Source organism: Bacillus sp. DB-2, from assembly GCF_003315125.1.
GTDB classification, from domain to species: domain Bacteria; phylum Bacillota; class Bacilli; order Bacillales; family Bacillaceae_G; genus Bacillus_A; species Bacillus_A mycoides.
On the sequence record NZ_QNRN01000007.1, the window covers coordinates 1 to 57,671 of the forward strand.

60 protein-coding genes, 2 pseudogenes and 2 riboswitches are annotated in these 57,671 nt (G+C 35.3%); of the genes and pseudogenes, 45 read left to right on the plus strand and 17 right to left on the minus strand.

Translation table 11 applies throughout. The features are described from left to right. Positions 1–182: 182 nt before the first annotated feature. The 3 genes from DET63_RS13105 to DET63_RS13115 all read left to right on the plus strand — a co-directional run bounded on the left by DET63_RS13105 (position 183) and on the right by DET63_RS13115 (position 2,320). Positions 183–599, plus strand: coding sequence for a hypothetical protein (locus DET63_RS13105; RefSeq protein WP_002011605.1), 417 nt, complete (start codon positions 183–185; stop codon positions 597–599). Between the two features lie 100 nt (positions 600–699). Continuing rightward, on the plus strand, positions 700–1,623 hold the full coding sequence (locus DET63_RS13110; RefSeq protein ID WP_113936958.1) for an RluA family pseudouridine synthase: 924 nt from the start codon (positions 700–702) through the stop codon (positions 1,621–1,623). A gap of 91 nt (positions 1,624–1,714) precedes the next feature. Next, positions 1,715–2,320, plus strand: a complete 606-nt coding sequence (locus tag DET63_RS13115) for a DUF1648 domain-containing protein (RefSeq protein ID WP_113936959.1) — start codon at positions 1,715–1,717, stop codon at positions 2,318–2,320. A 35-nt stretch (positions 2,321–2,355) separates the two neighbouring features. Here DET63_RS13115 and DET63_RS13120 read toward each other — a convergent pair whose 3' ends face one another. The 4 genes from DET63_RS13120 to DET63_RS13135 all read right to left on the minus strand — a co-directional run bounded on the left by DET63_RS13120 (position 2,356) and on the right by DET63_RS13135 (position 7,622). Beyond that, entirely contained in the window at positions 2,356–3,186 is an 831-nt protein-coding gene (locus DET63_RS13120; protein WP_113936960.1) for a CAP domain-containing protein, read from the minus strand. Between the two features lie 465 nt (positions 3,187–3,651). Further along, positions 3,652–4,980: a (Fe-S)-binding protein gene (locus tag DET63_RS13125; RefSeq protein WP_113936961.1), complete on the minus strand. Its 1,329-nt coding sequence runs from the start codon at positions 4,978–4,980 to the stop codon at positions 3,652–3,654. After that, entirely contained in the window at positions 4,977–6,389 is a 1,413-nt protein-coding gene (gene glcD, locus DET63_RS13130; RefSeq protein WP_113936962.1) for a glycolate oxidase subunit GlcD, read from the minus strand. Before glcD ends, DET63_RS13125 begins: the two co-directional genes overlap by 4 nt. 117 nt (positions 6,390–6,506) lie before the next feature. Next, complete coding sequence (locus tag DET63_RS13135; RefSeq protein WP_113936963.1) at positions 6,507–7,622, minus strand: CdaR family transcriptional regulator; 1,116 nt, start codon at positions 7,620–7,622, stop codon at positions 6,507–6,509. Positions 7,623–7,910: 288 nt separating this feature from the next. Between DET63_RS13135 and DET63_RS13140 the strand changes: the two genes are divergently transcribed. The 9 genes from DET63_RS13140 (at position 7,911) to DET63_RS13180 (ending at position 16,070) form a co-directional block, all read left to right on the plus strand. Next, positions 7,911–8,882, plus strand: coding sequence for a YncE family protein (locus DET63_RS13140; protein WP_113936964.1), 972 nt, complete (start codon positions 7,911–7,913; stop codon positions 8,880–8,882). Further along, the gene (locus DET63_RS13145; protein ID WP_002126137.1) at positions 8,879–9,550 is read left to right on the plus strand and encodes a response regulator transcription factor; all 672 of its coding nucleotides are present in this window, start codon (positions 8,879–8,881) and stop codon (positions 9,548–9,550) included. Before DET63_RS13140 ends, DET63_RS13145 begins: the two co-directional genes overlap by 4 nt. Positions 9,551–9,553: 3 nt before the next feature. After that, positions 9,554–10,954 carry a sensor histidine kinase gene (locus DET63_RS13150; protein ID WP_113936965.1) on the plus strand — a complete coding sequence of 467 codons (1,401 nt, stop codon included), beginning with the start codon at positions 9,554–9,556 and terminating at the stop codon, positions 10,952–10,954. 229 nt (positions 10,955–11,183) lie between these two features. Beyond that, on the plus strand, positions 11,184–11,873 hold the full coding sequence (locus DET63_RS13155; protein WP_201053587.1) for a FadR/GntR family transcriptional regulator: 690 nt from the start codon (positions 11,184–11,186) through the stop codon (positions 11,871–11,873). Positions 11,874–12,041: 168 nt separating this feature from the next. Next, positions 12,042–12,761: a (Fe-S)-binding protein gene (locus DET63_RS13160; protein ID WP_113936966.1), complete on the plus strand. Its 720-nt coding sequence runs from the start codon at positions 12,042–12,044 to the stop codon at positions 12,759–12,761. 16 nt (positions 12,762–12,777) lie between these two features. Further along, positions 12,778–14,199, plus strand: a complete 1,422-nt coding sequence (locus tag DET63_RS13165; RefSeq protein ID WP_002011586.1) for a LutB/LldF family L-lactate oxidation iron-sulfur protein — start codon at positions 12,778–12,780, stop codon at positions 14,197–14,199. Next, the gene (locus DET63_RS13170) at positions 14,199–14,909 is read left to right on the plus strand and encodes a LutC/YkgG family protein (RefSeq protein WP_002126142.1); all 711 of its coding nucleotides are present in this window, start codon (positions 14,199–14,201) and stop codon (positions 14,907–14,909) included. The genes DET63_RS13165 and DET63_RS13170 overlap by 1 nt, the downstream gene beginning before the upstream one ends. Before the next feature lie 112 nt (positions 14,910–15,021). Next, positions 15,022–15,744, plus strand: a complete 723-nt coding sequence (locus DET63_RS13175) for a prepilin peptidase (protein WP_113936967.1) — start codon at positions 15,022–15,024, stop codon at positions 15,742–15,744. Positions 15,745–15,758: 14 nt separating this feature from the next. Next, positions 15,759–16,070, plus strand: a complete 312-nt coding sequence (locus tag DET63_RS13180) for a cyclic-phosphate processing receiver domain-containing protein (RefSeq protein ID WP_002064363.1) — start codon at positions 15,759–15,761, stop codon at positions 16,068–16,070. A 27-nt stretch (positions 16,071–16,097) separates the two neighbouring features. Here DET63_RS13180 and DET63_RS13185 read toward each other — a convergent pair whose 3' ends face one another. From DET63_RS13185 to phaQ, 7 genes are all read right to left on the minus strand, one after another. Next, complete coding sequence (locus tag DET63_RS13185) at positions 16,098–16,949, minus strand: formate/nitrite transporter family protein (protein ID WP_002011581.1); 852 nt, start codon at positions 16,947–16,949, stop codon at positions 16,098–16,100. Positions 16,950–17,158: 209 nt separating this feature from the next. Then, a complete protein-coding gene (locus DET63_RS13190; protein ID WP_113936968.1) occupies positions 17,159–17,953 on the minus strand; it encodes a TerC family protein in 795 nt (264 codons plus the stop codon). 77 nt (positions 17,954–18,030) lie between these two features. Further along, positions 18,031–18,205, minus strand: a riboswitch (yybP-ykoY riboswitch). Between the two features lie 38 nt (positions 18,206–18,243). Further along, positions 18,244–19,563 carry a TrkH family potassium uptake protein gene (locus DET63_RS13195; RefSeq protein WP_113936969.1) on the minus strand — a complete coding sequence of 440 codons (1,320 nt, stop codon included), beginning with the start codon at positions 19,561–19,563 and terminating at the stop codon, positions 18,244–18,246. Between the two features lie 113 nt (positions 19,564–19,676). Beyond that, positions 19,677–19,862, minus strand: a complete 186-nt coding sequence (locus DET63_RS13200; protein WP_000241212.1) for an alpha/beta-type small acid-soluble spore protein — start codon at positions 19,860–19,862, stop codon at positions 19,677–19,679. Positions 19,863–20,004: 142 nt separating this feature from the next. Further along, complete coding sequence (locus DET63_RS13205) at positions 20,005–20,448, minus strand: MaoC family dehydratase (RefSeq protein ID WP_001067911.1); 444 nt, start codon at positions 20,446–20,448, stop codon at positions 20,005–20,007. 101 nt (positions 20,449–20,549) lie between these two features. Next, positions 20,550–21,074, minus strand: a complete 525-nt coding sequence (gene phaP / locus DET63_RS13210; protein ID WP_002011575.1) for a polyhydroxyalkanoic acid inclusion protein PhaP — start codon at positions 21,072–21,074, stop codon at positions 20,550–20,552. Positions 21,075–21,116: 42 nt separating this feature from the next. Beyond that, entirely contained in the window at positions 21,117–21,569 is a 453-nt protein-coding gene (gene phaQ, locus DET63_RS13215; protein WP_000903018.1) for a poly-beta-hydroxybutyrate-responsive repressor, read from the minus strand. Positions 21,570–21,768: 199 nt separating this feature from the next. Here phaQ and phaR point away from each other — a divergent pair, with 199 nt between their 5' ends. The 5 genes from phaR to DET63_RS13240 all read left to right on the plus strand — a co-directional run bounded on the left by phaR (position 21,769) and on the right by DET63_RS13240 (position 26,980). Further along, positions 21,769–22,254, plus strand: a complete 486-nt coding sequence (gene phaR / locus DET63_RS13220) for a polyhydroxyalkanoic acid synthase subunit PhaR (RefSeq protein WP_113936970.1) — start codon at positions 21,769–21,771, stop codon at positions 22,252–22,254. Between the two features lie 152 nt (positions 22,255–22,406). Next, on the plus strand, positions 22,407–23,150 hold the full coding sequence (locus DET63_RS13225; protein ID WP_000250406.1) for an acetoacetyl-CoA reductase: 744 nt from the start codon (positions 22,407–22,409) through the stop codon (positions 23,148–23,150). Between the two features lie 83 nt (positions 23,151–23,233). Then, a complete protein-coding gene (gene phaC / locus DET63_RS13230) occupies positions 23,234–24,319 on the plus strand; it encodes a class III poly(R)-hydroxyalkanoic acid synthase subunit PhaC (RefSeq protein ID WP_002011573.1) in 1,086 nt (361 codons plus the stop codon). A 94-nt stretch (positions 24,320–24,413) separates the two neighbouring features. Further along, on the plus strand, positions 24,414–25,607 hold the full coding sequence (locus DET63_RS13235; RefSeq protein WP_113936971.1) for an NAD(P)/FAD-dependent oxidoreductase: 1,194 nt from the start codon (positions 24,414–24,416) through the stop codon (positions 25,605–25,607). A 23-nt stretch (positions 25,608–25,630) separates the two neighbouring features. Then, on the plus strand, positions 25,631–26,980 hold the full coding sequence (locus DET63_RS13240) for a TrkH family potassium uptake protein (RefSeq protein WP_002011570.1): 1,350 nt from the start codon (positions 25,631–25,633) through the stop codon (positions 26,978–26,980). Positions 26,981–27,019: 39 nt separating this feature from the next. Here the strand turns inward: DET63_RS13240 and DET63_RS13245 are convergent, their stop codons facing one another. Then, positions 27,020–27,403 carry a DUF3905 domain-containing protein gene (locus DET63_RS13245; protein WP_002011568.1) on the minus strand — a complete coding sequence of 128 codons (384 nt, stop codon included), beginning with the start codon at positions 27,401–27,403 and terminating at the stop codon, positions 27,020–27,022. A gap of 97 nt (positions 27,404–27,500) precedes the next feature. Here DET63_RS13245 and DET63_RS30230 point away from each other — a divergent pair, with 97 nt between their 5' ends. The 11 genes from DET63_RS30230 to cbpA all read left to right on the plus strand — a co-directional run bounded on the left by DET63_RS30230 (position 27,501) and on the right by cbpA (position 40,026). Next, the gene (locus tag DET63_RS30230; RefSeq protein ID WP_002011566.1) at positions 27,501–27,656 is read left to right on the plus strand and encodes a hypothetical protein; all 156 of its coding nucleotides are present in this window, start codon (positions 27,501–27,503) and stop codon (positions 27,654–27,656) included. 228 nt (positions 27,657–27,884) lie between these two features. Beyond that, a complete protein-coding gene (locus DET63_RS13255) occupies positions 27,885–28,961 on the plus strand; it encodes a putative 2-aminoethylphosphonate ABC transporter substrate-binding protein (protein ID WP_113936972.1) in 1,077 nt (358 codons plus the stop codon). A 19-nt stretch (positions 28,962–28,980) separates the two neighbouring features. Continuing rightward, a complete protein-coding gene (locus tag DET63_RS13260; protein WP_002086828.1) occupies positions 28,981–29,982 on the plus strand; it encodes a putative 2-aminoethylphosphonate ABC transporter ATP-binding protein in 1,002 nt (333 codons plus the stop codon). Beyond that, a complete protein-coding gene (locus tag DET63_RS13265; RefSeq protein WP_113936973.1) occupies positions 29,983–31,740 on the plus strand; it encodes a putative 2-aminoethylphosphonate ABC transporter permease subunit in 1,758 nt (585 codons plus the stop codon). 21 nt (positions 31,741–31,761) lie between these two features. Beyond that, positions 31,762–32,556, plus strand: a complete 795-nt coding sequence (gene phnX, locus DET63_RS13270) for a phosphonoacetaldehyde hydrolase (RefSeq protein ID WP_113936974.1) — start codon at positions 31,762–31,764, stop codon at positions 32,554–32,556. Between the two features lie 16 nt (positions 32,557–32,572). Further along, positions 32,573–33,670, plus strand: coding sequence for a 2-aminoethylphosphonate--pyruvate transaminase (gene phnW, locus DET63_RS13275; protein ID WP_113733582.1), 1,098 nt, complete (start codon positions 32,573–32,575; stop codon positions 33,668–33,670). Then, positions 33,667–34,851: a saccharopine dehydrogenase family protein gene (locus DET63_RS13280; RefSeq protein WP_113936975.1), complete on the plus strand. Its 1,185-nt coding sequence runs from the start codon at positions 33,667–33,669 to the stop codon at positions 34,849–34,851. The genes phnW and DET63_RS13280 overlap by 4 nt, the downstream gene beginning before the upstream one ends. Before the next feature lie 40 nt (positions 34,852–34,891). Continuing rightward, complete coding sequence (locus tag DET63_RS13285) at positions 34,892–35,674, plus strand: DeoR/GlpR family DNA-binding transcription regulator (RefSeq protein WP_113936976.1); 783 nt, start codon at positions 34,892–34,894, stop codon at positions 35,672–35,674. A gap of 438 nt (positions 35,675–36,112) precedes the next feature. Continuing rightward, on the plus strand, positions 36,113–38,398 hold the full coding sequence (locus tag DET63_RS13290; RefSeq protein WP_113936977.1) for an NEAT domain-containing leucine-rich repeat protein: 2,286 nt from the start codon (positions 36,113–36,115) through the stop codon (positions 38,396–38,398). Positions 38,399–38,647: 249 nt separating this feature from the next. After that, the gene (locus tag DET63_RS13295) at positions 38,648–39,277 is read left to right on the plus strand and encodes a class II aldolase/adducin family protein (RefSeq protein WP_002011549.1); all 630 of its coding nucleotides are present in this window, start codon (positions 38,648–38,650) and stop codon (positions 39,275–39,277) included. 125 nt (positions 39,278–39,402) lie between these two features. Then, entirely contained in the window at positions 39,403–40,026 is a 624-nt protein-coding gene (gene cbpA, locus DET63_RS13300) for a cyclic di-AMP binding protein CbpA (RefSeq protein ID WP_002140932.1), read from the plus strand. A gap of 67 nt (positions 40,027–40,093) precedes the next feature. Here cbpA and DET63_RS13305 read toward each other — a convergent pair whose 3' ends face one another. Beyond that, positions 40,094–40,864 carry a divergent polysaccharide deacetylase family protein gene (locus DET63_RS13305; protein WP_002086817.1) on the minus strand — a complete coding sequence of 257 codons (771 nt, stop codon included), beginning with the start codon at positions 40,862–40,864 and terminating at the stop codon, positions 40,094–40,096. Positions 40,865–41,354: 490 nt separating this feature from the next. On the opposite strand from DET63_RS13305, the gene DET63_RS13310 reads away from it, so the two are divergent. Further along, on the plus strand, positions 41,355–41,636 hold the full coding sequence (locus tag DET63_RS13310) for an aspartyl-phosphate phosphatase Spo0E family protein (protein ID WP_002011543.1): 282 nt from the start codon (positions 41,355–41,357) through the stop codon (positions 41,634–41,636). 29 nt (positions 41,637–41,665) lie between these two features. Here DET63_RS13310 and DET63_RS13315 read toward each other — a convergent pair whose 3' ends face one another. After that, positions 41,666–43,162: a DUF3149 domain-containing protein gene (locus tag DET63_RS13315; RefSeq protein WP_113936978.1), complete on the minus strand. Its 1,497-nt coding sequence runs from the start codon at positions 43,160–43,162 to the stop codon at positions 41,666–41,668. 194 nt (positions 43,163–43,356) lie between these two features. On the opposite strand from DET63_RS13315, the gene DET63_RS13320 reads away from it, so the two are divergent. The 4 genes from DET63_RS13320 (at position 43,357) to DET63_RS30440 (ending at position 46,549) form a co-directional block, all read left to right on the plus strand. Further along, on the plus strand, positions 43,357–43,803 hold the full coding sequence (locus DET63_RS13320; protein ID WP_002011538.1) for a MarR family winged helix-turn-helix transcriptional regulator: 447 nt from the start codon (positions 43,357–43,359) through the stop codon (positions 43,801–43,803). Between the two features lie 156 nt (positions 43,804–43,959). After that, positions 43,960–45,654 (plus strand): M3 family oligoendopeptidase, encoded by a 1,695-nt coding sequence (locus DET63_RS13325; protein WP_113936979.1) that lies wholly within the window; start codon positions 43,960–43,962, stop codon positions 45,652–45,654. A gap of 139 nt (positions 45,655–45,793) precedes the next feature. Next, entirely contained in the window at positions 45,794–46,327 is a 534-nt protein-coding gene (locus DET63_RS13330; RefSeq protein ID WP_002030551.1) for a DinB family protein, read from the plus strand. A gap of 105 nt (positions 46,328–46,432) precedes the next feature. Beyond that, a complete protein-coding gene (locus DET63_RS30440) occupies positions 46,433–46,549 on the plus strand; it encodes a DUF6254 family protein (protein ID WP_000038354.1) in 117 nt (38 codons plus the stop codon). 9 nt (positions 46,550–46,558) lie between these two features. Here the strand turns inward: DET63_RS30440 and DET63_RS13335 are convergent, their stop codons facing one another. Beyond that, the gene (locus tag DET63_RS13335) at positions 46,559–47,767 is read right to left on the minus strand and encodes an ATP-binding protein (protein WP_113936980.1); all 1,209 of its coding nucleotides are present in this window, start codon (positions 47,765–47,767) and stop codon (positions 46,559–46,561) included. Between the two features lie 208 nt (positions 47,768–47,975). Further along, a riboswitch (PreQ1 riboswitch) is annotated at positions 47,976–48,019 on the plus strand. 93 nt (positions 48,020–48,112) lie between these two features. Here DET63_RS13335 and queC point away from each other — a divergent pair. The 4 genes from queC to queF are packed head-to-tail and all read left to right on the plus strand — an operon-like array spanning position 48,113 to position 50,491. Then, positions 48,113–48,775, plus strand: a complete 663-nt coding sequence (gene queC, locus DET63_RS13340) for a 7-cyano-7-deazaguanine synthase QueC (protein WP_002086813.1) — start codon at positions 48,113–48,115, stop codon at positions 48,773–48,775. Further along, positions 48,775–49,266 (plus strand): 6-carboxytetrahydropterin synthase QueD, encoded by a 492-nt coding sequence (gene queD / locus DET63_RS13345; protein ID WP_002011526.1) that lies wholly within the window; start codon positions 48,775–48,777, stop codon positions 49,264–49,266. The genes queC and queD overlap by 1 nt, the downstream gene beginning before the upstream one ends. Further along, on the plus strand, positions 49,259–49,975 hold the full coding sequence (queE, locus tag DET63_RS13350; RefSeq protein ID WP_002086811.1) for a 7-carboxy-7-deazaguanine synthase QueE: 717 nt from the start codon (positions 49,259–49,261) through the stop codon (positions 49,973–49,975). The genes queD and queE overlap by 8 nt, the downstream gene beginning before the upstream one ends. An 18-nt stretch (positions 49,976–49,993) precedes the next feature. Continuing rightward, complete coding sequence (queF, locus tag DET63_RS13355; protein ID WP_002086808.1) at positions 49,994–50,491, plus strand: preQ(1) synthase; 498 nt, start codon at positions 49,994–49,996, stop codon at positions 50,489–50,491. Positions 50,492–50,541: 50 nt separating this feature from the next. Here queF and DET63_RS13360 read toward each other — a convergent pair whose 3' ends face one another. Beyond that, a complete protein-coding gene (locus DET63_RS13360) occupies positions 50,542–50,727 on the minus strand; it encodes a YkvS family protein (protein WP_002064385.1) in 186 nt (61 codons plus the stop codon). Positions 50,728–50,980: 253 nt separating this feature from the next. On the opposite strand from DET63_RS13360, the gene DET63_RS30235 reads away from it, so the two are divergent. Continuing rightward, complete coding sequence (locus tag DET63_RS30235) at positions 50,981–51,139, plus strand: hypothetical protein (protein ID WP_033706566.1); 159 nt, start codon at positions 50,981–50,983, stop codon at positions 51,137–51,139. Positions 51,140–51,220: 81 nt separating this feature from the next. After that, positions 51,221–51,823, plus strand: coding sequence for a histidine phosphatase family protein (locus DET63_RS13365; protein WP_113936981.1), 603 nt, complete (start codon positions 51,221–51,223; stop codon positions 51,821–51,823). Between the two features lie 60 nt (positions 51,824–51,883). Here DET63_RS13365 and DET63_RS13370 read toward each other — a convergent pair whose 3' ends face one another. Next, entirely contained in the window at positions 51,884–52,462 is a 579-nt protein-coding gene (locus DET63_RS13370) for a GNAT family N-acetyltransferase (RefSeq protein WP_113936982.1), read from the minus strand. A 261-nt stretch (positions 52,463–52,723) separates the two neighbouring features. On the opposite strand from DET63_RS13370, the gene DET63_RS13375 reads away from it, so the two are divergent. The 6 genes and pseudogenes from DET63_RS13375 (at position 52,724) to nrdF (ending at position 57,635) form a co-directional block, all read left to right on the plus strand. Next, positions 52,724–52,918 (plus strand): abortive phage infection protein, encoded by a 195-nt coding sequence (locus DET63_RS13375; RefSeq protein WP_113936983.1) that lies wholly within the window; start codon positions 52,724–52,726, stop codon positions 52,916–52,918. Positions 52,919–52,943: 25 nt separating this feature from the next. Further along, the gene (locus DET63_RS13380) at positions 52,944–53,261 is read left to right on the plus strand and encodes a hypothetical protein (RefSeq protein ID WP_060750618.1); all 318 of its coding nucleotides are present in this window, start codon (positions 52,944–52,946) and stop codon (positions 53,259–53,261) included. A gap of 478 nt (positions 53,262–53,739) precedes the next feature. Next, positions 53,740–54,099 (plus strand): class Ib ribonucleoside-diphosphate reductase assembly flavoprotein NrdI, encoded by a 360-nt coding sequence (gene nrdI / locus DET63_RS13390; protein WP_105584136.1) that lies wholly within the window; start codon positions 53,740–53,742, stop codon positions 54,097–54,099. Further along, a pseudogene (locus DET63_RS13395) lies at positions 54,086–54,784 on the plus strand (ribonucleotide reductase N-terminal alpha domain-containing protein); the annotation flags it as partial. The gene nrdI and the pseudogene DET63_RS13395, both read left to right, overlap by 14 nt. A 401-nt stretch (positions 54,785–55,185) precedes the next feature. Beyond that, positions 55,186–56,571: pseudogene (locus DET63_RS13400) on the plus strand (ribonucleoside-diphosphate reductase subunit alpha); the annotation flags it as partial. 95 nt (positions 56,572–56,666) lie between these two features. Beyond that, entirely contained in the window at positions 56,667–57,635 is a 969-nt protein-coding gene (nrdF, locus tag DET63_RS13405) for a class 1b ribonucleoside-diphosphate reductase subunit beta (RefSeq protein WP_002011508.1), read from the plus strand. Positions 57,636–57,671 lie beyond the last annotated feature (36 nt).

The window sequence follows — 57,671 nt, forward strand, 5'->3', positions numbered from 1 at the left end:
GTCTTCAAACGAAAAACACCTCCATTGAATTTGCATACTTAGTATGCGAATTCAGGAGGTGTTTTTTTCATGTACCACTATTCGGGTTCACTTCAATAAGATGAGTTTTTTTTATGAATAGCAGGGCCTATATTTTGCGCATAGTATGTGATAAGAAGATTACATACAAGTAGGTGAAGGCAATGTTTCGTTATTTTAAGTTTAAGCTAAATGATACAGTACAGTTTGCTGAAAACGATGGGCATATGTATCGCATTGTCGGTTATCGGTTAGAAAAAGGGTTTTACCCAAAAGATGAATGGACTCATATTATTTATGAACTACTTAGAGAATTTGACGGGTATACGATGGATGCGGAAGAAGAGGAAATTGTAAAAGTTATTCAAGTAGAGGATGAGTATTATAAAATACAAGAAGTATCGGGGTATCGTTATCCAGTAAAAATGAAGCAAAAGCAGCAAGTTATGAAAGGAGAGAAAATAGACGACTTATTAGATACGTACAACGACTATAAACGATTGGCGGATTTCTTTAAAGATTTGTTGTATGAACAAAAAGCTGAAGAAGTGTTGCAGGAGATGAAAAGGCTTAGAGCGTGAGGGGACAGTCGATTATAAGACTGTCCTCTATTTTTGACGGTGCATCAAAGTATGTTTTCCGTTACAATGAGAGAATCAATAGAAATAAGGTGATTATAGTATGGAAACAAAGAAAAAGGGCGAATGGTGCGAGATTACGGTTCCAGCGACGTGGAATGGTATAAGTATTGAGTCGTTGTTAAAAATGGAATGGGAAGTACCAAAAAAGTTATTACATCAACTTCGTATGGAAAAAGGTGTTACGGTTAACGGAGAACAAAGGAGATGGAATGAACTTTTAAAAGAAGGAGATAAGTTACAAGTTCATATGTTTATGGAGGAGGAGTACGGCGTAGAGCCGGAATATGGTGAATTAAATGTAGTGTTTGAAGACGATCACGTACTCATTGTAAATAAGCAGGGGCAAATGGATACACATCCTTCTGAAAAAAATGGGACGGGAACACTTGCCAATCTTGTTGCTTTTCATTTTCAAATGCAAGGTTTAGAGACGAAGGTTCGGCATATCCATAGATTAGATAAAGATACGACAGGTGGTGTTGTATTCGCAAAACATAGAATTGCGGGTGCAATTATGGATCGTTTATTAATGGAACGGAAAATCAAAAGAACGTATATGGCACTTGTTGAAGGAAAAGTAAAAAAGAAGCAGGGGACAATTGATGCAGCTATCGGAAGAGATCGACATCATGCTACAAGGCGTCGTGTTTCTCCAAAGGGAGACCAAGCTATAACGTATTATAAAGTAGAGAAATATTTAAAAAAACAAAATGCGACGCTCGTAACGTTACAGTTAGAAACCGGTAGAACGCATCAAATTCGCGTTCATATGAGCTATAATGGAAATCCATTAGTTGGGGATGTATTATATGGTGGGCAAACAACATATATGTCCGGGCAAGCGTTACATGCGATGAAGATTAATTTTTTGCATCCGATTACGAAAGAAGAGATCGTTGTTGACGTACCTTTCCCTACAAATTTAAACGATACAATGAAAAAATTTGAAAGAGAAAATGGGTAAAGTGTAAATTTAAAGTTGAAAAAGGTAGATTTTTGCAGGGATTTCTCTAAAAGAGGCGAAGCCGTTAAGAGAAAAGAGAGGTGAGAATTACTTGATCAAATATAAATATATGCTAGGGATATTTTTCGCTTGTCTTTTACTTACTCTATGTATTTATCCATATTTACCAACTCGTATGGCAGTGCATTGGAACGAGAATGGTGGAGCTAACGAGTTTATGAGTAAACAAGTTGTCGTATTATTTATCCCTGTCCTTATTATTATTTTACATGGATTAGTATATGCTATTTTACATAATATATATAAGTTTAATGAAGGGGAGTACTTCATTATAAATGGATTTATAAAGAGTATTACTTTATTTATGATGTTTGTCCATATACTAATTCTCTTTATTAATTTGGGAAGTATTATATCCTTTCAGACAGGACTAACGATAGGAATTAGTATGTTTCTTTTTATGTTTAGTAAAGTGTTTAAAAAGGTGAAGGATAGAGAGAAAGAACCGATCAAATTACAAAAAATCCGTTTAGTTAGTAGGCGAATCTTTCAAGTGATGGCATGTAGCATATTATTTTCGTTGCTTTTGAGCCTGAAGTGGGGATTTTACTTGTTAATTAGTGTAATAATTTGCGGGGCTATTTTGTTTATGTTCTATATTTTATACGCATACATATTAGAAAGCTATGAAACATAAAAAAAGAGTCTTCTAGGAGAAGACTCTTTTTTTATTTATTTCGTAATAAATTGTTGTGTCCAGTAGTTTCCGCTTTCTACATAGCCAACACCGATATGAGTGAAGCCACTATTTAAGATGTTTGCACGGTGTCCAGCACTGTTCATCCAAGCTTGTACAACTTCTTCTGGTGTACGTTGACCTTGGGCGATGTTTTCACCTGCAGATTTATAAGAAATACCAAATTTCTTCATCATGTCAAACGGAGACCCGTATGTAGGGCTGTTATGATCAAAGTAGTTGTTTTTTTGCATATCTTCAGACTTAATGCGTGCTACTTTGCTTAATTCAGTATCGATTTGTAATGCTGATAAGCCTTGTTTTGTACGCTCTGCGTTTGTTAATTCAACAACACGTTGTTCGAATTCGCTTAAAGATTTTGCTTCTTCAGCAGGCTTTTGCTCAGCAGGTTTTTGTGTTTCAGTTTGAGTATTGTTATTTTCAGCAGGTTTTTGAGCTTCTGGTTTTTGAACTTCTTCAGCAGGCTTTTGTTCAGCTGGTTTTTGAGTTTCCTCAGCAGGCTTTTGAGCTTCTGGCTTAGCTGTTGGTTGTTCAGTAACAACATTTTCAGTAGGCTGTTGACCAGGAATGAAGCAATCTTGTTGGAATTGACCTTGATTCCATTGTGCTAATGATTCAACTCCCATAGATTGTAAGAATGCTTGTAATTCTTGTTGGCTCATTTGCTTCATCATCATTTTTGAATGCTGAATATTTTGAACCTTTATGTTAGATGGTTGTACTGTTGCAGCTTGTGCATCTAAAGAAGATACTCCTAAAGTAAGAGCTGTTGCAGCAGCTACAGATAATAAAACACGCTTTTTCATGATGTGTGTCCCCCTATATAAAGTTTTAATTTGTTTTCACACGATTTGTTTTTGACAGCCTGTCTGACTGACCAATTCATCGTAGCATACAATTTGCGAGAAAAAAGATGGAAAAAAATTCATAGACTTAAAATTTTCCTAATTTATCCTAAGAGGAGGAAAGGGATGAAATAAGAGAAACATAGAGTATAAAAGGAATTTTTAGCATTTTTATACTTGATTTTAAGAGGGGGTTTTTGGATAAATGTACCTATATTAAAAATGAAGAATCCTATTGTATCAATGATTTTAGCATTTTTTTGAGGAATATACTGGATGTATTTTTACAAAGCTGTAATGTTTCTGTTGTTCTTTTTTATAATAAAGTAACATATTTTTAATGTTGTAGCAGACAAAAAAGCGGCTATCTCTTTACATAGACGAAGGAGATAGCCGTTTTCCTATTATTACGTATGTTACGAGTTATTACGAGTTGGTTTCAATTGCTTCTAATAATAGATCTACAATGTGAATTCCTCTCATTTTATGAGAAAGATCTTCTCGTTCAATACCTAGTTTCATTTGTAATAGACATCCAGGATTTGCAGTAACAATTGTCGCTGCATCTGTTTCATGCACACGGTCCATTTTGTAATCTAGAAACTCCATTGATAACTCTGAATGAACAATATTATAAATACCAGCAGAACCACAGCAACGGTCCGCATCTTTCATTTCGCGGTATGTTGCGCCTTGAATGGCCTCTAGTAACATACGAGGCTCAGAAGATGTTCGCATAACATTGCGTAAATGACAAGAGTCTTGATACGTAATGATTTGCGGCGTGAGTCGTAAGTCATTACGTTTATGGAAATCTAGTTCTACTAGTATGGCAGTAATATCTTTAATTTTAGAAACAAATTGCTTTGCACGTTCAGCCCATTTGGGATCATCTTTTAACAGATAATCATAGTCTACGAGGTAAGCTCCGCAACCACCTGCATTCGTAATAATATAGTCGATGTTTAAATCTTCGAATGCTTCTATATTTCGCTTCGCTAATTCTTTTGCTCCACTTTTTTCACCAGCATGCCCATGTAATGCCCCGCAGCAACTTTGTGTTTTCGGAATAACGATATCACAACCAGCAAGTTGAAGAAGTTTCATCGTTGCGTTATTTGTTTCTAAAAACATCGTATCCATTAAACAGCCTGTGAAGAATGCAACTTGTTTCTTCTTTGCCACCTCAGAAGGTAAAAATTCAGGACGATCTTTCATTGCTTTCATTTTAGGGACTTTTGGCAAAACGAGGTCCATCGTTGCAAGTGTTTCAGGGAATAACTTCATAATACCTGTTTTATGTGTTAGCGTTTGTAAACCAGAACGCTGGTAAAATCCGATTAGTCCTGTTAATGTTCGCATTCGGTTTTGATGCGGGAATAGTCCTTCAAAAACAACTTTACGAACAGCTCTCACGGGCATGGAGAACTTTTTATTTTGATTAATAATATCACGAGCTTCTTCTAATAAATGTCCATAATTCACACCAGATGGACAAACAGGTTCACAAGCGCGGCAGCCAAGGCAAACATTTAATGTATCTTCAACATCTTCATCCGGCTCAATTAAACCATCAGCGACGGCTTTCATTAAGGCGATACGTCCGCGTGGGGAATGTGATTCTTTATACCCAGATTGAATGTAAGTAGGGCAAGTTGGTAAACAAAAGCCGCATCGCATACAGTTTAGTAGTTCATCTTCACTTAATCGTTCTTTAAATTCCTTTTGAATGTTTTCTTTATTTAATGTGGTCATCGCTCAACCACCACTCTTTTACGAGAGTCTTTCGCGAACATCTTTCCAGGATTCATAATGTTGTTTGGGTCGAAGGCTTGTTTAATCCCTTGCATAGCAGCAATACCTTCTTTACCTAATTTCATTTCTAAATACGGAGCTTTCATTGCGCCAACACCATGTTCACCAGTAATCGTACCACCAAGCTCAATCGCTTTCGCAAATATTTCAGCAAAAGCTTGTTCGGCACGATGCATTTCTTCTTCATTACGGGCATCTGTCATACAAGTTGGATGCAAATTGCCATCACCAGCATGACCAAAAGTACAAATAGGAATATTATATTTCTTTGCAATTGCATTAATTGCTTCAACCATTGGAGCGATTTGTGAACGTGGTACAGTTGCATCTTCTAATATTGTTGTCGGTTTTAGTCTTGCAAGTGCTGATAGTGCACTACGGCGTGCTGTACGAAGCGCATCTGCTTCGGCTTCATCTTTTGCAACGCGAACATCGACCGCATTCATAGCACGGCAAACGTTAGCCATTTTTTCGATATCTCGATTGACAACCTCAGGCGGGCCATCTTGTTCAATTAATAAAATTGCTTTAACGTCAGTTGGTAAACCGATTTGTGCAAACTCTTCTACAACTTCAATTGTTGGTTGGTCTAAAAACTCAAGTGTCGCCGGAATAATTTTATTTGCAATAATAGCAGAAACAGCTCGAGCAGCTTCGTTAATATCTTCATATAGCGCAAGCATCGTTTTCTTCGTTTCAGGCATAGGGACAAGTTTTAATATAGCTTCCGTAACAACACCAAGTGTTCCTTCAGAACCAATAAATAAACGAGTTAAATCATAACCAGCTACATCTTTTGCTAATTTACCGCCAGTGCGAATGATATCGCCGTTCGGTAAAATAATTTCAAGCCCCATTACATAATCACGTGTTACGCCATATTTTAAACCGCGTAATCCGCCGGAGTTTTCATTAATGTTACCGCCGATTGTAGAAATTTTCATAGAGCTTGGATCTGGTGGATAAAATAAACCTTTTTCTTCTACTGCTTTAATAATATCAAGTGTAATGACACCAGCTTGTACGGTAATTGTTAAATTCTCTTCATCAATTTCTAAAATATTGTTCATATGGCGGAAAATAAGGACGATACCGCCTTCTAGTGGACAAGTTCCTGCACAAAGGTTTGTTCCAGAACCACGAACATACACAGGGATTTTGTGAGCGTTACATACTTTTAACACTTCAGCTACTTCATTTGTATTACGAGGAGCAATGACTGCATCAGGCATCGCTTGGAAGTTTGGAGTGGCATCATAACTATAAGTTAAACGCCCCATATTGGATGTATCTACATTATCTTCGCCAACAATAGATACGAATGAATCAATAATTTGCTTTTCTAACATTGGAAATCCCCCTCAAACTGTTAACGTATTTCGTCATAATAAAAAACGTTGTAACAGTGCTTTCATTATAATGATAAAAAAGTTGGAGGATTCTTTCTATGTACAATCATCTAAAGATTAATCTATTTTATCGTTATTTTTTGTATGATTATCTAATAAGAGGAGTGCGAAGTATAAAACATTTAAATCTTTGAATTGTTTCGGGTCAAGTCCTGTATGTTCTTCAATCTTTTTTAGCCTGTAATGCAATGTGTTAATGTGTATATGTAATTGCTCAGCTGTCTGCTTATAAGATTGGTTATAATCGATAAATAAACGTAAAGTGTGCATAAGCTCAGGAGATGATACTAAGTTTTCAATGGTACGTTCTAGAAACTGTTCTCGAGTTTCAGTAGAAATATCTTGTAAGCACATTTCTAAACGTAAATCTTCATTAAATACAATTTTTTTCGTTTCAAGTGATACTGAAAGGGCGCGTAATGCTTGTTCGTACGATAAGTTCATATTGCTTGGCGTAACTGTTTGTCCAATCCCGATATATAAAGTAATAGAAAATAAAGTTTCACAGTCTTGTTTTAACCGTTTTAAAAATTGAAAGGTTTGCTCTTTGGATTGGATTGTTGTAAACAAAATAAACCGATCATTTCCCCAGCGAACAAATAAATTTTCTTTTGCTAAAATGTTGTGCATATGTTGCCAAATTTTACGCTGGAGCATCGTATTATCTTGGGCGATTGATAATAAAATAAGTTGTTTCTTCTTATATAAATCAATGCCAAGCGTTTTTGCACGATCGAGAAAACTTGGAGACCAGTCTGTATTTTGAAGCCAATCAAAGACAAATGCTTCATAAGACCGGTGCTCAAGTTCTAGTTGTTCTAAAAAGTAGTTTTCATGAATTAATAATTCGGTCATCTTACGTAATATTTCTCCGTATTGTGAAATATTTTCAGGTTCTCCTGTAATTCCAATGACACCGATTACTTCGTCATGGAATAGTAAAGGAAGGTTCATCCCGGCTTTTACACCTTGCAGTCGTCGTTCATCGTCTTTTGTAATAATGACAGTTTTCTTTTGTTTCGCACAGCGGAGTGCACCTTCATGAAATTGACCGATTCTTTCCGCATCTGTACTTGCGATAATAACGCCTTGTATATTAATAATAATAATGTTTTCAGTAATTAATCTGCGTACTTCACGTACAATTTTATTCGCTAAATCAGGAAAAAGCATAATTTACACACCTCAAATTCTATTTGTTGTACATTATATATGTAAGTTTATCCCGCATTAATGGGCAGTAAGACCCCCACCTCAAAATTCAGCGAAAGCAAAGAAGTTAGATGGGGGATCAACTGCCCATAAAAGCCCGATTGGTTCAACTAATAATCAGTGGGGGATGAAGAAAACCCCCACTGATTAAAGTTTCACTTTATTAATAAAGGAAGATTTCACATTTTCCACACATTTATTTGTTATTTTACAATTATAACGAAATCATCCGAAGATGGAGGGAATCTTTTGAGAAAGTATGTTTTTCTTCTCTGTTTTTTATTTCTATTAGTAGGGTGTCAAGGAAGTTCGTATACACCGATTGCTAAAGATAAAAGTGTTATTATAACAACGAATATAAAGGAAGGTAGTATTAGTTTTATTGATAAAAAAACAAAGAAGCTATTAACAACATGGGAATTAAATGAGCCGATTGCGGGGGTTACGCTACTTCCAAATGGCGAGGAAATACTTGTTTATGGTAAGCAATTAGAATATATGTATGTATATTCACTAGCAGAAGGAAGAAAAGTGGACAAGTATAAGACTGGAAAAGGAATTGCTAATGTTATCGCATCAGATGATGGAAAACAATTATTTGCTGCCGATCAAAATGAACAAAAGGTAAGGTTCTTTACGGTAAAAGGAAAAGAGACAGGAAGTGTTTCAACAGGAAAAGGGCCGATAACGATGGTAGAGCATTATAACCAGTTATCTGTACTCAACTTTTATGATACGAAACTAACGACCATTGATACAAAGAAAAAAGAAGTGATACAGTCCTTTATGATTCCGCCAGCATCAACAGGAGCGACGGTTAGTGCTGATGGGAAAGAAATATGGATTGGTGGACATGGTGATGGAAGTCAAGTGAATGAGAAAGTATTAGTGTATTCTTTACAAAGCGGAGAGATGATGCGTTCTTTACATGCTCCGTTTATGCCTGTGAATATAACAAAGGATGATAAGTATGTATATGCGCTAAGTCACGGTTCAAATACGCTTAGAAAGTTTGATGCAAGTACGTATCAAGAGGTAGGATTTGCAGAAGTAGGATCTAATCCATTTGCATTTTTGAAAAGCGGGGCAGAAGGATATGTAGCTAGTTATGATAGCGATGAAGTATGCGTAATGGATATGAAGAATATGAAAATAAAACAAACAATTAAAGTCGGAAAAGGACCGTTTCAACTCATAGAGAGAGAAGGGGAAGGACAATGAGTAAATATAACGTGCTAGTCGTAGATGACGAAAGTGATATGAGGCAACTTGTCGGAATGTACTTAGATAACTTCGGATACGAGTGGGGAGAAGCTGAAAATGGAAAAGAGGCACTCCGAAAATTAGAGACGGATCATTACGATTTCGTTGTACTAGATATTATGATGCCTGAGATGGATGGGCTTTCAGTTTGTAAAGAGATTCGAAAAACGTCGGATGTACCTATTATATTTTTAACAGCAAAAGGTGAAGAGTGGAATAGGGTGAACGGCTTACGTATGGGAGCAGATGATTATATTGTAAAGCCATTTAGTCCCGGGGAACTAATTGCTCGTATGGAAGCTGTTTTAAGACGATATACAAAGCAAGAACAGCAAGAAGAGATTCAATTTGGACCGATTCTTATTAATGAAAAAAGTAGGAGGGTCGAGACGAATGGTGAGACGATTCCTCTTACGGTAAAAGAGTTCGATTTACTATATTTTCTTTGCCAACATAATGGACAAGTATTTAGCCGGGAACAATTGCTTGAAAAGGTGTGGGGATATGATTATGCAGGAAGTACAAGAACGGTAGATACGCATGTGAAAACGATGCGTCTAAAGCTAGGAGAAAGTGGAAACTACATTCAAACCGTTTGGGGTGTAGGTTATAAATTTGAGGTGTAACGTATGTTTACGATGGTACAAAAGCTTTGGCTTACAGTAGTATGTGCAGTATGTGTAACAGTTTCCTTTCTTTATTTTGTATCTTTATACTCATATGAAAAGTTATACGTTGATAATTTAAAAGATTCATTAGTAATGGAAGGGAAACGTCTTGCCACGCAATATGATAAGAGCGAAGGAGTATCCACTTTTGAAGAGAAAGTAAGGGCATATGATCAAATATCTAGTTCAGATGTCCTTTTCGTATACAATCCGCGTGATTTAAGCGCATGTTTGCCTTTTGATGTTCACCATCATTCTCTTATAAGTGAAGGGGATAGACAGGCACTATTAGATGGAAAAACTGTGACAAAGATAGGGTATGAAGAACATTTTGATCGTAATATTATGGGTGTTGTCATCCCTGTTTTAGATAATAAAAAATTAGTTGGTATTGTATACTCTTATATTCCTTTAAAAAGTATAAAAGACTTAATATTTGATATGGGTCTTATTTTAGCGCCGTTAGCACTTGCAATGATTTTAATTACAATATGGATTGGTAGAAAAATTATTATCGCCATTACGAGACCGCTTTCGCAAATGGAACGAGTTGCAAATCATTTGGCTACTGGAGATTTCTCAGAGCGGATTACAATTTCTTCAGAAGATGAAATTGGACGATTGGGAAAAGCCTTTAATAAAATGGCAAATTCCTTAGAAACAGAAGATGTAAAGCGTAAGGAATTTTTAGCTAATGTTTCGCATGAACTTAGAACACCGCTTAGTTATATTAAAGGATATAGTGAAGCTATTTTAGACGGTGTAGCGAAGGGGCCGCAGCAGGAAAAAGTAACGCAACTTATTCATAAAGAAGCAGGTCGCATGCAGCGCCTCGTTCATGATTTATTAGATCTAGCGCAGCTAGAAGGTGAACACTTTCCCCTAAAGAAACAACCTATCGTTTTTTCACAGCTTATTGAAGATGTACTAAATACGTACGAGTTACAGTTTGTAGAAAAAAACCTTCGTATTTCAACGAATTTAAATCCTGAAATTATCGTAATGATTGATGAGGATCGTATGCAACAAGTACTTCATAATGTGTTAGATAATGCGATACGTTATACAAATCAAAACGGGGATATCATAATAACATTAAAGCAAATCGATGATTATTGTGAATTGCACATAAAAGATACAGGAATAGGTATTGATAGAGAGCATTTAGAAAATCTGGGGGAACGCTTTTACCGAGTAGATAAAGCGAGAAGTCGTCAACACGGTGGAACAGGTTTAGGTCTTGCAATTGTAAGGCAAATTGTTCATATACATGACGGTGAGTGGAGAATAGAAAGTGAAAAAGGTAAGGGCACGACAGTTAGTATTAAATTAAAAGCACAAGATGAGGAGAGCATATTCTAACTTTTGGAATATGCTCTTCATATTGAAGGTAAATAGTTACGCGTAAATGTATTAATTAATATCAAACAAATATCAAAAATTTGACTATTTTATGAACAAAACATTTGTACTTCTTACTAATTCGTTCTAAAATAGTTATGGATGCTAAGTTCTTATAAAACGTTACAATTGTTGTTTGGAAGATACTGAGGTGATTTAACTGGAGTACAAATCTATTAAACCGAAAAAAATTTACGAAGAAGTATCTGAAGCTATTTTAACAATGATTAAAAATGGTACGTTAAAACCTGGTGACAAACTACTTCCTGTTCATCAATTAGCTGAGCAGTTTCAAGTTGGCAGATCTGCTGTTCGTGAAGCGCTAAGTGCGCTAAGAGCAATGGGCTTAATTGAAATGAAACAAGGAGAAGGTACATATGTAAGGAATTTCGATCCTTCTTCATTAACAAAATCACTAAATAACAAGTTATTAATGAAGAAAGAGGATATTTTGAATTTATTAGAAGTACGGAAGGTGCTCGAAGTGGGGGCAGTTCGAGCGGCAGCGGCAAAACGTACGGAAGCTAATTTGCAAAATATGAAGCAGTGGTTAGATGAAATGGCAAAGAGCATTGGAGATGAGAAGGCTGGCGAAAAAGCAGACTTTCATTTTCATATGGGAATTGCAGAATCTTCGCATAATAATATCTTGCTTGAGCTCATGAATCATGTTTCAGAGATGATTGCTGAAACGATTGGTGAATCAAGACGCATTATTTTATATGGTGAACAAACAACATCAGAACGACTTTTAGAAGAGCATCAATCTATATATGATGCGGTGTTAAAGCAAGATGTGGAATTAGCGCAGCAAGCGATGCTAGATCATTTAACAAATGTAGAACATATTGTCACAGGTAAAAGCGATATAAATTCGTAATTTAATCTTTTAAAAATCTAATTTTCTGATAAAATAGAGAGAGATTAAGTAAGCGTTTTCTTTAGAAGGGGGAGAGGATAGGCCATGGTTGAGCCTACTTCTTCTAATCTTAGTCATCTGATGACCATATGATTTTTGGCGGAGTTGTAATGAGGGGGAATTATAGTTATGAGAGTTACTTTATTTGTTACTTGTTTAGTCGATATGTTTGAAACAAACGTCGGTAAAGCAACAGTTGAAGTATTGGAGCGTTTAGGTTGTGAAATTGAATTTCCAGAAGCACAAGTTTGTTGTGGTCAGCCTGCTTATAATAGCGGCCATGTAGAAGCAGCAAAAGAAGCGATGAAACATATGATTGAAACTTTCGAAGATGCAGAATATATCGTTACGCCATCTGGATCTTGTGCGACAATGTTTCATGAGTATCCGCATGTTTTTAAAGATGATCCGAAGTGGGCTAAACGTGCACAAAAGGTTGCTGATAAAACATATGAATTTACACAATTTATTGTAGATGTTTTAAAAGTTACAGATGTTGGTGCAAGTTTACCAGGGATAGCTACTATTCATAAATCTTGTCATATGACACGCCTGCTTGGAGTAAAAGAGGCACCAGGAATTTTATTATCAAGCGTAAAAGGATTAATTGTGAGAGAACTGCCGAACGTGCAAAATTGTTGTGGGTTTGGGGGAACGTTTTCAGTTAAGATGACTCCAATTTCTGAGCAAATGGTAGATGAAAAAGTAGATAGTGTAATGGAAACAGGTGCTGATTATTTAATCGGTGCAGATTGTGGGTGTTTGTTAAACATTGGCGGACGTATTGAGCGTTTAGGAAAAGAAGTAAAAGTAATGCATATTGCTGAGGTCTTGAATAGTCGCTCATGAAGGGGGAACATAAGCTATGTCTATGAAAATCAGTGAGAAAAAATTTAATGATCGCGTTGGCGATGGAATTCAAGATTCGTTTATGCGCGGAGCGGTATCTTCTGCACAAACGCGTTTATATACAAATCGATTAAAAGCAGCTGACGAGTTGGGAAACTGGGAAGAGTGGCGTGAACTAGGTGAACAAATTCGTCAACATACGTTAGAAAATCTTGATTATTATTTAATGCAGTTAAGTGAAAATGTATCAAAAAGAGGCGGTCACGTTTACTTTGCGAAAACGAAAGAGGATGCAGCAAAGTATATTCAAGACGTTGCAAAAAAGAAACAAGCGAAGAAAGTTGTAAAATCAAAATCAATGGTAACTGAAGAAATTAGTATGAATCATGCCCTTGAAGAGATTGGTTGTGAAGTGTTAGAGAGTGACTTAGGGGAGTATATCTTGCAAGTAGATAACGATCCACCATCACATATTATTGCGCCTGCACTTCATAAAAACAGAACGCAAATTCGTGATGTATTTAAAGAAAAACTTGGATATGAAAATTCTGATGATCCATACGAAATGACAAAGTTTGTTCGTAAACAACTTCGTGAGAAATTTATGGATGCAGAAATTGGTGTGACAGGTTGTAACTTCGCTGTTGCAAATACTGGCTCTCTTTGTTTAGTGACGAACGAAGGTAATGCCGATCTTGTCATGTCGATTCCGAAAACACAAATTGCAGTAATGGGTATGGAACGTATGGTTCCGACAATGGAAGAATTAGATGTTTTAGTTGGTTTACTATGTCGTAGTGCGGTAGGTCAAAAATTAACAAGTTATGTAACAGTAGCAGGACCAATTCAAGAGGAAGAGGTAGATGGACCAGAAGAGTTTCATTTAGTCGTTGTTGATAATGGCCGCTCTCAAATTCTTGGATCGGAATTCCGTTCAATATTGCAATGTATTCGTTGTGCCGCTTGTGTTAACGTATGTCCCGTATATCGTCACGTTGGTGGACATTCGTATGGATCTATTTATTCAGGACCAATCGGTGCGGTATTAACACCACTTTTAGGTGGGTATGACGATTACAAAGAGCTTCCTTATGCATCTAGTTTATGCGGAGCATGTACAGAAGCTTGTCCAGTAAAAATTCCATTACATGATTTATTATTAAAACATCGTCAAGTCATCGTTGAGCAAGAAGGTCGTGCCCCACTTGCAGAAAAATTAGCAATGAAAATGTTTAGTATGGGTGCTTCTTCAGCAGCTTTGTATAAAATGGGATCGAAAATGGCACCGGCAGCAATGAGTCCATTTACATCTGGTAACCGTGTATCAAAAGGTGTTGGACCACTTAAAAACTGGACGGATATTCGTGAATTCCCAGCTCCAAGTAAAGAACGATTCCGTGATTGGTATAAAGATCATAAGAAAGGCGGGGACAAATAATGACAGGATTAATTCAAAACCGTGAGTCCTTTCTAGATAATATCGCAAAAGAACTTGGGCGCGCGCGTAAAACAGAAGGCGTAGAACGTCCGGCATGGAAAAGTAATGTGAATGTAGAAACGTTAAAAGATTATTCACAAGAAGAATTGTTAGAAGTATTTAAAAAGCAATGTACAAACATTCATACAACTGTTGTGGAAACGACAAACGACCGCTTACGTGAAGATATTCAAAAAGTAATCGTTGAAAACGGCGGAGGACCTATTATATTATCAGCAGATGAACGTTTTGATTCCTATGGATTGACTTCTTTATTTAAAGAAGAGCTTCCAAAGCAAAATGTTGAGGTAAATGTATGGGATCCTGAGAAAAAAGAAGAGAATATGCGTATAGCGGAAAAAGCGAATATCGGTATTGCATTTAGTGATTATACTTTAGCTGAATCTGGTACGATTGTTGTACAAAGTCATAAAGGACAAGGGCGTTCTTTACACTTTTTACCGACTGTATACTTTGCAATTATTCCACGTGAAACACTTGTACCGCGTATTACACAAGCAGTTCAACATATGAACTCACGTGTGGAAAAAGGTGAAGCAGTCGCATCTTGCATTAACTTTATTACAGGACCAAGTAACTCTGCGGATATTGAAATGAATCTTGTTGTCGGAGTACACGGGCCATTAAAAGCAGTATATTTCATCGTATAAAATAGGGGAAAGCAGGCCGGAAAACGGCCTGCTTTTTTAATAGAATAAAGATAATATGAAGTAGAAGTTCTCTCCTTTTTTTGTTATGTTCTTTTGGAAAGGAGAGGAAGGGATGTTCACTTATTTATATGCATTGTTAATAGGTATGGTGTTTGGTTCTTTTTTTATGGTGATTGCGATGAGAGTCCCAGTAGGGAAATCTATTATTACACCGCGTTCGTACTGTCATTACTGCAAGTATACGTTACAGCCGAAAGAACTTATTCCAATCATTTCATTTTGTATACAAAAAGGGCGTTGTACGAATTGTAAAAGGAAAATCTCAAGTTTGTACATAGTATTTGAATTTGTTACAGGCAGTTTATTTTTTCTTACTGTATATGTAATTGGAATGGAACGAGAGCTCATCATCATTTTATCGCTTTTTTCGTTACTTCTAATTATTTCAGTTACAGATTTAGTATATATGCTAATACCTAATCGTATTTTAATTTGGTTTGCACTTTTGCTTATTTTAGAATGTATTTTTGTACCGTTAGTTACTTGGATAGATAGTTTAGCTGGCAGTGGAACTATATTCATTTTGTTATATTGCATGCAAAAGATTTATCCAGATGGTCTTGGCGGAGGTGATGTAAAATTACTTTCGTTACTCGGATGTATAGTCGGAGTGAAAGGGGTTTTTATAACTTTATTTTTAGCATCTTGCTTTAGTCTTTGTTTTTTCGGAATAGGTATAGCGCTAAAGCGTATAAAAATAAGAACTCCAATTCCGTTTGGACCTTTTATTAGCCTTGGAGCAATATGTTATGTGTTGGTCACATATGCAAAATAGAGAGGAGATAGAAAATGAATGTATATATGGATGATCAAAGAAGTTGCCCATACGGATATGTTTTGGCAACTACAGTAGAATCTGCCTTGCAAATTGTTAGGGACAATGAGGTGAATATTATTTCCCTCGATTATAATATGGGATGGCGACAAAAAAGTGGGTTAGATTTCGTAGAAGCTTTCTGCAACGAAGGTTTATATGTTAATGAAATTCACCTTCATACAAATGATGTCATCGGTATGCATCAGATGAAAAAGAGCATAGAGAGAGGGAAGGAAAACGGGGAAATTAATCCTTATATTGCCTTGAAATATGTAGGGAGTTAAAAACTCCAAAGTGAAACTTTGGAGTTTTTAATGTTTCATATGTGCTTGTAAAGGAATAATTTCCTCTGTTTGAGCTCCAACTAATTGAGTTTTCTCTTGTTCAACAACAGGTGCTTTCTTTGTTAAGTAATGATATACCATACCGACAAATACGGATCCGCCAATAATGTTACCGATTGTAACTGGAATTAAGTTATGAATAGCGCCCGCAAAAGAAATTGTCTCAGGATGTGGTGATACTAAAGATAAAGCAAACAGTGATAAGTTAGCAATGCTATGCTCATAACCAGATAAAAAGAAAGTGAAAACGAGCATCATCATCATTAATATTTTGGCTGTGTCACCTTTCACTTGAGAAGGTAAGAAGCAGGCAAGACATACGAGCCAGTTACATAAAATCGCTTTAAAGAATAATTGCATTGTAGGTGTATTCATCTTTCCTTCAACAACTTTATTCATTAAATGACTGTGATCAATTGCTTCGAAAATTCCAGTTGCGTAAAATAGTAAGGCAAAGAATAAAGCGCCAGCTAAGTTACCTGCATAACAAGCAACCCAGTTGCGAAGTGTATCAGAAATCGTTGTTTCTTTTCTTAAAGTTGCCACTGTGAAGTACATCGTATTGCCAGTAAATAATTCAGCGCCGCCATATATAATAAGTACGAGAGCAATTCCGAAAAACATGGAGGAAGCTAAATATGTTGCTGGTGAATCTGCAATATGAAAAAAGTTACCTAATTTAAAACATAGTACAATAATAAAACCGATATAAATGCCCGCAAGTGCAGCACGAATGAAATATTGCATTGGATTTATATCTAGCATTTGTTTTTTGCTCTTAGCCAGTTTTACAACGTAATCTAATCCTTGTTCTAGCATGAGTAATACGCTCCTTTAATACATCGTCTATAAATACTCCTTATATGAATAAGGTACATGGATTTGTTCATAGTTTCAATAAGTTTGTGCAATATTTCACAAAAAGGACATACATCTAGAAGGGAAGCGTTTACAAAAGGTAGTATAATGGAATTTTTTCTAAAAATAGAGAGGGGGATTGAAACGAGAAAAAAGAAAAAGCGCTGTAATTACAGCGCTTTTTCGTCTAAATTCTTTTCTACTTTTACTTCTACTTCTTTCGAGAAGAACCAACCGCCAACTGCGATTCCAACTAATACAATCCAGAAAGTAAGTTTCCACGGAGTAGATGTTGGGAATGAATGCGGAATTACATTTAATGCAGGGTGTGCTAATGTATAAACTGCTAATTTCACACCAACCCAACCTACAATTAAGAATGCTGCAGTTTCAAGTCCTGGTTTACGTTTTAAAATTTGTACGAAAGCAGTTGCTGCAAATCGCATAATGATTAATCCGATAAGTCCACCTACAAAGATAACAATGAATTGTCCAGTATCAAGACTACCGATTGTACCTAATCCTGTTTTCGGTAAAGTCATTGCTAATGCAACAGCAGCTAAAATTGAATCAACTGCGAAGGCGATATCAGCAACCTCGACTTTAAATACAGTCCACCAAAAGTTCTCTTGTTTTTTCTTTGCTTCTTTTTCTTCTGTTTCTTCATCTGAATTCTTTTTAACATACGTTTTAAATAAGTGATTACCAGCGATAAACATAAGGTAAATTGCACCGATTGCTTGCACTTGCCATACATCGACTAGGAACGAAATCATAAATAGTGATCCGAATCGGAAAACGAACGCTCCTGCTAATCCATAAAATAGTGCTTTCTTTCGTTTTTCTTCTGGTAAATGTTTTACCATAATTGCGAGAACGAGAGCGTTATCAGCCGCTAAAATCCCCTCTAGTGCAATTAGGATGAGTAATACCCAACCATACTCCAATAATAATGATACATCCATGTAAATTCTCCTCTCATTTCTATAAAGTCTAAACAAGTGAAGAAGTTCCCCACTGTTTAGTTTCCCCATACTCCTACGCATCAACGGTGGAGGAAATTTGAAAACAAAAAAGACCTCTGCCGTTGATAGGCAAAGGTCTTGCTAGACATATGTAATGAAAATGCCAACAAAGCCGGAAGAACTAAGTTCTACGTAATGACGACTTTGTTTCCAAGAAATAGTTCTTGGACGCTACTCCCCTTTGGAGATATGCTATTGTACTCTCATTATATGGATAATTTATACGGTTGTCAACCTGTTAAAATATCTTCGTTTGGATATTTTATTTTTCTTTGTTTTTTACGTGCAAATGAAAAGGCTAATGTTAAAGGCCCCATCTTTCCAAAAAACATCATAAAGATAATAATTGTTTTGCCGATGATTGTTAAGTGTGGTGTCAAATTCATGCTAAGGCCGACAGTTCCAAATGCTGAAAATACTTCAAAAGCACTCATTAATAAAGGAACCTTCTCAGTGATGCTTAAAATTAAAATGGAAAGAAAAATAAACGAAATTGAAATAATAGTAATCGTTAATGATTTGACAATGAGCGTATCTTTAATGGATTTTTTAAACACGACAATATCATCTTGTTCTTGCAAAAATTTAAATACGCCGAAAAACATAATTAAAAAAGTTGTTAATTTAATCCCACCACCAGTAGAAGCACTGCCAGCACCAATAAACATAAGAAGCATCATTAATAAAAGTGATGGTTTAGATAGAGCGGCAATATCCACTGTATTAAACCCAGCTGTACGAGTCGAGATTGCTTGAAAATAAGCAGCCATACCTTCTTCAAATGGTGTAAATCCTCTCATAGAAAGAGAATTATGGAACTCGAATATAAAAATAAAAGCTGTAGCAATAATATTGATGATTAGAGTAGAAGAGAGCATAAGCTTTGAGTGTAAAGTAAGGTTTTTAAAGTTTTTCTTTCTTTTTATATCTACGATAACCGTAAAACCAATCCCACCTAAAATAATGAGGGAAGAAATAACGAGATTGACGAGAATGCTATGGGAGTGCGGCATTAAATTATCGCTCCACACAGAAAACCCAGCATTGTTAAAGGCTGAGATAGAATGAAAAAAGCTATAATATATACCTTTGGCAACCCCGTATTTTGGTACCCATTCAAAAGAGAGAAGTAAAGTAGCGATACATTCTACAGTAAAAGAAAATAAAAATAACGCTTTTGCAAGACGAATGATTCCGCCGACATTTGTTTGGTTTAATGCTTGTTGTAATAAAATCCGGTTTTGAAGGCCGATTTTTCTGCCGAGCATAATTGCAATTAAAACAGCAAAGCTCATAATGCCAAGCCCGCCAACTTGTATAAGTGTTAAAATGACACATTGGCCAAATAAGGTAAATACTTTACCAGTGTCCACAACACCAAGCCCTGTAACCGTACAAGCAGAAACCGTTGTAAATAAAGCATCGAGCCATGAAATAGACGTTGTTGTAGCAATTGGCAATTTCAATAGGCATGTACCGATAATTGATAGCATAATAAAAGATACAGTAAGAACACGGGGAGGGCTCATGCTAATGTTAATCCGTTTCATTTCACATATCGTTCCTTTCGATTTGCTCTTACTAGTATGTGAAGAAGCACTATTATGTATGTTAAAAAAGAAAGAGGCAGAGAATATCTGCCTCTAAGCCATAGGTTATATAGTTATCCGCGTAATTGTTGTTGAGCTAAAGCAACAAGACGTTTCGTTACTTCACCGCCAACTGATCCGTTAGAACGAGATGCTGTATTAGATCCTAAGCTTACACCGAATTCTTGTGCGATTTCATATTTGAATTGTTCAAGTGCTTGCTCTGCACCCGGAACTAGTAATTTGTTTGTTTTCACCATGTTGATACACATCCTTAAAGAGTAATCCAGTTTAGCTAAGTGCTATCTGGTAATGTTATTTTATGTGTAAACGACGTACTCATACACGGAAGTAAACGGTGTGATTAGAAGTTCTTGGATAGAAAAAAGAGTAGCAAATTTGCTACTCTTTTTTCAGTATTGTCGCTGTACCTTCTACGACAATATCATCAGATTGATTATATATGTTTGTTTGCAATGTGATAATTTTTTTATCGTCCCGTTTTTTAATAACTTCTGCCACAACGCGAAGTGTATCACCGATTTTGACAGGAGCACGGAATGAAACGTTTTGTGATAAATAAATCGTATTTTTGCCAGGAAGTTTCGTTCCAAGAATGGTAGAAATAAAACTTGAAACGAGCATGCCATGGGCAATACGTTCTTTGAACATTGTCGTTTTTGCAAAAGAGTCTAGAATGTGAATAGGATTTACATCTCCAGTCAATTTTGCAAAATTGATAACGTCCTCATCCGTAATTTTTTTTGTAAGTGATGCTTGATCACCGACTTGAATCTCATCGTAACGAAGCTCCGGAACAGTTTGTGCTTCTTGAAATGGATTCATTTTGTCCTCCTTCTTTTCCATATCGAAAAATGTAAGCCATCTTGATGTAGTAGGAGGAAGAAAGAGTTTTGTTTGTGCTGCAGTTAGTTGCCACATTTTTCTTATTTGATGGAAGTAAATAGATTTTTTGAGTTTTCCTCGAACTGCTTTGCGAGTTCTAGTTGTTTGGACTTGAACTCTCCCAAAAAAACTTCTAACTGTTTTTGAACCTCTTCACGTTGCGACTGTTGTTGTTCGATAAAGTGTTTTGTTGTTTCTTCAAATTGGCCGCTAGTTTGAGTAAGAATAGACAAAGATGTTTTCGTAGGCGAAACAGTAAGTTGGTGCATTTGATTAGAAAGCTCATTCCACTTTTCTTGCCACTCGTTAATTTGATCATTTAAGGAGTTTCCAGTTAATTGCTTCACATAGTCTGTATATTGGTTATTGAACTGAGCAGTGAATTGGTGTAGTTCTTTTTCTAGTTCATCTACTCCTGATGTTAATTTATGCAAAGCGTCTTGTTGTTGTTTTAACGTTTCTAAAGTAAGTTGCTCTAATTGTTTCCCAGCTGAAGAGAAGAGGGAAAGAGATTGAGACCAGTTTTTCCAAAATGCATCGACTAATTCGTATGGCTTAGTTTCCATTGTTTGACCTCCAAATGTTTTTTTGCATATTGTGAACGCAGATTACTCTGCTGTACCACCAGGTGAAGATGAAGAATCCTTTTCATCCTTTTCTGGAGAAGTAGAAAATGGAAAGAATGCATTGGTGTATAACGTGAAAAACGTCCGCAACATATTTTGATAATGTTCAAAAGAAGTCGCACATGTTGTTAAATATTGCTCTCCATATTCTGTTAAAGAATAAATTCGTTTCGCTGGCCCGCCTTCGCTTGTATCCCAAGTAGAAGAAATAAGATTTTCTTTTTCTAATTTGCGTAGTGTCCTATACACATTACCTTGGTCAACAGAAGAAAAGCCGATGTCCATTAGCATTTGAATAAGTTTGTAACCATGAAGACTCCAGTCTTTTAGACAGAGAAGTAAGAAAGGAACTAAGAAGTTTTTTGGCATGGAGTTTGGTTGTTTCGCTTGGTTTTTTTCCAAACTTTCTGGGTGTTCTGGTTCATTATGTAGCATGATTGTGCATCACCTCATGAATCAGTTAGATGGAATTTTTTGCTTATAAGTGCAATTTACACCTATCTGTTTTTAATGTCAATACATTTGTTAGAAAATAAAGAAAAATAAAATATATACTTGAAGTTTTATTCGGAATATTAGAAAATAGTGAATAGGTTGAATTGTTTCAAAAAAAGAAAAAGGGAGTGTAGTCGAAGTGATTGATCAAAAATTCGATCCATTGCAAGCATGGAAAAATGCTTATGAACAAACCGAAACATTTTGGGGAAAAGCGCTCAATGAAACAATTAAAACAGAAGAATATTCTGCTTGGATGGGCAGCGTTCTAGATTTGAATTTGTTTTATCAAAAAGCATTAAATGATACGACAAAAAATTATTTAGAACAGGTGAATGTGCCGACGAGAGAGGATATCGCTAGAGTAGCTACGCTTGTTATTAACTTAGAAAATAAAGTTGATAATATCGAGGAAATTCTAGAAGAGAAAGTGGATTCATTAGGACAAGCTCCTACATTAAAGCGTGATGTTACGAAAGTAAAACAAGATATGCGCACGTTAGAAACGAAAGTTGATCAAATTTTAGAATTGCTAGAAAAGCAAAATGCAGTACTAGCTAAACTACAAGTACCTGTAAAAGAAGAAGTAAAGCCTGTAGTAAATAAGCCAGAAAATAAAAAATGATAATCGCGTTTGTTTATAACGTGTAAAAGAGAGAGGGAGAATCTCTTTTCATGTATAAACAACGAAACATAATTAATATATGGACTCAATTAGTATGAGTACCAAAATGATTCATAACAATCGTTCACAAATTCATTTAAGGGGGAAAAGAAATGGTTCAATTAAATGGCAAAGTAGCAATCGTAACAGGTGGGGCAAAAGGAATTGGAAAAGCAATTACAGTAGCATTAGCAGAAGAGGGAGCAAAAGTAGTTATTAACTATAACAGCAGTAAAGAAGCAGCTGAAAACTTAGTAAATGAATTAGGAAAAGAAGGACATGACGTTTATGCAGTTCAAGCGGATGTTTCTAAAGTAGAAGATGCAAACAGACTTGTAGAAGAAGCTGTGAATCATTTTGGTAAAGTTGATATTCTTGTTAATAATGCTGGTATTACAAGAGATCGTACATTCAAAAAATTAAATCGTGAAGATTGGGAGCGCGTAATTGACGTGAACTTAAGCAGTGTATTTAATACGACAAGTGCGGTACTTCCATACATATCGGAAGCAGAAGAAGGAAGAATCATTAGTATTTCTTCTATTATTGGCCAAGCTGGTGGATTTGGACAAACAAACTACTCAGCAGCAAAAGCAGGTATGCTAGGATTTACAAAATCATTAGCGTTAGAACTTGCAAGAACAAATGTAACTGTAAACGCAATTTGCCCAGGATTTATTGATACTGAAATGGTAGCAGAAGTACCAGAAGAAGTGCGTCAAAAAATCGTTGCGAAAATCCCGAAAAAACGTTTTGGTCAAGCTGATGAAATTGCAAAAGGTGTAGTATATCTATGCCGTGACGGTGCGTATATCACAGGTCAGCAATTAAACATTAACGGCGGATTATACATGTAATGAAGTAAGAAAAAAGTGCATATCCATAGCAGGAATGCACTTCTTTTTTTAGAAAGAAATTGACCAAAAAGGAGATAGAAAAAATGACTACATTCGTAACAGAATGGGAAAAGCAATTGGAGTTGTACCCAGAAGAATATCGTAAAGCATATCGCCGTGTGAAAAGAGCGAGCGAAGTTTTATTACGCGAACCAGAACCACAAGTTGGTTTAACACCGAAAGAGGTTATTTGGACGAAGAATAAAACGAAGCTGTATCGTTACATTCCAAAACAAGAAAAAACACAGAGAGTTCCAATCTTATTAATATACGCTCTTATTAATAAACCGTATATTATGGATTTAACTCCAGGTAATAGTTTAGTGGAATATTTAGTAGATCGTGGTTTTGATGTGTATATGCTTGATTGGGGCACATTCGGTTTAGAAGATAGTCATTTGAAATTTGATGATTTCGTGTTCGATTATATTGCAAAAGCAGTGAAAAAAGTAATGAGAACTGCAAAATCGGACGAGATTTCTTTACTTGGTTATTGCATGGGTGGAACGTTAACATCTATTTATGCAGCGCTTCATCCGGACATGCCAATTCGAAACTTGATTTTTATGACAAGTCCTTTTGATTTCTCTGAAACAGGGTTATACGGTCCTTTATTAGATGAGAAATATTTCAATTTAGATAAAGCAGTTGATACATTTGGAAATATTCCACCAGAAATGATTGATTTCGGAAATAAGATGTTAAAACCAATTACAAACTTTGTCGGTCCATATGTTGCTTTAGTCGATCGTTCAGAAAATGAGCGCTTCGTCGAAAGTTGGAAATTAGTTCAAAAGTGGGTAGGCGATGGTATTCCGTTCCCAGGTGAATCGTATAGACAATGGATTCGTGATTTTTATCAAAATAATAAATTAGTGAAGGGTGAACTCGTTATTCGCGGACAAAAGGTAGACCTTGCAAATATTAAGGCGAATGTCTTAAATATTTCTGCGAAGCGTGATCATATCGCTCTGCCATGTCAAGTAGAAGCTTTACTTGATCATATTTCTAGCACAGATAAAGAGTATGTATGTTTACCGACAGGACATATGTCTATTGTGTATGGTGGAACGGCTGTAAAGCAAACATATCCGACGGTTGGAAATTGGCTTGAAGAGCGTTCTAATTAAAGAGAAAAAATCCAACTAGCGTATGTTAGTTGGATTTTTTTATGGAAAATGACGAAACATAGAAAGGAGAAAATTATATGGTAGGAGTATAATTATGAAGCTTATGACTGGTAAGTTGTTTTGGAATTCTGGAGTTTCTGTACCTTGTTATCCAACGTTAGAAAATGATATGATATGTGATGTGCTCGTAATTGGAAGTGGAGAAGCGGGTGCTCATATAGCGTATTCGTTAGCTAAAATTGGAATGCGTGTTATACTCATTGAAAAAAGAGCAATTGCATGTGGTAGCACAGCTGCAAATACAGGATTATTACAATTTGTTCATGATAAATCGTTAACCTCTCTTATTCATACATTTGGTGAAGAGAAAGGGGTACGAGCATATAGACTTTGTTATGAAGCGCTGCAAACAATGGAGAAGGTTGTGCCAACTCTCGATATTGATCCCCATTTTATTCCGCGAAATAGTTTGTATTATGCAAGTAGAGATGAAGATGTTTCATTTTTACAAGAAGAACATAATACGTTACGCCATTATGGATTTCCGGTTGAATATTTTACAGAGTCTGATATTAAGAAACGTTATTCATTTGCAAAACAAGCAGCGTTATATACAAGCGGTGATGCAGAAGTGAATCCGTATTTATTAGCGCATAGTCTTTTGCATAAAGCGAAACAAATGGGCGCTACTATATACGAACATACAGAGGCATTACATATTAAACAAATCCAAAATGATTTAATTTGTTACACGAATACAGGAAATAAAATAGTAGCAAAGAATATTATTATGGCGACAGGTTATGAAGCAATTTTTGGAAAGAAAGAAAAAAATACAACTGTAGAAACGTCTTATGCCGTTGTGACAAATAAGATAGATTATTTTGAAGGCTGGCATGAGCAATCGTTAATTTGGGAAACAGCACGTCCGTATTTGTATAGTCGAACGTATCAAAACCGCATTGTTATAGGCGGATTAGATGAGGCGCTGAAAATTCAAAAAATCGGCGATACGAAATTATTGCATAAGCGTGATCTTCTTATTAACATTGTAAAAGAAATGTTCCCGCAGTATAAAAATATACGGGCAGAGTACTATTGGGCAGCAGCATTTGGTGGCAGTCATGACGGTCTTCCTATTTTAAAAGAAGATAAAAAAATACATAATTTATATTACGCACTGCCGTATGGGGGAAATGGAACTGTATACGGAATGGTATTTGCGAAACTATTTCAGCAGTTATTTACAAATGAAGAAAGTGATGATTTTTCTTTATTTAATCGATAGAAAAAAGGTAGCGAAGTGATGGAATGAGAGATATAAAAAAGTTTTTACAAAAGTTACGTCCCGTACAACTTATCGTTGTATTTTATTTACTAGCAGTAGTCGTATCGGTAATTTTGCTTAGTTTACCATTTGTTACGAAGCCTGAAGTGAAATGGACATTTATCGATGCACTATTTACATCTGTTAGTGCGGTAAGTGTTACGGGACTGTCTGTTGTTACGATTTCAGATACGTTTACAACGGCAGGAATTATTGTTTTAGCCCTTATTTTACAATTAGGCGGATTAGGAATTATGGCGCTTGGTACATTCGTCTGGATTATAACGGGGAAAAAGATTGGTTTGCAAAGAAGAAGATTAATTATGGCAGACCATAACCAAGGGAATTTATCGGGCCTTGTAGAATTGATGCGTTCTATTTTAATTGTAATTATTTCGATAGAACTCATTGGAGCAATACTGTTAGGTACAAGATTCTTACTATATTTCCCGACTTGGCAAGAAGCTTATTTTCACGGTTTCTTTGCCGCTGTGAGCGCAACAACGAACGGAGGATTTGATTTAACAGGACAATCACTTATTCCGTACAAAAAAGATTATATTGTTCAAATGATTCATATGTTGCTTATTATTTTAGGAGCTATCGGTTTCCCAGTGTTAATGGAAGTAAAACAATTCCTTAGTAAAAGGCGACAACAACTATTTCGCTTTTCGTTATTTACAAAATTGACGACAACGACATTTTTTGTACTCGTTATTGTTGGAACAATTATGATTTTTCTATTAGAACGAAATCATTTTTTAGTAGGAAAGTCATGGCATGAAACTGTATTTTATACATTATTCCAATCTGTGACGACGCGAAGTGGAGGACTCGCTACAATGGACATACGTGAATTATCACAACCAACGCTTTTATTTATGAGTATATTAATGTTCATTGGGGCATCTCCAAGTTCAGTTGGGGGCGGAATACGTACAACAACATTTGCAGTTAGTATATTATCGTTATATACATTTGCAAGAGGCGGGAGAACAGTCCGAGTTTTCAAACGCCAGCTACATGAAGAGGACGTGTTGAAAGCATCTGTCGTTATGACGATGGGGATTTTATTATGTGCCTCAGCGCTATTCATTTTATCTATTACGGAAAATGTACCGCTTATGAGCTTAATCGTTGAAGTTTGTTCTGCTTTCGGAACGACGGGACTATCAACAGGTGTTACTCCTGATTTAACAACTGTTGGTAAACTTGTACTTATTGTACTTATGTTTATCGGACGCGTCGGTATTTTGACATTTATTTTAGCTAGTGGTGGAAGAGAGCAACCAGCTCGCTATAAGTACCCGAAAGAGCGAATTATTATTGGATAGTATGAAACCATTCTACCTGAGTTAGGTAGAATGGTTTTTTTAGTCGTTAATTCCGAATTGGGGATGCATAAAAGCATCATTTTTATTATCAACTTCGTTTTTAAGTAATTCTTGATTTTCTTCTGCAATCCATCCGATATCATTTGTAGGATGGATCCATTCTTCCCCAGCCATAATGGCAGGATCTACCTCATCACTCCAATTATTAAGAGGACTGTTAGTGGAATCGTATTTACTGTCTCCAATTACAACATCATATTGATTTATAAAAGGTTGTTGCATCTTTTTGCCTGTGCCTTTAAAAGAAGGAAAGTTCATTTGATGAGGGAGCGTCTCGTCTAAAATTGGCGATTGTATCGTTTCTTTTTCTTTCAAAGTAATCGCTCCTTTTTGTAATGGCTTGTTCGTATGTAGTATTTCCATCTATAAGCTCTTATGTACTTGTTAACACTTCCCAGTAATAATTACTGTAAGTTGTTTCAAACTAGAATAGAAAGTTATTTCGTGAGAGCAGGTGAATATGTTGGTAAAAAGAAAAGTAAAACAAAATGCAGCAATTAATAATAATAAAACTCCGAAAGAAAGCTTACCAGATGCAGAATTTGCATTAGAGTATGAAGGAGAAAATAGTGCGAAGTATGCAAATCGTAATTCAAAAAAAGGTAAACAAAAATGAGGCGTTTTTTACAAACGCCTCATTTTTTTGTGGGATTATAAAGGTTTTTTTAATTATTTGTAAATTTCACGTTTGATATTAGCAGAAAAATGCGAAAAAACATAGAAGTAGCAACGTATTACACAAAAACAAACAACAAACAAAAGATTAATGTTGGTTTAATACTGCTTTTACACTAGTTGTTTATATTAGAGTTGTACATAAGATTTGTAAAAGGAGAGAGAGACAGTGAAAAAAACAATCTTTAAAGCTGTAGCAACTGGAATGGTATTTTCGTTATTAATGGGGTGTGGTGCAAAGAAAGAAGAAAGTGCTGGAGCAAAAGTAAAAGATGATAAATTATCTGGATCATTAACTGTCTACACAGCGATTGAAGAAGAGCTTGTACCAATTTATCTTGATTCTTTTAAACAGAAGTACCCAGACGTGAAGTTGAACATTGTTCGTGATTCAACAGGAGTTATTACAGCGAAATTGCTAGCTGAAGGAAAAAATACACAAGCAGATGTTGTATGGGGAACTGCAGCGTCTAGTCTATTAGCTTTAGAGAAAAAAGATATGTTAAAAGGATACTCTCCAAAAGGAGCAGATCGTGTCCTTCCGCAATTTAAAGACGATAAGAAACCAGAAAAATGGGTAGGAAATACTGCATTTATGACGGGGATTGCTGTAAATAAAGAAGAATTGAAGAAGAAAAATTTACCGATGCCAGAATCATATGAAGATTTAACGAAACCAGAATATAAAGGAACGCTAGTTATGCCGCATCCGGCTTCTTCTGGAACAGGATTTTTAACAGTTTCTGCATGGCTACAAATTATGGGAGAAGATAAGGGCTGGGATTACATGAAGAAACTTCATGATAATATGGCAACTTATACTCATTCAGGTTCAAAACCAGCGAAATTAGCAGGCGCAGGTGAATATCCAGTTGGTGTATCAATGGTTTATAGTGCTTTGAAAGAGAAACAAAAAGGTGCACCAGTTGAAGTTGTACTGCCGAAAGAAGGATTAGGCTGGGAAGTAGAAGCGAACGCACTTATTAAAAAAGATAATGCTAAAAATGATAAATTAGCGCAAGCATTTTTAGATTGGGCAATTACAGATGATGTAATGAAGTTATACTTCGAGAAAAATGGATTTGCGACAATTAAAAATGATTATAAACTTCCAGATGGATTCCCTAAAGATGTGACAGAAAAGTTATATAAAAAGAATGACTTTAAATGGGCAGCAGAAAATCGTGACAAAATTTTAGAAAAATGGGAAAAAGAGTTTGGCCAAAAAGCAGAACCGAAAAAGTAAGTGAGTGGGAGAGAGAAAAATGAGCGAATATTTATCAATTCAACACATTCAAAAACAGTTTGATGCATTTACAGCGTTAAAGGATATTTCTTTTACTGTGAAAAAAAATGAGTTTGTTTGTTTATTAGGCCCAAGTGGTTGTGGGAAAACGACATTGCTCCGAATTTTAGCGGGGCTAGAAGAGGCAACAACAGGTAGTATTGCTGTGAATGGAAAAGATATTACAGCATTACCACCTGGAAAGAGGAACTTCGGAATGGTTTTTCAATCGTATGCATTATTTCCGAATTTAACTGCACTTGAAAACATTGAATACGGCTTAAAAACAAAAAAATATGGAAAAGCAGAAGTAAAAGAAAAAGCGCTATCGGCGTTAGAACTTGTTGATTTGCTGAATGTAAAAGATAAATATCCTGCTCAAATGTCTGGTGGACAACAGCAGCGAGTAGCACTTGCACGTGCGCTCGCTCTGTCTCCCGATATTTTGTTACTTGATGAGCCATTATCTGCTTTAGATGCAAAAGTGCGTGAAAAGTTGCGCAGAGAAATGCGTGATTTGCAAGAAAAAGTGGGAGTAACAACTATTATGGTAACGCATGATCAAGAAGAGGCATTAACGATGGCTGATAAAATTGTTGTAATGAATCATGCGGAAATTATGCAGATTGGAACACCAGAGGAGATTTATCAAAGACCAGCCAATCCGTTTGTGGCAGATTTTATTGGTTCTATTAATTTCTTTTCGAAAAATAACGAAGAACATGCAATTCGTCCTGAACATGTAACAGTTGTACAAAATAATGGTATTAAAACAGTTGTAGAAAGCATGGAATTTCGCGGTTCTGTATACCGGACGGAAGTGCGGGTCATAGAAGAGAAAACACACCTTTATAATGAGAAAATTGTAGTGGATATATTGGCATCAGAAGTAGAGGAAACTGCTATTAGAAAAGGAAAGCCAATTCAAATCTCTTTCTCAGAAAATCATATGTTGTCATATGGAAAGAAGGTCATTGTATAGATGGAGATGTTAGAAAACTTTAAGGTAGAAAGTACAAAAAAAAAGATTAAGAGACGTATCGGTAAAGAAGAGTGGATACAAAGACTATTAATTATTGGTATGCTTCTTTCATTTTTTATCATGCTTGTATTGCCTTTATTACAACTGTTTACACAAGCCTTTTATGATAAAGATGGAGCTTTTGTTGGTGTTGCGAATTTCAGTAAATATTTCACAACACCAACGCTAGTTCAATCATTACAAAATACGATATGGATTTCGGGCGCTACAACAATTATTTCGGTTACACTCGCTTACGCTTACGCATATGCGATCACTCGTACAAATGTTTTTGGAAAGCGCGTATTTCAATACATAGCATTATTACCATTATTCGCACCAACGATGATGCACGGTATTGCGCTTACATATTTATTTGGTAATCAAGGGTTAATAACAAAAGGGATGTTTGGTTTATTTGAAGGAATACAAATACCGTTATACGGACCAGTAGGAATTGTAATGGCTGAAGTTATGTATACATTTCCGCAAGCATTCCTTATTTTATTAATTGCTCTCCAAGGTTCTGATTATCGTTTATATGAAGCTTCTAATATGTTGGGTGCAAGTAAAGTGAAACAGTTTCTTACGGTTACTTTACCTAGTGTGAAATACGGATTAATTAGTGCGATGTTCGTTGTATTTACACTTAGTTTCACTGATTTTGGGGCACCTAAAATTGTTGGAGGACAATATAACGTACTTGCTACTGACGTATATAAGCAAGTAATTGGACAGCAAAATATGTCCATGGGCGCAACTGTCGGAATGATTTTATTGATCCCAGCTATTTTCGCATTTGCAGTTGATCGTATTACGCAAAGAAAACAGGCGAATCTTTTATCTTCAAAAGCAGTACCTTACAGAATAATAAATAATAAGAAAAGAGATGTTATTTCATTCGTATATTGTAGCGTAGTCACGTCTATGATCATTCTTTTATTTGTGGCAGTTGGTATTGCTGCAAGTGTGAAAGTATGGCCCTATAATATGAGCTTTACACTTGAGCATTTTAATTTTTCAAGTTTGACAGGAGACGGACTTGAAGCGTTTAAAAATAGTGTAATTGTCTCAGCCGTTACGGCAGTTATCGGTGCGATTTTAACATTTGTGTTCGCTTATGCGATTGAAAAAATAGAACAGCTACATTTTTTCAGAAAAGTAGGCTACTTTTTTTCTATTGTACCGTTAGCGATTCCTGGATTAGTACTTGGATTAGGATATGTCTTTTTCTTCAGTCAACCAACAATTCAAATTCTAGGACTTTCAGTAACAAATCCGTTTCATTCCTTATATGGCACAATTGCTGTTTTAGTATTAGTAAATATCATACATTTTTACTCTGTAACGTTTGTTACCGCAACGACTGCTTTAAAGAAACTGGACCGAGAGTTTGAACTTGTTTCACAGTCGATGAGTGTACCATTCTATAAAACTTTCTTTCGAGTAACAGTACCGATGTGTTTACCAGCTATTTTAGAAATGGTTATGTACTATTTCGTAAATTCAATGGTAACTGTATCGGCAGTAGTGTTCTTATACGCGGCTGATTTTAAACTAGCTGCTGTATCAATTGTAAATATGGATGATGCAGGAAATGTAGCACCAGCAGCTGCAATGAGTGTACTTATTGTTGTTACAAATATTGTAGTGAGGGTTGTATATGAATGGGGAACGAAAGCACTTCGTAACCGAACGTCACAATGGCAAAAAAGATAAGTAAGAAGGGTGATGGATAGAATGAAAATTGAAGCAGTTATTTTTGATTGGGCAGGTACGACAGTTGATTACGGATGTTTTGCACCATTAGAAGTATTCATGAAGATTTTTCATAAACGCGGTGTTGAAATTACAGCAGAAGAAGCTCGTAAACCAATGGGGTTATTGAAGATTGATCATGTTAGGGTATTAACGGAAATGCCCCGTATTTCGAATGAGTGGAAGCGTGTCTTCGGACAATTACCAACAGAAGAAGACATTCATGAGATGTATGAAGAGTTTGAAGAAATTCTCTTTGCTATTTTACCGTACTATGCCACGCCAATTGATGGGGTAAAAGAAGTGGTTTCTTCACTACGTGAAAGAGGTATTAAAATTGGATCAACAACTGGTTATACGAGAGAAATGATGGACATTGTTGCAAAAGAAGCAGAAATACAAGGGTATAAACCTGATTTTCTTGTGACGCCAAATGATGTTCCAGCAGGTCGTCCATATCCGTGGATGTGTTATAAAAATGCGATGGAACTCTGTGTATACCCAATGAATCATATGATAAAAGTTGGAGACACCGTGTCAGATATGAAAGAGGGCCGAAATGCTGGAATGTGGACAGTTGGTGTAATCCTCGGTAGTAGTGAGCTCGGTTTAACGGAAGAGGAAGTTGAGAATATGGATCCGTTAGATCTTCGTGAAAAAATAGAAGTAGTTCGTAATCGTTTCGTTGAAAATGGGGCTCATTTTACAATTGAAACGATGCAGGAGCTCGAAAACGTAATTGAACATATCGAGAAACAAGAACTTATTATTTCATAAAGGGGGGCACACGATCATGAATGAAAATCACTATTTATTATTAACACCAGGACCATTAACGACAACAAAAACTGTAAAAGAAGTTATGTTATACGATTGGTGTACGTGGGATGTTGAATATAACACGATGGTGCAAGATGTAAGAAATAGGCTTGTATCGTTAGCGACAAAGGAGGAAGAAAAGTACACAACAGTTTTAATGCAAGGAAGCGGTACGTTTTCGGTTGAAGCAGTAATTGGTTCTGTTATTCCTAGAAACGGAAAGCTGCTAGTTTGTACAAATGGTGCGTATGGTAAGCGGATTGTACAAATGGCAGAGATGTTACATATAGATGTGGTGGTCAGTCAAACAGAAGAGTGGGAGCCTACTAATATTGCAGAAGTAGAACAGTTATTACAACAAGATAAAGAGATTACGCATATTGTAGTTGTTCATTGTGAAACAACTACAGGTATTATTAATCCAATTGTAGACGTATGTAAATTGGGAAAACAATATGGAAAAGTTACACTGGTTGACGCAATGAGTAGTTTCGGTGGTATTGAAATAGATATCGCTGAGTTGCAAATTGACTTTCTAATTAGTAGTGCGAATAAATGTATTCAAGGTGTTCCCGGATTCGGTTTTGTCATCGCAAATCGTGATGAACTATTGAAATGTAAAGGACAAGCTCGTTCTTTATCATTAGATTTATATGATCAGTGGGAAACGATGGAAGAGCAAAATGGGAAATGGCGCTTTACTTCACCTACACATGTTGTACATGCTTTTTATCAGGCATTGCTTGAATTAGAAGAAGAAGGCGGGGTAAGAGCCCGTTACAATCGATATTATAGCAATCAAAAACTACTAGTGCACAAAATGAAAGAAATAGGCTTTAAGCCATTAGTAGATGAAAAATATCAATCTCCTATTATTACATCTTTCATTTATCCAGAAGCAGGATTTGAATTTTTGCAGCTATATAATGAATTAAAGCGATATGGATTTGTTATTTATCCAGGTAAAATTTCGAAAGTAGATACGTTCCGCATTGGAAATATCGGTGATGTACATGAAGACGATATTAATCGCTTAGTTGATAGTATTGCTAAAGGGGTTGTTATAGGGTGAAAGTATTTTGCTTAGGTGGAGCAGGTAAAATTTGTCGTGAAGCAATTTTAGATTTAGTTCAATTTTCATCTTTTGAGACGATTACGGTAGCCGATTTTAATGAAGAGGAAGGCCGAAAAGTAGTAGAGTGGTTAAATGATCCTCGTGTTGATTTTGTGAAAGTCGATGTGACAAATCATGAGGATACGGTCGCAAAAATGAAGGGCTATAACATTGTAATGGATGGTACGACGATAAAGTTAAATGGATTGTCTACTCGCTGTATCGCAGAGGCCGGTTGTCACGGTGTGAACTTAAATGGATTCGGTGAAGAAAATGAATCCCATTCTAAATTTGTTCAACATGGAACAACATGTTTACCTGGGTTTGGTATGACACCAGGTGTAACGCAAATGATGGCCATGTATGCAGCAAATCAGCTAGATACTGTAGAGTCAGTTCGAGTAAGTCATGGCTCGTATCGTCCAATTGCTTTTTCTGCATCAATTACAGAGACAACGACATATGAATATGATCCACATTTGCCGACGCGTACAGTGTATGAGGAAGGTGAATTCAAGCAAGTACCTCCGTTTGCGCGCCCGAGAGAAATTGAATTACCAGCGCCTTACGGAAAAACAATGCAGTATATAATCCCGCATTCAGAAACGATTACGTTAGCGAAGGCACTGGAAGATAAAGGTGTACAGCTTATTGAAACAAGAGGAACTTGGCCAGAGCAAAATATGCAGCTCGTTCGTGCTTTATATGATTATGGTATATTGCGTAATGATCAAATTGAAATAAAGGGTAAAGAAATTGGTATTATGGATTGTATTTCGAAGTATCTATTAAAATCGAAAGAAGGACAAGAAACAGAGCTTTATGGTTATGCACTTCATGTAGAAGTAGTAGGTATGAAAAATAATCAAAAACAAAGGCATGTGTTATACCATACACATCCGCTATCTGACGGTTCTGTAGTAGGTTGGGAGAAATTAAGGGCCTATACAAGAAATGTTGGTATCCCATTTGGAATCGCTACAGAGTTAATTGCAAAAGGAGTAGTTAATAAAGTCGGTGTTATTACTCCTGAAGAAGCTTTCGAAAATCCACAAATTATTTTTGACGAACTAGAAAAGCGCGGTATTTATATTCATGAAGAGATTTTCACTGAAAAAGAAAATTATAACTTTGTATAAGTAAGACAGTTTATGAGGTAGATATAAATGGGGTGAGGCTATGTCTGTAGTAGGTGAAGAGAGAAAGAGGACAATTCTTGAGAAGGTAGAGTTTAAAGGAAAAGTAAAAGTTTCAGAATTAGCGAGAGAGTTCGCAGTATCAACAGAGACGATTCGTCGGTATTTAGAAGAATTAGATCGTGAAAAAAAATTGAAGAAAGTGTACGGTGGAGCCGTTCAACTTCCGGGAGCTGGGATAGAGGCACCGATGTTAGAACGAGAGATGCTGCATATAGAAGAGAAGAAAAGAATTGGGTATAAAGCAGCAACGTTTGTGGAAGATGGAGATGTTATTGCGATTGATGATGGAAGTACACCACTTCAAATGGTGCCATATCTTGTTCATCGTAAAAATTTAACGATTGTAACAAGTTCATTTCCAGTAGCAACACAATTAATTTCTTCTATTAATAAAAAGATGTTTCACGGTGAAGTTTTATTTATAGGCGGGAAAGTATCTCCAAAACATTCACGTGTGTCGGGGTCTATTTCACAGCAAGTAATTCATCAATTTCATTTTCATAAAGCATTCGTTTCGATTGATGGGTTGTTGCAAGGTTTTGGGGTTTCTAGCTTTGAATTAGAAAAGGCGAAACTGTCAGAAGCGATGATGAAATTAGCTGAGAAAACGTATATTTTATGCGATCATACAAAGGTAGGCGTAAAAGGGAACTACCGAATAGCAGGATTTTCTCGTATTCAACATATTATGTGTGATAAGAAAATGCCCTATAGTTTTGAAGAAGAAGTCAAAAAGCATAATATTCAATGGACAGTTTGCTAAATGAATTGAATACGTTTAGACTCCCACCTAATTTTTAGGTGGGAGTTTTACTAGCAGCAAGTAAAAAAATAAAAGCTTTGTATTTATGCAAAAAGTGGACACATTTTCTCATCTCGTTCATATAATTTACCAATACAAAAAAAGTTGGTCGAAGGAAAGAAGGGAAAGTATGTCGGAACGGATATATAATAAACTTGTATTGTATGCAAACATTTTGCAAAAAATTGGTGTTATTAATGAAAAAGAAAAAAGTGAAATCCTTCATACGATAGGCAAAAAAGCCCTTTGAGTAAAGGGTTTTTTATTTTTTATCTATGGAAATATAAACTTAATGTAATATTCTTGTTGACAATGATAATGAGATTCATTATCATTTATTATGTTAGTAATTGATAGTAATTATCAATTGAAATATATATAAGATAAGGGGATATTATTTTGAAAAAAAGTTATATTAAAGCTCTAGTAGTAGCAACAACATTAGCTATTCCATTTGCTGCGTATTCTACTCCAGCGTTAGCAGCAATAAAAATTGAAGCAAACCAGTCGGTAGCAGCAGCCAGTGATCGCACGTATGATACTGAGATTAAAATATATAAGGATCAAAAAGATGAGCCATCTATGGTTTCTCAGTACATAAAAAATCCTAAAGTAGCAATTAAAGACGGGAAAAAAATCGTTACTGTAACAATACAAGATAGCGATTATTTTCAATATCTTAGAATAGAGGATAAAAACCAACCTGGTGTATTTCAAGATGTGAAAGTTTTATCAGAAGATAAGAGGAAAAATGGAACGAAAGTAGTCCAATTTGAAATTGGCGAATTTGAGAAGAAGCATAATATGCAAATGCATATACTTATTCCGGCCATCGGATATGATCACAAATATCAAGTTCAATTTGAAATTAAAGATCCAACTGTAGGTGACAAAGAAACAGAGAAACCAGATGATAACTCTAATTCAGGCAATACGGAAACGGATCATCCAGTTGATAGTCAAAATATGATAACAGATAACAAATTAAGAGAACTTGTTAATAAAAAAGTATTTAATCGAAAAGATTTAAATACACCAATTACGAAAGAGGAGTTATTACAAGTAAAGGACTTGTTTTTAAACACGAATGAGATTCTGGATTATAGTGCATTAAAATATATGCCAAATTTAAAATCTTTAACAGTTGCGAATGCGAAGATAACAGATCCGTCGTTCTTTGCGAATTTAAAGCAATTAAATCATTTAGCTTTGCGTGGTAATGAATTTTCAGATGTAACACCACTTGTTAAGATGGATAATTTAGAATCTCTTGATTTGAGTAATAATAAAATTACAAATATTGCACCACTAATTGAAATGAAAAATGTAAAAAGTTTATATCTATCAGGCAACCAAATAGAAGATGTAACAGCATTAGCGAAAATGGAACAACTAGATTACTTGAATTTAGCAAATAATAAAATTACGAATGTTGCTCCATTAAGCGCGTTGAAAAATGTAACATACTTAACTTTAGCAGGTAATCAAATTGAAGATATTAAACCGTTATATTCATTACCTTTAAAGGATTTAGTATTAACGCGTAATAAAGTTAAAGATTTATCGGATATTGATCAAATGAATCAATTAAATAAATTATTTATCGGGAAAAATCAAATTGAAGATGTGACACCACTTGCTAAAATGACTCAGCTTACAGAATTAGATTTACCTAATAATGAGTTAAAGGATATTACTCCATTATCAAGTCTAGTAAACTTACAAAAGCTTGATTTAGAGGCAAATTATATTTCAGACTTAACACCAGTTAGCAATTTGAAAAAGTTAGTATTTCTAAGTTTTGTGGCAAATGAAATCCGCGATGTGAGACCAGTTGTGGAACTAAGTAAGACAGCTTACATTAATGTTCAAAATCAAAAAGTCTTTTTAGCGGACACAGAAGTAAATAAAGAAGTGAAAGTACCTGTATACGAAAAAGATGGTAAAATCTCTACAAAAATTCGTTTGAAGAGTGAAGATGGTACGTATAGTAACGATGTAGTTAAGTGGAGTACACCAGGTGAGAAAGTATATGAATTTGGTGTGAAAGACCCATTTGCAGATACAGGAATCTTCTTCACAGGATCTGTTATTCAAAATGTAGTAGAAAGTAAAGAGGACAATCCTTCTAAAGAAGACGAGAAAATAGAAGCAGTAATAGAATTTAATGATGTGCCGAAAGGACATTGGTCAGAGACAGCAATTAACTATTTAGCGAAAGAAGATATTTTTAAAGGATATGGAAATGGTAAATTTGGATTTGGGGATAATATTACTCGTGGACAAGTTGCGTCTTTAGTACAAAGGTACTTGAAATTAGAAAGTAAAGTAGAGCAGAAAGAGATGTTTACTGATACGAAAGGGCATATGTTTGAGCAAGATATTGCTACAGTTGCACAAGCTGGAATTATGCAAGGAGATGGTACAGGTAAGTTTCGTCCAGAAGGAGTATTAACTAGGTACGAGATGTCAGTAGTATTACAAAAAGTATTTCAGTTAAATGAAAATGAAAATAATTTGGAGAACTTTACAGACGTACCAACAGGTCATTGGGCAGAAGGATATGTGAAAGCATTAGTGGATAATAATATATCAAAAGGTGACGGGAATGGGAACTTTTTAGGGGATGATTTCGTAACACGTGAGCAATATGCGCAATTTCTGTATAAGGCAATAAAAAAATAATAAATGAGAAAAATACGTTATTCTTTAATAAGAAGAATAACGTATTTTTTATATGTACAAAATCAAGTGCTAAATAGACAGGAGTGTTTACATGTGATAGGCCTATTTTTCCGATAGGTGCTGAAACGATATTGACAAAAAGGCATTCTCGTGTGATAATTCAATTAAATTTTTAGAATAATCAAAAAACATTCCTTTTATATAGAAAGGATTTGAACATTATATTAATATTACGCCGGGGGTGACGAAATGTTATTTTTTCTGAAAAAATGGAACGAATTAAAAGATGTGAAAGCAGAATTGGCACTTCGCGATTGGTTTTATGGTACGAAAATTAGTTTATCGATGTGTACGTCAAAAGAGCCATTAACATTTTTAGTGAATGTAGAGGGAAGAGATAAAGGGGTATTTTCTGAAGAAGATTTTATTGTCGTAAATTGCATGTGTGAGCCAGTATTTGAAAACGAAGAAAAACCAGCTATAGAGTCATTTATGCATGCGGATATTTATAAAAAAAGTAGTGCAGAATGCATTTTACAAGTACAGACTGTAGATAGTCATTTAATGTCAGAGCTATATGGGAAAGAAGGAGAAGTAACATTCGAAAAACGTAGTGTGGAACGTGTTTTTGGAAAAGATGGTATTACAGAAATGACAATTCCAATTGTAGAAGATGAAAAGAAATTCGCTAATTTATTAGAAAATAATGTTCCGAATTTTATTGAAGGTGGAGGAGTAGTCCTTGTTCATAATTACGGAATGATCGTGTGGGGGAAAACTCCAGAAGAAGCGAAAAAATGGTTGGAAGGTATAGAGTATTTAATGAACTATCACGTAAAGCTTTTAATGATAAAAGGGGCAAAAAGTTCTGTTATATAAAGATGTATTCACAGAGATTACCATTCCATAAAAATGAAAGCGTTTTAAAAAGAAATTTCACTCATAAAATATAGGTCTCCTTATTATATATAGATTACATGTTGACATGTAAGGAGGAACATATTTTGCGAGTTAAATATCATTTTCTGCCAAAACAGCAGGTGACATTTTGTAAAACGAATGATTCTGGTGAAAAGGCGTTACAAATTATGAATGAAACGGGATTTCGCGCAATCCCTGTATTAGCAGAAAATGAGAAGGAATTCACGGGGATTATTTATAAAGTAGATCTTTTAGAAAAGAAGTGTAATAGCAGATTAGAGGATGTAAGTACAGAAGATGTACTGGAAAATCCAAATTCGTTTATTTTTGAAAAGGATTCTTTTTTTAGAGCTTTTTACGTTATTCGTCGTCTCCCGTTTTTAGCGGTTTTAAATGAGTATAATGAATTTGTCGGCATTTTAACACATTCTAATGTATTTGATGTTATTGAGGATTCGTTCGGTATGCGGACGGGTGGTTATATATTAACAATTGCAACACAAGATTGTAAGGGAACAATTAAAGAGCTTGGGACATTATTAAAAGCATATAATATCGGTGGGCTGTTTACGCTTGATAATGGTGATCAATATATTCGCCGTGTTATCGTAAATATATCGGATGAGTTAAATGAAAAAAAATTAAAGCAATTAATTGAAAAGATAGAGAAAAAGGGATTCAGGGTGAGTCATGTAGATTATATTTAAGTTGAAAAGGAAAGGTACCTATCTGCTATATGTAGATAGGTACCTTTTTTAGTGCGAGAAATGAATCTTATTTTGAAACAGAAGGTGGAGATAACGCTAAATCAGATAAAAAAATAAAGTCTGCATGCTCACGAATTTTAGGAATAGAAGTTTCGATAATACGTGATGTAATTTCACCTGGAGCCCCAACGTGTCCGATAGCTACCATAATGGGTTTGTCTTGGATTTTTTTTATGAGTAATTGTGCTTGTTTTGAAATGTGACTTACCGTATATACATCATCAAAAAATAATTGGTTTTCAATAATAGGCACGCCTAATTCTTTACCGATTTTTGGGACAACACTATTAGGGTTTGTTTTACTATCTAAATAAAATAAACCGTGTTTTTTACAGGCAGAAAGTATAAGACGTACAATCCTTTCATCAGCGGTTACTTTTGATCCCATATGATTGTTCATTCCTATTGCATGAGGTATTTCTTGAATTGCTTGTTCGAGTCGGTTGTTTATTTCTTCATCGCTTAAATCTGTTGTAATCGCTTTTGGTCCAAGCCACTCTTTTTTTCCTCTAATTGGTTCCATTGGCATATGTATAATAACTTCATGCCCTTTTTTATGGGCAGCTATTGCGTCTTGTTTAGTAGAAGGAAGAAATGGCATAACAGCAACAGTGAGTGGAATTGGAAGTGATAACATCTTATCTGTGCCTTTCATATTATTGCCGAAATCATCGATGACAATAGCAACCTTATTCGTATGAGCGTTTGCTTGAATAGGAAAGAAGAAGAAGGGTATGAACAGGGTGAAGACGAGAAATGCAATGGTATATTTGCGCATATAAATATTTCCTTTCTATTTTATCCCGCTATTTGCGGGCAGTAAGACTCCCACCTCAAAATTCGGCTGGAGCAAAGAAGTTAGGTGGGAGATCCACTGCCCGTAAGCGCTCGATTGGTGAAGGCTAATAATTAGTGGGGGATGAACAAAATCCCCACTAATTCAAGTTTCACTTTATCAATCATCATTATGTTTTGCGTTTTTACATAAATTAAACAAAAAATGTCGAAGAAAAGTACATTGAAAATAGAGAATCCACTGTTTACTGAGTATTTACAAAAAAGAAGATGAAAAAAATGTCTATTATTGCGAATGTATTTACAAAGATAGAATAATTTGTAATAATTCTCAAAGTGAGGGTAAAGATTTGTAAATTACAGGGGAAAAATGCTAAATTTTCTGATTCTTCAATTTTAAATAGGATTAAGTGTTTAAAGGGCTAAAGTAGAAGAGGCGTTGAGAGTATTGAAGAAAAATAAGGGGGATATGGATGTTTACTGTAAAAAGGAAGTACACATTAGAAAAGCTTTCGCATGATATTCATATGAAACGTGAAGAAATGATTCATTTAGGATTAACAAGTGGGTTAAATAGTATGGAGACAATTCAAGTTAGTCAAGAATTGGACAAGCTTATCGTACAGTATCAGCGTTACAAAGAAAAACAAACACCGAAATGGTTTTCAATTATAAAGGTTCCTATTTTTCAAATTGGGTATGAAGGGAAATCAAACAATTTTTGGAGAATGTTTGTAGCTGGTTTTATGAAATAAGTATAATTACCCTTTTAAGATAAGGATAATTATACTATGTGTAATGGAATCTCTATATGAACTGTCGTTCCTTTGTTTTCTTTACTATCAATAAATATATGCCCATTGTACATCTCTACAATTCGTTTACATATAACAAGCCCAAGACCTGTTCCAGTATCTTTATTAGTAAAGAACGGATGAAAGAGGTGTTTTTGAATATGTTTAGGAATCCCTTTTCCAGTATCAATAATTTGCAAGTGTGCGTGTTTTTCGTTGTTTGTTACTACAATGGTTAATGTATCACCAGAAGCCATGGCTTCAATTGCATTTTTTGTAATGTTTAAAACCACTTGTTTCATATGGTCTTTTGAGCAACGTATATGAACAGGGTGGTCTGGCAAATGTAAATGAAATACAATGTTATGTAGATTCGCTTCAGATTGGATAATTAATGATACCTCATTAAGAATCGTTCTTACATCATATGTTTGTTCAGTGATGGCAGTTGGTTTTCCAAGAATAAGAAATTCGCTTACAATTTCATTAATCCGTTCTATTTCTTGTTCGATTACGGAAAAGTAGAACTGATCCTGTTCATCTTTATATTTCTCTTTTAACAGAGCAACGAGTCCTTTAATTCCAGTAAGAGGGTTACGGATTTCATGAGCTGTACTAGCTGCAAAAGTTCCAACCAATTCAATTTTTTGTAGTTCATTTTGTTGTCTTTCTAGTTTTGTTTGACGTTTTAATAACATATATTGAGCAAGTAAAAATAAAATAGACATTAAAAATAAAGTAGCTATACACTCTATTGAAACTAACTGGTATAAAGTTTGTTGATGAATAGGTAACGGAGAAACAGAGACTTTCCAATTTAATCTTTGGAGTGGGGTAGTAAGCATGTTAGAATGCCCATCGCTTGTTTCGTTATTATCATCGGTTAGAAAAACTACATCATGTTTATCAGTCACTTCGAAATGATATTGTGGTTTAATAGCATTTAAAGAGGCTGAAATGTAGTCAAAGCGTAAACTTGCTAATAATAATCCTGAGAGTTCCTTTTGTCTATTAAATATTGGAGACGCAATCATAATAGCTTGATGTCCAAGAACGCGATCTGTAATAACTGATGATACAGTTGTTTTCTTAGATTGCAATGCATCTTGGATGTATTGGCGGTCAGAAACGTCAATAGGCGGCGAATCGCCTTGGGATGCGAGTGTAATCATCCCATCTGTCGTAGCGTAATATAGACCGGAAAAACGTTGATCATTTCCATCGGTATCATGTACAATCTGTTTAATCCCATTGATGTTGCCAGTTTCGGTCCCTACGACTTTTGCGAGCATTTCTAAGGCAGATATAGCTTCACCAAGGTGATGGTCTAAATAGTCTCTATATAAAAAGAGAACAGTGTGAGCAGATAGTTTGTTTGCCTGTTTCATTTGATAAGTGTGATATGAAAAAAATGTGGCACCAATCCCTATCGTTGGCAGTATAACAAGCAGTATGTAAAAAACTATGCTTTGTAATTTGACTTTCAAATTTGGTACTCCTTCTTTTTTTATTATCATTATATATAAACTATGTTAAAATTGTCATGTTTTTATTCAAGAATCATTTGCATTACATTAGGGAAAGGAAAAGGAATGAGTGAATATTCATTCGGAAGTTGTAATGAGGTGCTACGTTGCTTTTCTTTTTGTTGCGGAGAATTTAAGTGAAGGGTTGAAATGGTATGACATCAAATAATGAGCGAGAAGACATTTCTCAATCTTTAAAAGTATTTATTGCATTATCCCGTGTACATCGTTCTGTTATGGATACTACAAATAAATCCATACAAAGTAACGGATTAAATCCAACTGAGTTTGCTGTATTAGAATTACTATATCATAAAGGAGGCCAACCACTTCAGCAAATCGGTGAGCGTATTTTAATAGCTAGTGGCAGCATTACATACGTTGTAGATAAGCTAGAGAAAAAAGGGCTTGTAAAACGAATTCCATGTCCAAATGACAGGCGTGTTATTTATGCACAATTAACGGAGTCTGGAGAGAGCTTTATTGCTTCTATTTTTCCAGGTCATGAGCAAGTTATATATCAGTCTTTTGAAATGTTAACGAAGGATGAGAAGGATGAATTACTCGAGCTATTGAAAAAAATTGGAAAGTATGAAAAATGATGATATGTTCCAAAGGAGCTTTGGATAAAGAAATCCAAGGCTTTTTTGCATATAAGCAAGATGGAAGCTGCCGAATTTTGTTGAAAACTAAGAGGGGATTTGGGAATAAGTATTGAATTATAGTAAAGGTATACATAACGGAGAGGGGGCTTGTTCATGTCATTTAAAGACTATGAATATAAACGGCCAAATATTGAAGAATTAAAAGGGAAATTTACTGTTGCTTTAGAGAAATTTGATAACGCAAAAACTGTAGAAGAACAAAAACAAGTTATCAATTCAATTAACGAAATTCGTAATGACTTTGGTACAATGGGGAACCTTTGTTACATTCGTCATTCTGTTGATACGACAGATGCCTTTTATAAGGATGAGCAGGATTTCTTTGATGAATTCTCTCCAGTTGTACAAGGGTATGGTACAAAGTATTATAATGCGTTAATTCATTCTCCATTCCGCGAAGAATTAGAGGCGTATTATGGAAAGCAATTATTTGCTCTTGCGGAGTGTGATTTGAAAACATATTCTGATGAAGTCGTGAAAGATTTACAATTAGAGAATAAACTGTCTTCACAATATACACAGTTATTAGCATCTGCAAAAATTGACTTTGCAGGAGAAGAAAGAACGTTATCGCAACTTATTCCATTTATGCAAGGAAAAGAAAGAAGTGAACGTAAAGCAGCAAGTGAAGCATACTACGGATTTTTAGCTGAGAAAGAGGAAGAGTTAGATCGCATTTATGATGAGCTTGTTAAAGTGAGAACGAAAATCGCAAAAACACTTGGTTTTAAAAACTTTGTTGAATTAGGATATGCAAGAATGTATCGTACAGATTATAATGCTGAAATGGTAGCGAACTATCGTCAGCAAGTATTAGATTATATCGTTCCGGTTGCAACCGAGTTAAGAAATAGACAAAAAGCACGCATTGGTGTAGAAAAGCTCGCTTATTATGATGAAAACTTTGAGTTTGCTACAGGTAATCCAACTCCAAAAGGCGATGCCGATTGGATTATTAATCACGGGAAAACGATGTATAAAGAATTATCAGCTGAAACAGATGAATTTTTTAATTTCATGCTCGATAATGATTTATTAGATTTAGTTGCGAAAAAAGGAAAAGCTGGTGGTGGATATTGTACATATATCGAGAATTATAAAGCGCCATTCATCTTCTCAAACTTTAATGGAACGTCTGGTGACATTGATGTGCTAACACATGAAGCAGGCCATGCTTTCCAAGTATATGAAAGTCGTAAGTATGAAATTCCAGAATATAATTGGCCAACATATGAAGCGTGTGAAATCCATTCAATGAGTATGGAATTCTTTACATGGCCATGGATGAAGTTATTCTTTGAAGAAGATGCGGATAAATATTATTTCTCACACTTAAGTTCAGCACTTCTATTTTTACCGTACGGTGTATCTGTAGATGAATATCAACATTATGTATATGAAAATCCAGAAGCATCGCCAGCAGAACGTAAGTCAGCATGGCGTAACATAGAGAAGAAGTATTTACCACATCGTGATTATGAAGATAATGATTATTTAGAGCGTGGTGGTTTCTGGCAACGTCAAGGTCATATTTATAGCTCACCTTTCTACTATATTGACTACACGTTAGCTCAAATTTGTGCACTGCAATTTTGGAAACGTGCAAGAGATAATAGACAAGAGGCTTGGGAAGATTATGTGAATCTTTGTCAACAAGGTGGAAGTAAATCATTCTTAGAATTAGTAGAGGTTGCAAATTTAACATCACCATTCGCTGAAGGGTGTGTAAAAAGTGTAATTACAGAAATTGAAGCGTGGTTACGTGCTGTTGACGACACAAAATTGTAAAAAAACATGCACTTTTTTCCTATGTTTAACATCGACATAATAGAAAAATGATGAGATAATAAAAGAAAATTCAGAATTATTTTAGGGGTGTTTCTAATGGGGAGCGCCCCTTTTCACCAACAAAAGGGGGGAAAGCACTATGCTTCAATCTAATATGGATGTTAGTTTAGAAACTTTAGTCCACTCATTACAGTCTACACGAAGCACGCTGTTATCAGAAATTGAAATGTTAAATGATACGGAGGTGAATGTAAAGCCACGCCGTGATAAATGGAGTATTATTCAAATTTTGCATCATTTGCATTTAGTTGAACAGTCTGTCACATCTGCCCTTGTATATGCTTTGCAAAAAAAAGAAAGAAAACTTGCTCCATTTAAAGACCTCCAACTTACGCTTGATCGTACACATAAAAGGGAAGCTCCTCAACAAATGAAACCAACAGAAACATTAATGAAAAAACTGCAAGGAATTCAATTACTTGAACATTCACGACAAGAATTATTACATGCCCTTCATAGTGTAATAGATGAAAAAGAATTATTTGAAAATGGATTAAAACATCCTATTTTTAATGATTTGAATTTATATCAATGGGTTCAATTTCTAGATTTACACGAACAAAGACATCTTACACAGCTAAAAGAAGCGAAACATGCAATTTTACAGCGTTAAAATGAAAGAAGTGGGGAACCGCTTCTTTTCTTTTTTACTCATGCATAGTTTTCTTTCTCATTTTGGAATACTACATGGAGAAAAGAAAAGAAGGAGTTGAAAAGCATGTCAAAGAAAAAGAGAGAAGAAGAGCGCGCCTGGAAAGCTCGGAAAGAAAATCAAAAGCCACATGGGAAAGTGAAAGCTTTTGCAGAATTAGTTGAAGGAACAGAAAAAACGTGATGAAGTTCATCACGTTTTTTGTATGAGTGGGAAAGTTAATAAGAAGGTTGTACCTGTCCCTTTTTCGCTTATAATATCAATCTTTCCATCCATTGCTTGAATGACGCTGAAGACGACCATCATTCCGAGTCCGGTCCCTTTTTCTTTCGTTGAGTAGAAAGGTGATCCAAGGCGTTTTATTTGTTCTTGATCCATACCAACTCCTGTATCTTTTATATATAATTGTATATGTTTATGGTCTGGAACTAATGTAAGAATAAGGTCGCCACCTGTAGGCATAGCCTCAATACAATTTTTAAAAATATTTAATAAACATTGGTTCAGTTTTTGCTTTTCGCCAGCGATAAAGAAAGATGTACTTTGTTTTATATAATTTATACGAACATTTGCTAAATTGGCGAGAGGTGTGATCAAAGACAACGCATGAAGTAATTCTTCCTCTACTTGTAATTGTTGTTCTTTTTCAATACTCGGTTTTGCAAAAGTTAAGTAGTCTGTAAGAACGTGATTTGCTTGTTCGATACCATTAATGGCTATGTCGATATATAATTTTCGTTCTTTCTCAGAACATGCATCTGACTGTAAAAGTTGTAAAAAACCTTTCGTTGCAGTTAAAGGATTACGAATTTCATGAGAGATAGAAGCTGCCATTTCGCCGATTAAATGAAATTTCTCAGCGTTCATAAGTTCATTTTGGAGACGAACTTGCATTTGTAATATGTGTAGTAAATATAAAATAAGGATCGTACCAATCATCGTACATAGTTCGTACACAATGATATGTGGTATATAATCTGCCTCATTTGTAACACTTGCAAGGAAAAATGGTATCCAACCAAATCCATAAGTAAGACTGTAAAAAATAGCAAGTGTTATTTTTATATGATTAGAACTTCGATTAAAAAATTTGTATGTTAATAGTAGAACAATAAATAGGAGAATAGAAGCGATAAAGGATGGAAACGCACCTATTCCTCCCAATAAAAAGCGATAAATGTTTAATACAGCTAAAATAGAACCACCAGCAATAGGCCCTCCCGTTAACGTGCCGACAATTAATACGATATGTCGCATGTCGAACTGAAAACCATTATTTGTTTTTGCTGCGAAAGTGATACATAGTATGGTAGCGAGGCAACACAATACAATAAATATGGCTGAATTTAATTTAGGAGATCGTTTCCCTTTCTGATTCCAAAATAAATGATATACGAGCATTGTAACGAGAATAGATAATATATTTAAAAAGAGGTAAATAATAAAGAGTTCCAGTGGGATGCCTCCTCTCTTCTAACATTAAATTAATCATACTATAAAATGAAATAAATGAAATGCGAAATAGCGGAAAAAATCAGAAATTTTTTCTGGTAGTATACAATATGTTACAATAATCTTTGTCAATGAAAGAAGAAATTCCGTGCACTGCATGGGAGAGGTTCGCGAACTCCCTCTATAAAAAACTATGGAAACAACAATATCATTAGGTATTGTTTTGTTTTTTTATTGTGACAGTTCAAGAACGTTCTTTCTTCTTATTCGTAGTAGAGAAGGAGAATGAGTGAAATGAAAAAAGAAAAAGCAGTTGTTGTTTTTAGTGGTGGACAAGATAGTACAACATGTTTATTTTGGGCGATACAGCAGTTTGAAGAAGTGGAAGCTGTAACATTTAACTACAATCAACGTCATAAATTAGAAATTGATTGTGCAGCGGAAATTGCGAAAGAGCTAGGAATTAAACATACGATACTAGATATGAGCCTATTAAATCAACTTGCTCCAAATGCGTTAACGAGAACGGATATGGAGATTACACATGAAGAAGGTGAATTGCCATCAACATTTGTAGATGGACGAAATTTACTATTTTTATCATTTGCGGCTGTATTAGCAAAACAAGTTGGAGCACGTCATATTGTAACGGGTGTATGTGAAACTGATTTCAGTGGTTATCCAGATTGTCGTGACGTGTTTGTGAAATCATTAAACGTTACATTAAATTTATCTATGGATTATCCGTTTGTTATTCATACACCACTTATGTGGATTGATAAAGCAGAGACATGGAAACTATCTGATGAACTTGGAGCATTTGAGTTTGTTAGAGAAAAAACATTAACATGTTATAACGGAATCATTGGTGATGGTTGCGGTGAATGTCCAGCATGTCAACTTCGTAAAGCGGGATTAGATACGTATCTACAAGAACGCGAAGGAGCGAGCAACTAATGGATAACTTTTTTGGATTTCGCATCGTAGAAAATTTGCAAAAAATGGACAAGGATATTCAGCGTGAACAACTCAAATATCATAATAAAAGAGTAATGGTCAGCAAGGAATTTACATTTGACGCAGCGCACCATTTACACTGCTATGAAGGGAAATGTAAAAATTTACATGGACACACATATAAAGTCGTATTTGGAATTAGCGGATATGTAAATGAAATAGGCCTTGCAATTGACTTTGGAGATATAAAAGAGATTTGGAAAAATGAAATAGAAATTTATTTAGATCATCGTTATTTAAACGAAACATTGCCAGAAATGAATACGACTGCTGAAAATATGGTCGTTTGGATTTATGAAAAGATGGCAGAAGCATTAACGAAAGATAATCGTGCGAACGAATATAAGGGAGCTCGTGTTGAATTTGTTCGTCTTTTTGAGACGCCAACTAGTTATGCGGAAGTAAGACGGGAGTGGATGCTCGATGAGTAAAATCCCCGTCTTAGAAATATTTGGCCCAACCATTCAAGGAGAAGGGATGGTTGTAGGACAAAAGACAATGTTTATCCGTACAGCGGGCTGTGATTATAGCTGTGCTTGGTGTGATTCTGCTTTTACATGGGATGGATCGGCCAAAGATCAAATTAAACAAATGACACCGGAAGACATTTGGAATGAGCTTGTAGAAATTGGTGGAGAAAATTTTTCTCATGTTACGATTTCGGGTGGAAATCCTGTTTTGCTGAAAAATATGCAATTTCTTCTTTCTATATTAAAGGAGAATGGAATGCGAACAGCGGTAGAAACGCAAGGGAGTAAATGGCAAGATTGGTTGCTTCAAATTGATGAGGTAACGATTTCTCCAAAACCACCAAGTTCAACTATGAAAACAGATTTTCAGATGTTAGATTCTGTTATTCATAAACTAGCAGGGAAAGATTTTAGTTTAAAAGTAGTAGTATTCGATGATCAAGATTTTGAATATGCAGTTAAGATGCACGAGCGTTATCCGAATGTACCATTTTTCTTACAAGTAGGGAATGATGATACGAAAACAGTGGATGATGCGGTGCTTATAAAAAAACTATTAGAAAAATATGAGTGGCTTATTGAAAAAGCTGTGAATTGTAAAGAAATGAATGATGCGAAAGTACTGCCTCAGCTTCATGCGTTAGTATGGGGAAATAAACGAGGGGTATAATGAGAAGGGATGTTTAAAATGGCAGGAAGATTAGATGAAGATTTAAAAGATGTAACATTATTAGGAAATCAAAATACAAAATATTTATTTGAATATAGCCCGGAAATTTTAGAGGTATTTGATAATAACCATCCAAACCGTGATTACTTTGTAAAATTCAATTGTCCTGAATTTACAAGTTTATGTCCGAAAACAGGACAACCAGATTTTGCAACAATTTATATTAGCTACATTCCAGAACAAAGAATGGTAGAGAGTAAATCTTTAAAGCTATATTTATTTAGCTTCCGAAATCATGGTGACTTCCACGAAGATTGCATGAACGTTATTATGAATGATTTAATTAAATTAATGGATCCACGCTATATTGAGGTATGGGGGAAATTTACACCACGTGGTGGTATTTCAATCGATCCTTACTGTAACTACGGCCGCCCAGGAACTAAGTATGAGAAAATGGCAGACTACCGCATGATGAATCACGATTTATATCCAGAAAAGATCGATAATCGTTAATATAGAAAGAAAGGATCTGTATGATATACAGATCCTTTCTTTCTATTATATTATGCATGTTGATTAATGACAGTATAGTTTTTATGGCTTACAACTGTAAGAGGTTCCATATCTAGTTCTCTAAAATTCTCCATAATTGTTATATCAACAATAACGGAGTTTTGATTTACCTTTTGAACACGGCCTTGCATTCCACCTTTAAATTCAATGATATCTCCAGTTTCTGCGATCTGCATAAGCAACTCTCCTTGTTCCAGTTTTCCCAAAAAAAGAATAATTTGGGCTTTTTTATTTCTTCTTATTTTGAACTATATTTACTACTTTGTAAATGTTTCCAAAGTAAAAATTCGAAAAATATTCACTTTTTGTAAGAAAATATGTAAAAAATATTGTTTAGGAGAAGAATGATGAAAATGCATACATCTTTATACGGGAGTATAATAAAAGATACAATGACCTACTAAAGTGGGAGAAATTAGGGGCGGTAAAATGATGTTTGAAGTTGTGGGGAGCTTTATAGCGATTTTATTATTTTTATTTTCATATATACAGTTGAAGAAAGTGCGTCATCATGAAACAACTACATATTTTGATGGACTGGATGGTGTGCACACTTCAATAACACATGATAGTGGTGGGGATATATAACTTTCTTTTTATGCATGGTAAGATGGCAATAAGAAATAGTACGTAATATAGTTCGTAAGTGATGAATGGGGAGTGGAAAGAATGCGAATTTCTTTTATTCGTCATGGTCGTTTGGACAGTACTATAGAGCCAATGACAATTATTTCATTTCGTGAATGGATGAAGCAATATGATTTAGGGACTACAGTAAAAGAAACTCCTATACCAATTGAAACAATTGAGGCGATGGAATCAGCGAAACTGGTTGTAACGAGTGATGAAAGGCGCGCTGTACAGTCAGCGGCTGAGTTATTGGATTCCCTATCTTTTGTGCAAAATCCTCTTTTTAGGGAAGCTGAAGTTCCAACGAGTTTTTATGCTCCAAAATGGTTGAAATGTAAACCGAATGTATGGATGTTTATTGGACGTACACGATGGATAGTTGGTTATAGTAAAGAGGTTGAGTCTTATAAGGAAGTACGAGAAAGAGCAAGGCAAGCCGCTAATATGTTGCACCGCTATGCGCTCGTACATGGACATATTGCCCTTGTAGGTCATAGTTATTTTAATGCGATGATTGGGACTGAACTGAGGGCAATGGGGTGGTCTGGTTCGCCTATTTTCCATAAGAAGCCATGGGGATGTACAACGTATACATTTCATGAGGCTATGGATGGAAATGTATTAAATACAAAATTAATTTAAAAGAGGCTGTCCCTTTGGCAGCCTCTTTCTCTACATAACAAGTAAAAAAGAATTGTCCTTTTAAGATATAGAAACCAATGACCGTAATGGTTTTATTAGATGGGCATACGGTTCACCGACGAGCATAACGGTTTTATCTTCTTGGTAACCAAGTTTTTCATATAGTGAAAAAGCGCGTTTGTTTTCTAAATTAACAAGTAAGGCGATTTTTTCATGTCCTTTTTCAGTTGCATGAAGTTCAGCTGCATCGATTAATTTAGAGCCAATACCACGTCCACTGTACATACTTGAAACTGACAACGTGTCAATATAATACTCATCAAGTTCAGCTTCTTTTTCTAACGTAATGGATTCGTCTTCATGTAGTTCTCTTAAGTAGTGTATGATTGGTACATCAAGTTGTTCAGCGTCACTACCGTGATAAACGACAATAACCCCAACTACCTTTCCACCTTGTTCAGCCACTAAACAGTTTTCATAGCTCAATCGATTATTTTCTTTTTCGAACCATGTTTCAAGTCCTAGTATTACTTTTGCTTCAACTGTGCTACCTGTGATTTTTTCAGCAATTTCGTGCAGAGCGTTATACAATAAAGGTGCTACTTCTACCGCATCTGTCTTTTTTGCTTTCCGAATCATAGTATCCCTCCTAGTTCTAAATGTATATTGTAGCATAAAATAAAATATCAAACAGTGATTTGGAACTTTGTTATACAGGGCATCAAAAAGTTTGATATAGAGAAGTAGCTATGTTAGTATATGATATTTAGTGCGAATATAATAAAGTGATATAGATATAAAAATAATGAAAGTGAATTACATAATAGTAACGGGATAATTTTACCGTTGTCGACCTATAGAAGATGCGATAAAATAAACTATTGCAGAGAGGTGAAATACATGGATGAACAATTAGCAAATACAATTTTGGATCAGCTGAAAAATGGTGAAATAAAGGAGTATGTTGCGACGAAAGATGTATTTTATACGTTCAGAGAAGTTGTTGTAAATCGAGAAGATTTTAAACATATTATCGGGAACGCACAGCGCGGTGGACAGGTCATTTATACATATTCAGAAACACCACGTTCATAAATAGAAGATAAAGGAGAGGAGAATTATGGGGGATTTTAAACAAGGCATATTGCCACATTGGGATTACATGTGGAAAGATAGAGCTGGGAATAGGTTTATGGGAATGGTTATGTATCCAGAGAAACGAAAATGTTCAGCAAAAATGCTTCAGAAAATAAAAAGAGCATATGAGCAAGCAATAGAAATTAAAGTAACTGTACAAGTTCAACATACATATCAGTACGTAGAAGGAATGATCGTATACTTTGATGAAGAAGCTCCTGTATGTACAATGCTCGATAAAGATGAGAATCCACATCATATATTTGTAAAAGATATTTTGCGTATTGAGCAGCCTGAATGATTTTTTTCATAAATAAATTGAAGTTCCATAATAATAATCTTTTTCTATAATAGTTATCTTTTAGTATGTAACGAGGAACGAAAGAGTATGTATAAATATTTAATAAAGTAAAATTGATAAATGTAATCGTTTTTTGGAACAGATTATCGTTTAAGGTCTGTTCTTTTTTGCGTGATGCTGGAGAAATATATTACTCCAGCATTTACTGTTTTATGACAAAAAATATTGTTAACTTTTTTTAAAATAAGGTTAAATTCGTTGACAAGTTTTTTGAAAAGCACTTTATTGACATGAGTTTTAGAATGTTGTTTCATAGTCTTTGTATTGAAAAAAATCGACGGTCATGTCGAAAAGTAAAAGTTAAAAAAAGAAAGAATTTATACATATATCTTGTGTCTTATTTTGAAACGTAATACAATATATAGAGAAATCAAGAAACGACATACAGAGAATATAGATTGGAGAGGGAGGGTCGGAAATGTTAGTTGCATATGATTCTATGACAGGAAACGTGAAGCGTTTCATCCACAAATTAAATATGCCGGCCGTTCAAATTGAAGAAGCTCTAGTATTAGATGAAGACTTTATTCTTATTACGTATACAACAGGTTTTGGCAATGTACCGGAACGTGTTTTAGACTTTTTAGAACGCAATAATGAAAAATTAAAAGGCGTATCTGCAAGTGGCAATCGTAATTGGGGAGACATGTTTGGTGCAAGTGCTGACAAAATTTCTACTAAATATGAAGTGCCTATTGTATCAAAATTTGAGTTATCTGGAACAAATAATGATGTAGAATATTTTAAAGAAAGGGTGCGGGAGATTGCGACACATTGAACTGAATAATGAAATCACGCAAATGCAGGACGGTTTTTATCAGCTTCATAAAGATAAAGAGGCATTAGAAGTCTTTATGGAAGAAGCTAGAGAGAATACCGTTCATTTTAATAGCGTGGCAGAGCGAATGGAGTATATGAAAGAACATGATTACTATTACAACGTTCTGGACGAGTATAGCTTGGAGGAAGTAGAAGGAGTTTATAACATCGCTTATGGTGAAAACTTCGAGTTCCAATCTTATATGGCAGCATCTAAGTTCTATAAAGATTATGCGTTAAAAACGAATGATCAAAAACAATACTTAGAAAGCTATGAAGATCGTGTAGCAATTGTTTCATTATACTTAGGACGCGGTGATGTTGCGAAGGCAAAACACTTCGCAAGCATGATTGTAAAACAAAACTACCAACCAGCGACACCAACCTTTTTAAATGCGGGACGAAGCAGAAGAGGAGAAATGGTGTCTTGTTTCTTGTTAGAGATGGATGATAGCTTAAATTCAATCGGCTTTAACATTAATACTGCAATGCAATTATCGAAAATCGGTGGTGGAGTAGCTTTAAACTTATCTAAGCTACGCGCACGTGGTGAGCAAATTAAAGGTATTGATAACGCCGCAAGTGGTGTAGTACCTGTTATGAAATTGCTTGAAGATTCGTTTTCATATGCGAATCAGTTGGGTTAACTTTATGGCTCAACTATAAAACCGGGTCAATTGCTGGAACGCCTGAGTATATCGAGGTAGGATACTACGAAGAAATTACGTAGCGACCCCTGAAAATCCAAGATTGCAGGAAATCAGCAGCCAAGCTCCTAAATCTATTAGATAAGGAGAAGGTTCAACGACCAAGTGGCTATGTAGGTGACTAAGTAGCTCGAACCTGGCTTCTCAAAACAACCAAATTCAAAGGGTGTATACAGTTATTATAGTTTATGCCATATTCATGTGCATCAAACATATGATAAATGGTTAAATGAAGAATTTGGCGAGAAGAAGATATGGTCTGAACTCTATAGCGATATAGAGAGGGTAGCAGAAATGACTATCCCCCATACGTTTTGACGATATGGAGTAACAATATGCAACGAAAAGGTGCAGGTGCAGTATACTTAAACATTTTCCATTGGGATATTATTGAATTCCTTGATACCAAAAAAATAAATGCCGATGAGAAGAGCCGTATTCAGTCTCTATCAATCGGAATTATCGTTCCAAGTAAGTTCTTTGAGCTTGCTGAGAAAAACGAACCTTTCCATGTTTTCGCGCCTTATACAGTATTTAAAGAGTACGGAAAACATTTAGATGATATAGATATCGACGAAATGTACGATGAATTAATGAGTAATCCGGAAGTGAAGAAGAAGCCACTAGATATTAGTGCGCGTGATATGCTTATTAAAATTGCTATGATTCAGCTGGAGTCTGGTTACCCATACTTAATGTTTAAATCAAATGCAAATAACCAGCATCCACTGAAGGATATTGGAACTGTGAAGATGTCGAACTTATGTACAGAAATCTTCCAGCTACAAGAAACTTCTGAAATAAATGATTACGGTACAGAAGACATTATCCGCCGCGATATTAACTGTAACTTAGGATCGTTAAATATCGTAAACGTAATGGAAAATAAAGAAATCCGTGAAGCAGTTCATGCGGGAATGGAAGCTTTAACAGCTGTTTCTGATATGACGATCATTCCGAATGCCCCAACTGTGAAAAAAGCAAATGATGAGCTTCATTCAGTTGGACTTGGAGCAATGAACTTACATGGATATTTAGCAAAAAATAAAATGGCTTATGAAAGTGCTGAAGCGAAAGAATTCGCTCGTACATTCTTTATGATGTTAAATTACTACTCGATTGAGAAAAGTATGGAGATCGCTAAAGAAAAAGGCGAAACATTTAAAGACTTCGATAAGTCTGATTATGCAAACGGCACATACTTTGAAAAGTATGAAACGACAGATTACAGCCCAGTAACTGAAACAGTTCAGCAATTATTTGAGGGAATTCATATTCCAACAAAAGAAGATTGGACAAGTTTAAAAGAGCAAGTACAGAAGAATGGTTTATACAACTCATATCGTCTTGCAATCGCTCCGACACAATCGATCAGTTACGTTCAAAATGCAACTTCAAGCGTAATGCCAATCGTAAGTCAGATTGAATCAAGAACGTATGCGAATGCGACAACATATTATCCAATGCCGTATTTATCAAAAGATACGTTCTGGTACTATAAATCTTCTTACGATATGAATCAGTTTAAATTAATTGATTTAATCGCAGAAGTTCAAGAACATATTGACCAAGGAATTAGTACTATTCTTTATGTTAATAGTGATATTTCAACACGTGAGTTAGCACGTTACTACATTTATGCACATAAAAAAGGCTTGAAGAGTCTTTATTATACGAGAACACGTAAATTAAGCGTGGAAGAGTGCGTGGCTTGTACCGTTTAATATAAAAAGTGAGACATTATGAGCAGGGTTTTTCTGAACCCTGCTCATGCTTAGTTATCAATTTTTTTATGTTTATTTAGAGAAGGGGCGATTTAATGCGTGCGGTAAACTGGAACAAAAAAGAAGATGATTTTAGTTTAATGTTTTGGAAGCAAAACATCGCTCAGTTTTGGACAGAAGAAGAAATCGCAGTGTCTTCTGACAAGAATACTTGGGCACAATTATCAAAAGAAGAGCAAATTGCTTATAAGCGTGTATTAGGTGGTTTAACACTTTTAGATACGAAACAAGGTGGCGAAGGGATGCCACTTGTACTTGTTCATCTTGAAAATTTACAAGCGAAAAGTGTATTAGCTTTCATGGGCGCTATGGAAGAAGTACATGCGAAGAGTTACAGCCATATTTTCACAACGTTAGCTACTGAAGAAGAAATTGATGATATTTTTGAATGGGTAGATAACCATCCATTACTTGAGAAAAAAGCTGGTATTGTTACTAGTTACTATCGTCGCTTATTAAAGCCTGAAGTAACGAAAAAAGAGTTATACATGGCAATGGTAGCAAGTGTGTTCTTAGAAAGTTACTTATTCTATAGTGGATTCTTCTATCCACTTTACTTAGCTGGTCAAGGTAAATTGACGGCAAGTGGTGAGATTATTAACCTAATAATTCGTGACGAGTCAATTCACGGCGTATTCGTTGGTATTTTAGCACAACAAATCTTCACAGAACTTTCTGCAGAAGAGCAACAAGAAGTACAAACGGAAACGCAAGAGTTATTAATGGAACTGTATGAAATTGAATTGGCATATACAGAAGAAATTTACACTTCTATCGGTCTTGTAGAGGATGTAAATCGTTTCGTTCGTTACAATGCGAATAAAGGACTTATGAACTTAGGGCTTGAGCCGAAGTTTGAGGAAGAAGAAATTAACCCAATCGTTTTAAATGGTTTACGTACAGATACGAAAAACCATGACTTCTTCTCTGTAAAAGGAAATGGCTACGTAAAAGCAACGAATGTTGAAAAGTTAGCAGACGATGACTTCGTATTCAATTTTTAATATAGTGTTATAGAAAAAGCTGTCTTTATAGAAAAG

Excerpts from the sequence above, each read along its gene's own strand:
- DET63_RS13185 (WP_002011581.1), bottom strand. The coding sequence starts at position 16,949 with ATGCTAGAACAAGGATTAGATTACGTTGTAAAACTGGCTAAGAGCAAA.
- DET63_RS13265 (WP_113936973.1), top strand. The coding sequence starts at position 29,983 with ATGGAGATGTTAGAAAACTTTAAGGTAGAAAGTACAAAAAAAAAGATT.
- nrdI (WP_105584136.1), top strand. The coding sequence starts at position 53,740 with ATGTTAGTTGCATATGATTCTATGACAGGAAACGTGAAGCGTTTCATC.
- DET63_RS13165 (WP_002011586.1), top strand. The coding sequence starts at position 12,778 with ATGTCTATGAAAATCAGTGAGAAAAAATTTAATGATCGCGTTGGCGAT.
- phaQ (WP_000903018.1), bottom strand. The coding sequence starts at position 21,569 with ATGCTACATAATGAACCAGAACACCCAGAAAGTTTGGAAAAAAACCAA.
- DET63_RS13150 (WP_113936965.1), top strand. The coding sequence starts at position 9,554 with ATGTTTACGATGGTACAAAAGCTTTGGCTTACAGTAGTATGTGCAGTA.
- DET63_RS13375 (WP_113936983.1), top strand. The coding sequence starts at position 52,724 with ATGGATGAACAATTAGCAAATACAATTTTGGATCAGCTGAAAAATGGT.
- DET63_RS13320 (WP_002011538.1), top strand. The coding sequence starts at position 43,357 with ATGACATCAAATAATGAGCGAGAAGACATTTCTCAATCTTTAAAAGTA.
- queF (WP_002086808.1), top strand. The coding sequence starts at position 49,994 with ATGGCAGGAAGATTAGATGAAGATTTAAAAGATGTAACATTATTAGGA.
- nrdF (WP_002011508.1), top strand. The coding sequence starts at position 56,667 with ATGCGTGCGGTAAACTGGAACAAAAAAGAAGATGATTTTAGTTTAATG.
- DET63_RS13145 (WP_002126137.1), top strand. The coding sequence starts at position 8,879 with ATGAGTAAATATAACGTGCTAGTCGTAGATGACGAAAGTGATATGAGG.
- DET63_RS13310 (WP_002011543.1), top strand. The coding sequence starts at position 41,355 with ATGTTTACTGTAAAAAGGAAGTACACATTAGAAAAGCTTTCGCATGAT.
- DET63_RS13370 (WP_113936982.1), bottom strand. The coding sequence starts at position 52,462 with ATGATTCGGAAAGCAAAAAAGACAGATGCGGTAGAAGTAGCACCTTTA.
- DET63_RS13335 (WP_113936980.1), bottom strand. The coding sequence starts at position 47,767 with ATGCTCGTATATCATTTATTTTGGAATCAGAAAGGGAAACGATCTCCT.
- DET63_RS13110 (WP_113936958.1), top strand. The coding sequence starts at position 700 with ATGGAAACAAAGAAAAAGGGCGAATGGTGCGAGATTACGGTTCCAGCG.
- phaC (WP_002011573.1), top strand. The coding sequence starts at position 23,234 with ATGACTACATTCGTAACAGAATGGGAAAAGCAATTGGAGTTGTACCCA.
- DET63_RS13245 (WP_002011568.1), bottom strand. The coding sequence starts at position 27,403 with ATGGAAATACTACATACGAACAAGCCATTACAAAAAGGAGCGATTACT.
- DET63_RS13125 (WP_113936961.1), bottom strand. The coding sequence starts at position 4,980 with ATGACCACATTAAATAAAGAAAACATTCAAAAGGAATTTAAAGAACGA.
- phaP (WP_002011575.1), bottom strand. The coding sequence starts at position 21,074 with ATGGAAACTAAGCCATACGAATTAGTCGATGCATTTTGGAAAAACTGG.
- DET63_RS13240 (WP_002011570.1), top strand. The coding sequence starts at position 25,631 with ATGAGAGATATAAAAAAGTTTTTACAAAAGTTACGTCCCGTACAACTT.
- DET63_RS13260 (WP_002086828.1), top strand. The coding sequence starts at position 28,981 with ATGAGCGAATATTTATCAATTCAACACATTCAAAAACAGTTTGATGCA.
- phnW (WP_113733582.1), top strand. The coding sequence starts at position 32,573 with ATGAATGAAAATCACTATTTATTATTAACACCAGGACCATTAACGACA.
- queD (WP_002011526.1), top strand. The coding sequence starts at position 48,775 with ATGGATAACTTTTTTGGATTTCGCATCGTAGAAAATTTGCAAAAAATG.
- DET63_RS13195 (WP_113936969.1), bottom strand. The coding sequence starts at position 19,563 with ATGAAACGGATTAACATTAGCATGAGCCCTCCCCGTGTTCTTACTGTA.
- DET63_RS13170 (WP_002126142.1), top strand. The coding sequence starts at position 14,199 with ATGACAGGATTAATTCAAAACCGTGAGTCCTTTCTAGATAATATCGCA.
- DET63_RS13105 (WP_002011605.1), top strand. The coding sequence starts at position 183 with ATGTTTCGTTATTTTAAGTTTAAGCTAAATGATACAGTACAGTTTGCT.
- DET63_RS13365 (WP_113936981.1), top strand. The coding sequence starts at position 51,221 with ATGCGAATTTCTTTTATTCGTCATGGTCGTTTGGACAGTACTATAGAG.
- DET63_RS13330 (WP_002030551.1), top strand. The coding sequence starts at position 45,794 with ATGCTTCAATCTAATATGGATGTTAGTTTAGAAACTTTAGTCCACTCA.
- DET63_RS13175 (WP_113936967.1), top strand. The coding sequence starts at position 15,022 with ATGTTCACTTATTTATATGCATTGTTAATAGGTATGGTGTTTGGTTCT.
- DET63_RS13235 (WP_113936971.1), top strand. The coding sequence starts at position 24,414 with ATGAAGCTTATGACTGGTAAGTTGTTTTGGAATTCTGGAGTTTCTGTA.
- DET63_RS13285 (WP_113936976.1), top strand. The coding sequence starts at position 34,892 with ATGTCTGTAGTAGGTGAAGAGAGAAAGAGGACAATTCTTGAGAAGGTA.
- DET63_RS13360 (WP_002064385.1), bottom strand. The coding sequence starts at position 50,727 with ATGCAGATCGCAGAAACTGGAGATATCATTGAATTTAAAGGTGGAATG.
- DET63_RS13205 (WP_001067911.1), bottom strand. The coding sequence starts at position 20,448 with ATGAATCCATTTCAAGAAGCACAAACTGTTCCGGAGCTTCGTTACGAT.
- DET63_RS13325 (WP_113936979.1), top strand. The coding sequence starts at position 43,960 with ATGTCATTTAAAGACTATGAATATAAACGGCCAAATATTGAAGAATTA.
- DET63_RS13380 (WP_060750618.1), top strand. The coding sequence starts at position 52,944 with ATGGGGGATTTTAAACAAGGCATATTGCCACATTGGGATTACATGTGG.
- DET63_RS13135 (WP_113936963.1), bottom strand. The coding sequence starts at position 7,622 with ATGCTTTTTCCTGATTTAGCGAATAAAATTGTACGTGAAGTACGCAGA.
- DET63_RS13180 (WP_002064363.1), top strand. The coding sequence starts at position 15,759 with ATGAATGTATATATGGATGATCAAAGAAGTTGCCCATACGGATATGTT.
- queC (WP_002086813.1), top strand. The coding sequence starts at position 48,113 with ATGAAAAAAGAAAAAGCAGTTGTTGTTTTTAGTGGTGGACAAGATAGT.
- DET63_RS13190 (WP_113936968.1), bottom strand. The coding sequence starts at position 17,953 with ATGGATGTATCATTATTATTGGAGTATGGTTGGGTATTACTCATCCTA.
- DET63_RS13225 (WP_000250406.1), top strand. The coding sequence starts at position 22,407 with ATGGTTCAATTAAATGGCAAAGTAGCAATCGTAACAGGTGGGGCAAAA.
- DET63_RS30230 (WP_002011566.1), top strand. The coding sequence starts at position 27,501 with ATGTTGGTAAAAAGAAAAGTAAAACAAAATGCAGCAATTAATAATAAT.
- DET63_RS13160 (WP_113936966.1), top strand. The coding sequence starts at position 12,042 with ATGAGAGTTACTTTATTTGTTACTTGTTTAGTCGATATGTTTGAAACA.
- DET63_RS30235 (WP_033706566.1), top strand. The coding sequence starts at position 50,981 with ATGATGTTTGAAGTTGTGGGGAGCTTTATAGCGATTTTATTATTTTTA.
- phnX (WP_113936974.1), top strand. The coding sequence starts at position 31,762 with ATGAAAATTGAAGCAGTTATTTTTGATTGGGCAGGTACGACAGTTGAT.
- DET63_RS30440 (WP_000038354.1), top strand. The coding sequence starts at position 46,433 with ATGTCAAAGAAAAAGAGAGAAGAAGAGCGCGCCTGGAAAGCTCGGAAA.
- DET63_RS13295 (WP_002011549.1), top strand. The coding sequence starts at position 38,648 with ATGTTATTTTTTCTGAAAAAATGGAACGAATTAAAAGATGTGAAAGCA.
- DET63_RS13120 (WP_113936960.1), bottom strand. The coding sequence starts at position 3,186 with ATGAAAAAGCGTGTTTTATTATCTGTAGCTGCTGCAACAGCTCTTACT.
- DET63_RS13305 (WP_002086817.1), bottom strand. The coding sequence starts at position 40,864 with ATGCGCAAATATACCATTGCATTTCTCGTCTTCACCCTGTTCATACCC.
- DET63_RS13200 (WP_000241212.1), bottom strand. The coding sequence starts at position 19,862 with ATGGTGAAAACAAACAAATTACTAGTTCCGGGTGCAGAGCAAGCACTT.
- queE (WP_002086811.1), top strand. The coding sequence starts at position 49,259 with ATGAGTAAAATCCCCGTCTTAGAAATATTTGGCCCAACCATTCAAGGA.
- glcD (WP_113936962.1), bottom strand. The coding sequence starts at position 6,389 with ATGTTAGAAAAGCAAATTATTGATTCATTCGTATCTATTGTTGGCGAA.